Annotated in this window: 51 protein-coding genes (1 of these 51 cut by a window edge); 32 read left to right on the forward strand and 19 right to left on the reverse strand. The window is 72.9% G+C overall.

The features are described from left to right. Nucleotides 1–44 precede the first annotated feature (44 nt). The 9 genes from ABT095_RS25665 to ABT095_RS25705 all read left to right on the forward strand — a co-directional run bounded on the left by ABT095_RS25665 (nt 45) and on the right by ABT095_RS25705 (nt 6101). Nucleotides 45–1031 carry a DNA cytosine methyltransferase gene (locus tag ABT095_RS25665; protein WP_350531854.1) on the forward strand — a complete coding sequence of 329 codons (987 nt, stop codon included), beginning with the start codon at nt 45–47 and terminating at the stop codon, nt 1029–1031. Continuing rightward, nucleotides 1031–1297: a hypothetical protein gene (locus ABT095_RS25670; protein ID WP_350531855.1), complete on the forward strand. Its 267-nt coding sequence runs from the start codon at nt 1031–1033 to the stop codon at nt 1295–1297. The genes ABT095_RS25665 and ABT095_RS25670 overlap by 1 nt, the downstream gene beginning before the upstream one ends. A 57-nt stretch (nt 1298–1354) precedes the next feature. Beyond that, the gene (locus ABT095_RS25675; protein WP_350531856.1) at nt 1355–1777 is read left to right on the forward strand and encodes a Fe(II)-2OG oxygenase family protein; all 423 of its coding nucleotides are present in this window, start codon (nt 1355–1357) and stop codon (nt 1775–1777) included. 842 nt (nt 1778–2619) lie between these two features. Continuing rightward, entirely contained in the window at nt 2620–2997 is a 378-nt protein-coding gene (locus ABT095_RS25680) for a hypothetical protein (RefSeq protein ID WP_350531857.1), read from the forward strand. Nucleotides 2998–3189: 192 nt separating this feature from the next. Next, the gene (locus ABT095_RS25685) at nt 3190–3513 is read left to right on the forward strand and encodes a hypothetical protein (protein WP_350531858.1); all 324 of its coding nucleotides are present in this window, start codon (nt 3190–3192) and stop codon (nt 3511–3513) included. A 14-nt stretch (nt 3514–3527) separates the two neighbouring features. Continuing rightward, nucleotides 3528–3668 (forward strand): hypothetical protein, encoded by a 141-nt coding sequence (locus ABT095_RS25690; RefSeq protein WP_350531859.1) that lies wholly within the window; start codon nt 3528–3530, stop codon nt 3666–3668. A 102-nt stretch (nt 3669–3770) separates the two neighbouring features. Continuing rightward, the gene (locus tag ABT095_RS25695) at nt 3771–4079 is read left to right on the forward strand and encodes a hypothetical protein (protein ID WP_350531860.1); all 309 of its coding nucleotides are present in this window, start codon (nt 3771–3773) and stop codon (nt 4077–4079) included. Nucleotides 4080–4142: 63 nt separating this feature from the next. Then, entirely contained in the window at nt 4143–5168 is a 1026-nt protein-coding gene (locus tag ABT095_RS25700; protein ID WP_350531861.1) for an N-6 DNA methylase, read from the forward strand. A gap of 162 nt (nt 5169–5330) precedes the next feature. Next, on the forward strand, nt 5331–6101 hold the full coding sequence (locus ABT095_RS25705) for a hypothetical protein (RefSeq protein WP_350531862.1): 771 nt from the start codon (nt 5331–5333) through the stop codon (nt 6099–6101). A gap of 499 nt (nt 6102–6600) precedes the next feature. Here ABT095_RS25705 and ABT095_RS25710 read toward each other — a convergent pair whose 3' ends face one another. The 12 genes from ABT095_RS25710 to ABT095_RS25765 all read right to left on the reverse strand — a co-directional run bounded on the left by ABT095_RS25710 (nt 6601) and on the right by ABT095_RS25765 (nt 22787). Beyond that, nucleotides 6601–7869 carry a TIGR02679 family protein gene (locus ABT095_RS25710; protein WP_350531863.1) on the reverse strand — a complete coding sequence of 423 codons (1269 nt, stop codon included), beginning with the start codon at nt 7867–7869 and terminating at the stop codon, nt 6601–6603. A gap of 2 nt (nt 7870–7871) precedes the next feature. Then, a complete protein-coding gene (locus ABT095_RS25715) occupies nt 7872–12026 on the reverse strand; it encodes a TIGR02680 family protein (RefSeq protein ID WP_350531864.1) in 4155 nt (1384 codons plus the stop codon). After that, nucleotides 12023–13288: a TIGR02678 family protein gene (locus ABT095_RS25720; RefSeq protein ID WP_350531865.1), complete on the reverse strand. Its 1266-nt coding sequence runs from the start codon at nt 13286–13288 to the stop codon at nt 12023–12025. Before ABT095_RS25720 ends, ABT095_RS25715 begins: the two co-directional genes overlap by 4 nt. Further along, nucleotides 13281–14885 (reverse strand): TIGR02677 family protein, encoded by a 1605-nt coding sequence (locus tag ABT095_RS25725; protein WP_350531866.1) that lies wholly within the window; start codon nt 14883–14885, stop codon nt 13281–13283. The genes ABT095_RS25720 and ABT095_RS25725 overlap by 8 nt, the downstream gene beginning before the upstream one ends. 106 nt (nt 14886–14991) lie before the next feature. Further along, nucleotides 14992–16125, reverse strand: coding sequence for an MFS transporter (locus ABT095_RS25730; RefSeq protein WP_350531867.1), 1134 nt, complete (start codon nt 16123–16125; stop codon nt 14992–14994). Between the two features lie 49 nt (nt 16126–16174). Further along, on the reverse strand, nt 16175–17149 hold the full coding sequence (locus tag ABT095_RS25735; RefSeq protein WP_350531868.1) for a hypothetical protein: 975 nt from the start codon (nt 17147–17149) through the stop codon (nt 16175–16177). Between the two features lie 68 nt (nt 17150–17217). Further along, nucleotides 17218–17904, reverse strand: coding sequence for an O-methyltransferase (locus ABT095_RS25740; protein ID WP_350531869.1), 687 nt, complete (start codon nt 17902–17904; stop codon nt 17218–17220). A gap of 16 nt (nt 17905–17920) precedes the next feature. Next, nucleotides 17921–18829, reverse strand: coding sequence for a TauD/TfdA family dioxygenase (locus ABT095_RS25745; protein WP_350531870.1), 909 nt, complete (start codon nt 18827–18829; stop codon nt 17921–17923). An 11-nt stretch (nt 18830–18840) separates the two neighbouring features. Further along, nucleotides 18841–20391 (reverse strand): AMP-binding protein, encoded by a 1551-nt coding sequence (locus ABT095_RS25750; RefSeq protein WP_350531871.1) that lies wholly within the window; start codon nt 20389–20391, stop codon nt 18841–18843. Beyond that, nucleotides 20378–21064: a thermostable hemolysin gene (locus tag ABT095_RS25755; RefSeq protein WP_350531872.1), complete on the reverse strand. Its 687-nt coding sequence runs from the start codon at nt 21062–21064 to the stop codon at nt 20378–20380. Before ABT095_RS25755 ends, ABT095_RS25750 begins: the two co-directional genes overlap by 14 nt. 34 nt (nt 21065–21098) lie before the next feature. After that, a complete protein-coding gene (locus tag ABT095_RS25760) occupies nt 21099–22538 on the reverse strand; it encodes an amidase (RefSeq protein WP_350531873.1) in 1440 nt (479 codons plus the stop codon). Between the two features lie 69 nt (nt 22539–22607). Then, the gene (locus ABT095_RS25765) at nt 22608–22787 is read right to left on the reverse strand and encodes a hypothetical protein (RefSeq protein ID WP_350531874.1); all 180 of its coding nucleotides are present in this window, start codon (nt 22785–22787) and stop codon (nt 22608–22610) included. Between the two features lie 317 nt (nt 22788–23104). Between ABT095_RS25765 and ABT095_RS25770 the strand changes: the two genes are divergently transcribed. The 12 genes from ABT095_RS25770 to ABT095_RS25825 all read left to right on the forward strand — a co-directional run bounded on the left by ABT095_RS25770 (nt 23105) and on the right by ABT095_RS25825 (nt 37796). Continuing rightward, nucleotides 23105–24007 (forward strand): helix-turn-helix transcriptional regulator, encoded by a 903-nt coding sequence (locus ABT095_RS25770; protein WP_350531875.1) that lies wholly within the window; start codon nt 23105–23107, stop codon nt 24005–24007. 148 nt (nt 24008–24155) lie between these two features. Beyond that, the gene (locus ABT095_RS25775) at nt 24156–25145 is read left to right on the forward strand and encodes a histidinol-phosphate transaminase (protein WP_350531876.1); all 990 of its coding nucleotides are present in this window, start codon (nt 24156–24158) and stop codon (nt 25143–25145) included. A gap of 297 nt (nt 25146–25442) precedes the next feature. Continuing rightward, nucleotides 25443–25799, forward strand: coding sequence for a chorismate mutase family protein (locus tag ABT095_RS25780; protein ID WP_350531877.1), 357 nt, complete (start codon nt 25443–25445; stop codon nt 25797–25799). A gap of 56 nt (nt 25800–25855) precedes the next feature. Further along, the gene (gene pabB / locus ABT095_RS25785) at nt 25856–27979 is read left to right on the forward strand and encodes an aminodeoxychorismate synthase component I (protein ID WP_350531878.1); all 2124 of its coding nucleotides are present in this window, start codon (nt 25856–25858) and stop codon (nt 27977–27979) included. Nucleotides 27980–27981: 2 nt separating this feature from the next. Continuing rightward, nucleotides 27982–28878 (forward strand): prephenate dehydrogenase/arogenate dehydrogenase family protein, encoded by an 897-nt coding sequence (locus ABT095_RS25790; protein ID WP_350531879.1) that lies wholly within the window; start codon nt 27982–27984, stop codon nt 28876–28878. 53 nt (nt 28879–28931) lie between these two features. Continuing rightward, the gene (locus ABT095_RS25795) at nt 28932–30599 is read left to right on the forward strand and encodes a class I adenylate-forming enzyme family protein (RefSeq protein ID WP_350531880.1); all 1668 of its coding nucleotides are present in this window, start codon (nt 28932–28934) and stop codon (nt 30597–30599) included. 85 nt (nt 30600–30684) lie between these two features. Beyond that, nucleotides 30685–31311, forward strand: a complete 627-nt coding sequence (locus ABT095_RS25800; RefSeq protein ID WP_350531881.1) for a mycothiol-dependent nitroreductase Rv2466c family protein — start codon at nt 30685–30687, stop codon at nt 31309–31311. A 96-nt stretch (nt 31312–31407) separates the two neighbouring features. Continuing rightward, nucleotides 31408–32742 carry an ATP-grasp domain-containing protein gene (locus ABT095_RS25805; RefSeq protein ID WP_350531882.1) on the forward strand — a complete coding sequence of 445 codons (1335 nt, stop codon included), beginning with the start codon at nt 31408–31410 and terminating at the stop codon, nt 32740–32742. Between the two features lie 31 nt (nt 32743–32773). Further along, entirely contained in the window at nt 32774–34024 is a 1251-nt protein-coding gene (locus tag ABT095_RS25810) for an ATP-grasp domain-containing protein (RefSeq protein ID WP_350531883.1), read from the forward strand. Next, nucleotides 34024–35265, forward strand: a complete 1242-nt coding sequence (locus ABT095_RS25815) for an MFS transporter (RefSeq protein WP_350531884.1) — start codon at nt 34024–34026, stop codon at nt 35263–35265. Before ABT095_RS25810 ends, ABT095_RS25815 begins: the two co-directional genes overlap by 1 nt. Nucleotides 35266–35305: 40 nt before the next feature. Further along, nucleotides 35306–36481, forward strand: a complete 1176-nt coding sequence (locus tag ABT095_RS25820) for an ATP-grasp domain-containing protein (protein WP_350531885.1) — start codon at nt 35306–35308, stop codon at nt 36479–36481. Between the two features lie 106 nt (nt 36482–36587). Further along, nucleotides 36588–37796: an MFS transporter gene (locus ABT095_RS25825; RefSeq protein ID WP_350531886.1), complete on the forward strand. Its 1209-nt coding sequence runs from the start codon at nt 36588–36590 to the stop codon at nt 37794–37796. Nucleotides 37797–37848: 52 nt separating this feature from the next. On the opposite strand, the gene ABT095_RS25830 is transcribed toward ABT095_RS25825, so the two are convergent. Further along, on the reverse strand, nt 37849–38736 hold the full coding sequence (locus ABT095_RS25830) for a LysR family transcriptional regulator (protein ID WP_350531887.1): 888 nt from the start codon (nt 38734–38736) through the stop codon (nt 37849–37851). Nucleotides 38737–38874: 138 nt separating this feature from the next. After that, nucleotides 38875–39477 carry a phosphoribosylanthranilate isomerase gene (locus ABT095_RS25835; protein ID WP_350531888.1) on the reverse strand — a complete coding sequence of 201 codons (603 nt, stop codon included), beginning with the start codon at nt 39475–39477 and terminating at the stop codon, nt 38875–38877. Between the two features lie 57 nt (nt 39478–39534). Here ABT095_RS25835 and ABT095_RS25840 point away from each other — a divergent pair, with 57 nt between their 5' ends. Continuing rightward, a complete protein-coding gene (locus ABT095_RS25840) occupies nt 39535–40146 on the forward strand; it encodes a LysE family translocator (RefSeq protein ID WP_350531889.1) in 612 nt (203 codons plus the stop codon). Between the two features lie 4 nt (nt 40147–40150). On the opposite strand, the gene ABT095_RS25845 is transcribed toward ABT095_RS25840, so the two are convergent. Further along, nucleotides 40151–41260 carry a hypothetical protein gene (locus ABT095_RS25845; protein ID WP_350531890.1) on the reverse strand — a complete coding sequence of 370 codons (1110 nt, stop codon included), beginning with the start codon at nt 41258–41260 and terminating at the stop codon, nt 40151–40153. Between the two features lie 186 nt (nt 41261–41446). Between ABT095_RS25845 and ABT095_RS25850 the strand changes: the two genes are divergently transcribed. After that, nucleotides 41447–42274: a pentapeptide repeat-containing protein gene (locus ABT095_RS25850; protein ID WP_350531891.1), complete on the forward strand. Its 828-nt coding sequence runs from the start codon at nt 41447–41449 to the stop codon at nt 42272–42274. 128 nt (nt 42275–42402) lie between these two features. Then, a complete protein-coding gene (locus ABT095_RS25855; RefSeq protein ID WP_350531892.1) occupies nt 42403–43086 on the forward strand; it encodes a 4'-phosphopantetheinyl transferase family protein in 684 nt (227 codons plus the stop codon). A gap of 5 nt (nt 43087–43091) precedes the next feature. Here ABT095_RS25855 and ABT095_RS25860 read toward each other — a convergent pair whose 3' ends face one another. Then, entirely contained in the window at nt 43092–44561 is a 1470-nt protein-coding gene (locus ABT095_RS25860) for an MFS transporter (protein ID WP_350531893.1), read from the reverse strand. A gap of 115 nt (nt 44562–44676) precedes the next feature. Between ABT095_RS25860 and ABT095_RS25865 the strand changes: the two genes are divergently transcribed. Continuing rightward, nucleotides 44677–45639 carry a helix-turn-helix transcriptional regulator gene (locus ABT095_RS25865; protein WP_350531894.1) on the forward strand — a complete coding sequence of 321 codons (963 nt, stop codon included), beginning with the start codon at nt 44677–44679 and terminating at the stop codon, nt 45637–45639. Here ABT095_RS25865 and ABT095_RS25870 read toward each other — a convergent pair. Further along, nucleotides 45636–48029: a lysylphosphatidylglycerol synthase domain-containing protein gene (locus ABT095_RS25870; RefSeq protein WP_350531895.1), complete on the reverse strand. Its 2394-nt coding sequence runs from the start codon at nt 48027–48029 to the stop codon at nt 45636–45638. The genes ABT095_RS25865 and ABT095_RS25870 overlap by 4 nt on opposite strands. A 164-nt stretch (nt 48030–48193) precedes the next feature. Here ABT095_RS25870 and ABT095_RS25875 point away from each other — a divergent pair, with 164 nt between their 5' ends. From ABT095_RS25875 to ABT095_RS25885, 3 genes are all read left to right on the forward strand, one after another. Continuing rightward, nucleotides 48194–48472 (forward strand): hypothetical protein, encoded by a 279-nt coding sequence (locus tag ABT095_RS25875; RefSeq protein WP_350531896.1) that lies wholly within the window; start codon nt 48194–48196, stop codon nt 48470–48472. Between the two features lie 73 nt (nt 48473–48545). Continuing rightward, nucleotides 48546–49025: an NUDIX domain-containing protein gene (locus tag ABT095_RS25880; RefSeq protein WP_350531897.1), complete on the forward strand. Its 480-nt coding sequence runs from the start codon at nt 48546–48548 to the stop codon at nt 49023–49025. Nucleotides 49026–49029: 4 nt separating this feature from the next. Then, entirely contained in the window at nt 49030–49602 is a 573-nt protein-coding gene (locus tag ABT095_RS25885; protein ID WP_350531898.1) for a GNAT family N-acetyltransferase, read from the forward strand. Nucleotides 49603–49679: 77 nt separating this feature from the next. On the opposite strand, the gene ABT095_RS25890 is transcribed toward ABT095_RS25885, so the two are convergent. Next, entirely contained in the window at nt 49680–50375 is a 696-nt protein-coding gene (locus ABT095_RS25890; protein WP_350531899.1) for a tyrosine-protein phosphatase, read from the reverse strand. Between the two features lie 53 nt (nt 50376–50428). Next, nucleotides 50429–51262, reverse strand: a complete 834-nt coding sequence (locus ABT095_RS25895) for a hypothetical protein (RefSeq protein WP_350531900.1) — start codon at nt 51260–51262, stop codon at nt 50429–50431. A gap of 299 nt (nt 51263–51561) precedes the next feature. Here ABT095_RS25895 and ABT095_RS25900 point away from each other — a divergent pair, with 299 nt between their 5' ends. From ABT095_RS25900 to ABT095_RS25915, 4 genes are all read left to right on the forward strand, one after another. Then, the gene (locus ABT095_RS25900) at nt 51562–52440 is read left to right on the forward strand and encodes an RNA polymerase sigma factor (RefSeq protein WP_502885006.1); all 879 of its coding nucleotides are present in this window, start codon (nt 51562–51564) and stop codon (nt 52438–52440) included. Then, nucleotides 52437–53540 (forward strand): hypothetical protein, encoded by a 1104-nt coding sequence (locus tag ABT095_RS25905; protein WP_350531901.1) that lies wholly within the window; start codon nt 52437–52439, stop codon nt 53538–53540. The genes ABT095_RS25900 and ABT095_RS25905 overlap by 4 nt, the downstream gene beginning before the upstream one ends. A 256-nt stretch (nt 53541–53796) precedes the next feature. Then, nucleotides 53797–55440: a protein kinase domain-containing protein gene (locus tag ABT095_RS25910; protein WP_350531902.1), complete on the forward strand. Its 1644-nt coding sequence runs from the start codon at nt 53797–53799 to the stop codon at nt 55438–55440. Nucleotides 55441–55755: 315 nt separating this feature from the next. Then, on the forward strand, nt 55756–56704 hold the 5' portion of the coding sequence (locus ABT095_RS25915) for a serine hydrolase domain-containing protein (RefSeq protein WP_350531903.1). 230 nt of this gene lie beyond the right edge of the window; 949 of the gene's 1179 nt are visible here — the first part of the coding sequence; it begins with the start codon at nt 55756–55758; its stop codon lies beyond the right edge, outside the window.

The following is a 56704-nucleotide window of genomic DNA, read 5'->3' on the forward strand; positions in this document are numbered from 1 at the left end:
TCGGGCACCTTCATCACTCGCACGGCCGGAACCATACGCACCCCGTGCGACCGACACAGTCGCTGAATCAGGTGATCTGTCCAGATAACTTCGTCTTCACCCCGAAGGGCGCACGCAAGCCCGACCTCTCGCCGCGCCCCTGGGCCTGGTGCTTCGAGTGCGACACCAACGTGAAGGCCCGCCAGAGCTGGCGCGACCCGAAGGTCAAGGTCGGCCGGTACGGCATCCAGTACGACTACCGGTGCCCCAACCGCCGGTGCCGTCACGCGATCGTCGAGCCGTACGTGCGCCCGGCCGCCACCGCGATCGACTGGACCAACCTCGGCACCCGCATCGGTCAGCGCCGCACCCCACTGGCCCCCACCACGATGTCGCGCATCCGCGCCGGGCTGGAGATGTACCCCCACCGGCCGAGCACACTGACCATCACCCACGGCAAGGACGGCGACGCCCGCGCCTTCGACCCCAACGCCCGCCCGCTGCCCACCCGTTCGACCAAGCAGGGCGAGGCGCTGCTCGTCCCCGCCGGCGGCAGTTGGAACACCGACGCGGCCCACACCGACGCTCCACTGCGCGCCAGGACCACCCGAGAGAGCGAAGCCCTGGTGACCCTCCCCGAGCCGTACATCGTGGAGTACCGCAACCACTCCACCGCCAACCCGGTCAGCTCGCCTCTCGCCGGGCTCACCGCCCAAGGCAACCACCACGCCCTGGTGGTGCCTGGCGGGCAGATCGCCGACCTGCACCACAACACCCTGGTGATCCCGTACCGCAAGGGCGCATCCAGGACCGCAGGGCACCCCTTCCACACGTTCGGCACCAAGTCCTCCGCCGCGGTAGTCCGCTCGGCGCCCGACCTCGACGACTGCCGCTTCCGGATGCTTCAGCCACGGGAGCAACTGCTCGGCCAGCGATTCCCCGCCGACTACATCGTCTTCGGCAGCTCGGCCGCCCAGACCATGCAGGCCGGCAATGCCGTCTCGGTCAACGTCGCCCGGTGGATCGGCACCCAGGTCCAGGCAGTGCTCTGATGACCTTCCCCCGCCGCCCCGCCCTGTCGCTGCGCCGACTGCGCCTCACCGTCCTGGACGGACCCCGTCCGGCGCTCCACCTCACCGACAGCGCCGACCCCCACTGCCGCCACTGCAACGGCGAAGGCGGATGGATCGGCGGCCAGCACTGGGACGCCTGGACGCCCTGCACCTGCTGGCGGCCCGACTGGATGCTCCGGCTGCTGCCGCTGCCGCGCCGCTGGGCCGACCGCCGACACCCCATCGACCGCCGCTTCCACCGCTGACCCCAGCGCCCCGCCCCGCCTCGACCAGGCGGGGCGGGGCCCGAAAGGAATCCGCCCATGGCCTACTCCGCGCTGCCCGTCACCGAAGTCTTCAAGCCCGCCTGCTACGGGAACACGCGCTTCGCCCCCAGCGACGAGGAGCGCACCAGCTCAGCCCTCCTGAAGCTGGTGATGGACCTACTGCCCACCTGCGGCCCCTGCCCGGTGCGGGCACGCTGCATCTACCAGGTGCGGCCCAGGCCCTCGAAGTTCGACGGTGTCGCCGGCGGCCGGATCTGGTTCCACGGGGACGTCATCGCCACCGTCGAGGGAGCCGACGACCGTGAGCTGCCCTCCGCCCTGGTGCGCCGCGAACTCTGCGGAACCTCACAGGGCGTCAAGAAGCACTACACCAACGGCGAGCGGTACTGCGATGCCTGCCGGACCTACAAGGAGAAGGCGGACGCCTCCGAACCCGTCCAGCTCCAGCTCGCCGTCTGATCACCCTGCTGCCGACCCGCCCCTGACCGACTCAGGGGCGGAACCTCCCACAGCTGTCCGGATGGGGCCGACAGCTGCCCCCGGGCCGGAACTCCGGCCCGGGCCAGCACACCGCCACGAGGAACACCGTGAACACAGCCACCGCCGAGGCGACCCGGGGCCCCATCCCCCTGGTGATCGGCCTGGATCTCTCCCTGACCTCCACCGGCATCGCCGGGGTCGACTGGGCATGCGCACTGCGGCCGAAGGCCGGTCTGCGCGGCCACCCGCGCATCGACTGGCACCTGCGGGAGATCGACGACCGAACCCGCGCCGCCGACCTCGTGATGGTTGAAGGGCCCGCACACCGCCACGGAGGACAGGCCGGCCACCACGAGCTCGCCGGGTTGTGGTGGCACGTCACCCAGTCCCTGTGGCGGCGGGGGGATCGCGTACGCCGTCGTCCCGCCGGTCTCCCGGATCATCTACGCCTGCGGGGTCGCCAACCCCGCCAAGGAGTACCCAGCCAAGGAGCGGGCCCGGGTCGCCAAAGGGATGGTGCGGGACGCAGTTGCGACCCGCTTCGGCCTTGAGTGCGAGGGCGCAGGCCGGTACGACATGGCTGACGCCGGAGTGATGGCGCACATGGGCCGGGACTGGCTTGGCCACGCCGCGGTGCCGATGCCGGCCAGTCACCGCCGGGCCCTGCAAGGAGTGGCCTGGCCGCAGCTCCCCCTGGAGTCACCGCCCACGGGGGACTGTCCGGATAGTGAGATTCCTGGGTGACGCTGGACCCTCCAGCTCAATGCGTATAGAATTAAGTTATAAGAACGGAGGGAGGAGCCCCCCGAGAAAGGGGAACCGTGAACCACGAACAGGCGTCGCCCGCCAGCCCCGAGCGGGTCAAGCCGGCGGAGGAACTCGAGGCCGGGCGCCACGCCGCCGACCACCTGCACGACGGACCGCACTTCGCGAGCGTCATCGAAGGCGCCTACGGGCTCGACCCCGACGCGGCGCAGCGCACTGCCGACATCGTCGAACAGTCGCTCTACGCGGCCTGGAGCCGCAACTCCCAGGGGCAGCACCTGGAGGAGTGGACCGCCCAGGTACCCCAGTCGGCCCTGCGGCTGGCGGTCGACCTTGCTGCACTCGGCGCGGGCGACTACTTCGAGGCCCAGCACCAGCTGCGCCTGACGCGCGTCGTCCTGGGCGACCTGGCCGCCAGACTCCGGGGCATCTGAGTCCGCCGGGGCGGAGCCATGGAGCTCCGCCCCGGCCTCGCCCCCGGTCCGACCACGTACCGACGGCGGACAACCCGCAGCTTGTGGTCCAGAACCGTCCCGACCCGGATCGACCAACGGCCGCAACCCCATCGCCCTCTCCTCTTGCAGCCACACGCCGGCCCCCGGCCACCCATCGCCTACGGAGAACCCATGTCCGACATCCTCGTCGCCGTCGACCAGCACACCACCCTGCGCCCGATCTTCGACCCCGTCGTCCGCATCTTCACCGTCCAACTCCTCCGGGGCGGGGGCGTCATCACAACCTTCGGCGAGAGGAACGGCGACACCGTCATGACCCACCCGGACGACGCCGCCGACGTCATCCACGACTTCCTGGAGAGCGTTGGCGCCGCCCCGCTGGACGAGCGGACCTTCGGCCTCTTCTGCCGCGCCCTGATCATGGCCAAGGGCGGCCCGGACGCCGCCCTGCTGAAGATGGCCGAAGCCAACCCCCAGGGCTTCCTCGTCCTCTGACCACGGTGGCCCCGATGCTCACGGCCACGACGGCCCTCACCTGCCCGCAGTGCGCGATGCCCATCGCCCCTAGCGATGCCACCGACCTCATCGACGACGAGCTCTGCTGCGAAGACTGCGTCATCGCTTACCGGTACGCGACCAGCGGACTGTGAAGCGGCTGAGGCTCTGAGCGAACCGGCCTGCGAGGCGGCCGTGAGTGCACAGCCATACCCCAAATGCGCACAAAATTAAGCCACTAAGAGTCAGGGGTCACCATGCACGCCACCCTCAACCGCCAGGTACCGAGCCACCACCAGCACGCCGTCGGCCAGATCCTCCGCACCCCACACCTCAACGGCCCCCGCGACCTCGCCGAGCAACTGCTCGACAAGGCCACCGTCACCGCCTGGGCCCTCCGGCCCGACGGACTCGCAGCGATCACCCTCAGCCAGTACGCCGACCTAGTCCTGTTCGACTGCTACCCCCTCGCACTCAAGCACGCCCTCCTCCACCGCGGCGACCGCCGACACATCCGCACCGTCGCCGACGAGATCACCCGCCGGATCAACCGGCGCTTCGCCTGACCCACCACCGGCGAACTCAGCAACCACCGGCCACCACGACCAAGACCACCGACCGGAGCGCCCATGCAACTCGACTTCTTCGCCCAAGTCCCCGAAACCCGAACGGCACCCAAGGCCCGAAAGCCCGAACCCACACGCAAGAAACTGCTCGAGGAAGCCACGGCCACCCGCCAGGCCACCCACGCAGCCGTACCGCCCCGGCTGCAGAAGGCCCGCGCCATCCGCTTCCCGGGCAAGCCACACGACGCGGCATTCGAGCTTGCCGAGGCAGTTGCCCGCGCCTGGTACAAGGCAGCCGGCAATCACCGCTTCGATATCGCCATCGGAGCCGTCGCCGGGGTCGCCCTCTGGCCCCTCAAGGGCCGCCACGTCGCACCGCTTGTCGCCGACTGGTGGCGCAGCCTCAACGAGACCGACACCCTCACGGCCCTGGAGGAATGCTTTGCCCGCTGGTGGATCGCCCGCCCCGACCTCATCGAGTGCGCCCGCCCCGTGCACGAATGGCTGACCGACGCCGACACCCGCACCAAGTTCGCCTTGCCGGTCCGCGCCGCGATCCACGCGGCCCTGGACACTGGACTGCTCGACCTGCACGGCGACGACGACCCGAACTACTCGTCCGCCGCCGACACCCTCGGCTTCCTCCTCACCAACTTCAGGACGACCGGGCAGCGCGACGCCCTTGCCGAGTTCCACACACCACCAGAAGTCGCCGAGATGATGGCCCGCTTCACACTCGAAGGCCAACCGATCAAGCCCGGCATGTCCTTCGACGACCCCTGCGCAGGAACCGGCGGCATGCACCGCGCCCTCGTTCAGATCCTCCTGGAGCACAACCTGACCCCGGCAGACTTCGCCTGGTCCATGACCGACATCGACCCGCTCGCCGCCGCCTGCTGTGCCCTCAACGCGATCCTCTGGAACCTTGGCCCCAACGTCCTCGTCTGGTGCGGTGACACCCTCGCCGAAGGCAACGGCCCCCAGCGGGCCGCAGAGCGGCGACTCAAGGTGATCCAGCACCGCGACCAGCAAGTCCGGCTCGCAAAGATGCACGTGCTGATGCGCACCGCTCACACCCAAGCAGCCTGACCCCTGGCCGGCGAACACGAGGAACACTCATACGCCAAATGCGTACAGAAATAAGCAATATCGAGACGGTGGCGCGCCCGCACCTCTAGCGCGCCGCCACGGCCAACCAAGCATGCCGGAGGTAAACCCCGCCCCCGGCGTCCCATCGACACAAGGAGCCCCGTGAACCACACCCACGCCAGCATGAACGCACTCCTCACGACCCCCACGGAGCCCGGCCAAGAGCCCGTGGCCGGCTACCTTCTCTGGAAGACCCTCGCCGACCACGGCCTCAACCTCGGACTTGTCTACAGTGGCGGCGGCTGCTGGGCCATCACCATCCCCGTACCCGGCGGCGGACAGATAGCGATCGCCGACGACGGCACCGTCGGCCACCTGGCAAAGGAAGGCCAGGGGTGGGTCGCGCTCTACTACCCCACGCCCACCGACCGCGGCATCTGGCACGAGGTCTACACGAGCACCGAGGGCATCGACTACGAGGTCGACACGATCGCGTGCGTCGCTGCCATCACCACGTGGCTGGCCGCCCGCCCCGGGGGTACTCGCCAGGGTGAAAACGGTGGGCGTAGCCAGGCTCACCGAACCCTGGAGTCCGCCCTCGCAGACGAACTCGCCCCCGGGGAAGACCCGATCGCCGGACGCCACCTCTACCAGGCCCTCCTGAAGGCGAACCTGAAGGCCGAGCCCATGTACACCGGCGGCGGCTGCTTCGCCCTCCAGCTCGACGCCCCAGGCGGCGACATACTCCTCACGGACGACGGCGCCCAGATCGTCCACCCTGCCAGCGAGCACACCTACTGGAAGGCATCCTTCTATCCCGACCTGGAAGAGTCCGAGAGCGAGCCGATCTACGACGGTGCCGACAGCAACTCGCACGCCGACGACACCGCCGCCTGCGTTCAGGCCGTCGTCACCTGGCTCGCCACCCACTAGCTACTCCCGTCACCGCCTGGCCAGCCTCGGCCGGACCGATCGCCCGAAAGTTGGCCTTGCCGTGATGCGGGCGCTAGATTCAGACCAGACATAAGTCCCGCAGCTGCGGGCAGAGGGCTCCATCCCTGGGTGCTAGGGATGGAGCCCTTTTGCATCGGAAGGGCAATCCGTTGGACGGCGTTTCGGCGAGCCGCAGGAGGCCAGGTCAGGGGCTCCTGCGCCGGGCATCCGCCAGTCAGCCCGCCCTCCTGGGAACGCTCTGGGAACGACGAGGCAGTGCATTGCAGTGCGATCCGGTGCAGGCCGAACTGGTGATCACGCCTCTGACCTGCGATGCAGTGCAATCCGATGCATGACGGGCCATCAAGTGGCGCTGTCCTGGCGAGCTCGTAATGCGTAGGTCTCGGGTTCGAATCCCGAAAGCGGCTCCATGGTGAACCCCAGGTCAGGCCTCTGACCTGGGGTTCTTTGCCGTCTTTGGCAGAGTGGAGGTCATGGCTCACTGTGCTGGTCCGGGAGTCTTGGACGGGTGGAGGTCGGCGAGCAGGTGGTCGAGGAGGTGTTCCTCCTCGATGCGGAGGGCGTGCTCGCGGATGGCGGAGGAGAGGGGTGGATCCCAGGGGGTGGGGGCGGGGATGCCGGTGGTGAGGGGGGTGCCGAGGCCGTGGTGGACGGCGGCGAGGTAGGCGGGGGTGTCGTAGCGCCAAGGGGTGGCGCCGGGGAGGCGTAGGACGGTGGTGGCGATGCGGACGCCGCCCCAGTCGAAGTCGCCGTGGTAGGCGAGGAGGGAGCCCTGGGCGGCCATGGCGGTGAGCAGGCTCCGGGCGGCGACGGAGGGGTTGCCCTCGACGCAGACCAGGGGTGGGCAGTCCGGCCCGTATGCGTCGGCGGCAGCGGCGAGGATCGCGGGGTTCTCGCAGATGTGGACCGTGCGCCCGCGCAGTCCGAGGTCGAGGGGCTGCCGGGTCAGCTGGCGGAGGGTCAGCAGGCAGGGTTCGCCGCCCTCGGCGGCGGCGGTGAGGATGCGGCCGGTCGGGCTGGCAGGAGAGCCGGGCAGGTTCAGCACGAGGACGCGTGAGGAGAGTTCGTCCAGTGCCACGCCGACGGAGGCCCAGGTGGCTCGGCGGCCCTCGGCTCCGGCGGGCAGTTCGACGGCGACGAGCGCCCGGACTGCGGAGTGGACGAGTGTGGCGAGCGGGCGGCCCTGGTCCAGGGCGTGGGCGTCGCCGAGGGTGCGGGCGGCGAGGACAGGGAGGGTGAGGCCGTCGGCAGGCAGGTGGGACAGCACCAGGGTGGTGTCTGCGGCCAGCTTCCGAGCGGCTTCGGGGTCGCTGCCGGAGAGCCGTTTGAGCAGGCCGTTGGCCGTCACGTGAGTGCGCCAGGCAGCGAGTTCGGGCCGGCCGGTGACCGAGGGGTGGTCGAGTTCGGCCTCTGCGCGTTGCCAGGCGGCCGAGGACGCGGCTTCCTGCGCACGGCGGTCGGCCACAGGGCCGGTCAGTGCAATCACGGCTGCCGCGAGGCCGGCCGGGCAGACTCCGCTGGCCCGGAGCACGGCGTCGACGGAGCCCAGTGGGACGGACAGCGAGCGCCCTTGGCGTGGGGGACGGCCCAGCAGCCGTGCAGCAGCGGTCCGTTGGGCGTCCGTCGCGCCGGTCAGGGTGACGGTGCCGTCGAGGGGGCGTCCGTCTGCCAGACGTCGGCGGGCGCGGTCGAGGAGCCAGGCGAGTTCGGGGCCGCCGAGCAGGCGTTGGAGGCGGGGGAGGTCCATGGTCAGGCGAACAGGCCTTCCTGCGGCGGGCCGGGAGCCTCGGCTTGGGAGTCTTGGGAGGCTCGGGAGGCTTCGGCGCCTTCCAAAGCGTCGGGCACCCGCGTCCGGTGGTGGCCGTCCCACACCCAGTGGGTGACCAGAACGGCGGCGATCTCGTCGACACGGGAGAGCTGGGCGATCGCCAGGCCCGGGACCTGGGGGTAGCAGCCCCACTCGCGTTCCGAGGTCATCACCACGTCCAGGTCGAAGGCAGCGAGCAGACCGAGGGACTTGGCCCGGGAGTCGTCGTCGACGCCGGCGAAGGCCTCGTCCAGGGTAACTAGGCGTGGGGCGTGCGGGTTTCCGGCCGAGGCGTAGTGCGAGGAGGCGGCCGCGAACAGCGGGAGCGAGACGGAGAGTACCCGTTCGCCGCCCGAGGCCGGGCCGGCAGCGGACTGCCACTTGCCGTGCTGGTGGCGTTCGATGCCGAACTCGTGCCAGGAGCGGTAGTCCAGGGCGGTGGTGAGGTGTTCGAGCCAGGTGCCGGAGGGGTTGTCGGTGCGGGCCCGGTCGATCTGGGCCTGGAGGAACTCGCCGAGGGCGGTGCGGTCGGCGTCCGTCCAGGCGTCGGAGGACTGGCGCAGCAGGCGTTGGCGGGCGGAGGCGAGGCCGCCGGGTGCGTTTCGGGCGGGGCGCCAGACCAGTCGCAGGAGCATGCCGGTGCTGGTCGGGCGGTCCTTGAGCTCCTCGTTCATCCGCAGCACCTGGCCGTCGGCTGCCCCGACCAGCTCCTGGAGGGTGCCGGCCACCTCGGTGATCAGGTGGTTCTCGAGGATCTCCTGCTCGCGTGCGGAGAGCAGCTGCTGCCGGTCGGCGACCTCGGTGGTGAGCGCGGCGGCCAGCTCGGGGACGGAGCGCTCCCGGCCCTGGAAGACGATGTCCACGATCAGGCCGTCGTCGAGCAGCCGGGCCGTCGCCGTGTGGCCGTGGCGGGACAGGGCGTCGGCGAGGTTCTTGTGCTCCTCCATGATCCGCTGCTGGGTACGCTCCCAGACCGGGTCGGAGTCGTTCACCGGCTCCAGCTCACGTTCGACCGCGCGGGCGAGCCGGACGGCGGGTTCGGGTGCCCACGAGCCTGCATCGGTCTCCAGGTCGGGCAGGGCGACGGCGAGCAGGCCGGTGGAGGCGAAGCGGCGAAGTGCGTCGATGGCCTCGGCGCGGGTGCGGCCGGTCTCCTCGATCTGTTCGCGGACCCGGTCGCGCAGGGCGTCGGCCGCGGCCCGGCGCCCGACGGCATCGGTCTGTTCGCGGCGGGCGGTGCGTTCGTCCTCGTCGCAGCCGCGCAGGGCCGCCGACACCTCGGCCAGCAGGCGTTGCAACTCGGCGACGGCGGCGCCGACCGTGGCGGCCAGTGTCTCGTGGCGTTCGCCGGCGGCGACGGCCTCCCTGGCCGCCGTACGCGAGCGCTCGGTGAGCTCGGCGGTGTGCTCGGCGGCCCGGGTGTGTTCGCCTTCCTCGGCGGCCAGTGCGGCCAGGGCGGCCCGGGATTCGCGGACGGACGGCCAGAGACCGGCCAGCGCCTCGCGGTAGCGGCCGAGGGCCTCGCGGATGTCGCGCAGGCCGGCGGCGGTGGCGGGAAGACCGAGCTCCTCGGTGAGGGAGCGGAGTTCGGCGGTGGCCAGGTCGGCGGCGGTGGTGGCCTCGCCGGCCGCGCGGTCGGCCGCCTCGCGGCGCTCGGCGGTGCGCGCGTGTTCGCGGTGAGCGGCCGACACGGCGGCGTGCGCGCCGCGCAGGGCGGAGTCGTCCGGCAGGGCGGCCTGCTCGGCCGCCAGGGTGTGCAGGCCTGCGCCCAGAGTGTCGAAGCCCGCGGCGATGTTCTCCAAGCGGCCTTCGAGCTCAGCCAGTTCGGTGTCGATGGCGGCGATCCGGGCGCGCCGGGCCTGCTCCCGGGCGCGCTCGCCGAGGTACTCGGCGGCGGGCTTGGACCAGGCGCCGGTCAGGGTGCCGAGGCGGAACCGGCCGTCGAGGGCGATCCAGCTTCCGGCCTCGGGGAATTCCTCGTCCGGGCCGAGCAGGCCGATGCCGGTCAGCAGCCGGGCGATCAGCTCGTCCGGGAGGCAGGCGGCAGCCAGGTCCTCGCGGTCCACGGCGGGGCGCAGGACGGCAGCCAGTGACCGGCCGGCCACCGGCGCGCCGACGGTCGCCAGGGTGTCCCAGGTGCCGACGGCGGCCACCGTGCCGTCCGGGGCGACCCAGGCGTCGAGCAGTCCGGATGACTCCAGGGCTGCTTCCAGAGCGGCTTTCTGACGGTCCGGCAGATCTCCCGCGAAGTCGACCAGGCGCCACAGTGGAGCGCCGGGGCGCTCCCGCCGGCTCTCCGGGGCGCGGGTGTACGGGGCCCGGGGGCCGGGCTGGCCCCCGGCGCGCAGCTCGGCCGACTCGCTCCGCAGCAGCTCGCGGCGACCCTGTGCCGCCTGCTGTTCGGTCTCCAGCGCGGCCCGGCGCCGGGCGAGTTCGATGCCGGCCGTCTCTGCCGCCCGCTGCGCGGCGGCCCGGGAGGGATCGGCGCCGGACAGTGTCCCGACCCAGTGGGCCAGTTCGTCGAGCGTGCCCTCGGGGTTGGCTGGCCGGAGCATGGTGCAGGTGGCGAAGTGGTTACGGACGGCTACGAGGTAGTCCCGGCCCGCCTGTGCGGCGCCCTCCTCGGACTCGGCCCGCAGCTCGGCCCGGTGGGCCAGTTCCGCGTCCGCCTCCTCCAACCGGCGGCGGGCCCGGTCGAGTTCGCGCGCCGCGTCCTGCGCGGCCGACAGGTGCTGGTCGGCCAGGGCGACTGAGCGGAGCCGGCGGTCGGTGAGCTCGTCGGCACCGTGCCGTGCCGCCTCCGGGGTGTCGCCCGCCGCCAGCGGGCCGCCGACCCGGTCGGTGTGTTCGCGTTCGATCCCGGCCGCGGACGCCTCCTCCCCGGCCAGGCCCAGGGCGGTCGTCAGGGCCCGCTCCGCGGCCTCGGCGCGTGACCTGGCGGCGCCGAGCCGGGCGGCGAACCTGGCCAGCTCGTCTGCGGCCCGGAGCCGGTCCGCCTCGGCCCGTTCGGCATCCCGCGCGGTACGGTCGGCCCGTTCGGCGGCCTGCTCGAGATCGCGGGCGCTGCGCATCTCCGGACCGGCCCGCAGCGCCTCGTTCCGGGCGTGCAGCCCGGTGCGCCGCTGGTCCAGCTCCTCCAGCCTGGCCTCGGCCTCGGCGAGCGCGGCGCCCGCCGCCTTGAAGTCCTGCTCGGCAGTGTTCAGTTCGGCCCGCAGAGCCTCGTAGCGGGCGTGCTGCACGCGGGGGGCACGGGCCTTGCGCCGGGCGGCCACCTGGGCGTACCGGCGGTAGTGCTGGAGGAAGCCGGTGGCGGCGCGCTCGGCGGCGACCATCACCGCCAGCTGCTCCTTCTCCTCGTCCAGCGAGCGGAACGCCTCGGCGACGTCGGCGACCACGGCCTGGTCCATCGGCGGCAGCGACTCGGTGAGCGCCTGCGAGAGCGCCTTCTCGCTGGGGCGCTTGGACAGCTGCGGTTGCCGCAGTTGGACCAGCAGGTCGACCAGGGCCGCGTACCGCTGCTCGCCCAGGCCGAACAGCGCCTCGTCCACCGCCCTGCGGTAGGCCCGTGCCGAGTCGTAGAGCAGGCCCCGGCCGTCCAACGCCTCGGCCAGCCGGTCGCGGCCGATCGCGGCGCCGGTGGAGTCGAGCAGCCGCAGCTCGGGGCCGATCCGCCGGTCGGTGACGAAGAACCAGTGCCGGGCGATACCCCGGCCGCTCACCGCCTTCAGGCCGCAGCCCAGGGTGGTGTACTGCGGGGTGCCGCGCTCGTCGAGGCGGCCGAACTCGATCCAGGTGTAGCCGAGCCGCTCGGGGTGCGGGTGCTCACCGCCGAGGAGGAGGTTCCACTCCATCCGCTTCTTGGGGTCGGCGTCCGGCTCCACCCGGTGCGGGGAGAGGTCGCCGTCCAGCAGGAAGGGCAGGGTCAGGGCGAGCACCTTGGACTTGCCGGTGCCGTTGTTGCCGCGTAGCAGCAGGCGCCCGTCCTGGAAGTGGAACTCCTCGACGTCGTAGTAGAAGAGGTCGACCAGACCGACCCGCAGCGGCTGCCAGCGGGGGCGGCCGGGTGACGGCAGCGGTGTGTCGACGGTCGTCCTCATCGGGTCCTCTTCCCCTTCGTGCTCTTCTTCGCGGTGCTGCGGGGAGCACTCTGGCCCGGCTCCAGCAGGATCGTCTCGCCGACCCGGTAGCGGTCCAGGGCAGGGCGGGGCCGGACGGCGGGGGCGCCGTCGTCGGACTGCACCCGGGCCAGCAGGCCCAACGCCACGAGCCGGTCCACGGCCTGCTCCGTCAGCTCCGTCTCGGCGTCGGGTAGGGTCGCGCTGCGCCGCCAGAAGCCGGCGTGTTCCAATGCCCAGCCGGCCACCCGGTGGTGCAGCTCGGCCAGTGGGACGGTTCCGCCCCGGCCCGCCAGGTACTCGGCGATCAGCAGGGCCACGTGGCCGTCGGTGCCCTGCTCGGGCATCCGCAGGTCCGTCAGGTCGTCGTCCGGGTCGACCATCGCGATCCCCTCGGCCCGTACCTCCGGCACCAGGCCGGTGAGCTCGCTGATCCGCCGGGTCAACGCGCCGCGCTGCGAGGTGAGGTACGCGCTCTCGGCCTCGGACAGCCCGTCCAGGTACAGCACCGGGTCATCGAGCAGCCGCCGGGTCAGCGTGTGCCGCAGCGCCCGGTTGCGCAGCTCGTCGCTGTCCGGCAGGACCTCGGCGTTGAGCTCGGCGAGCCGCTCCTCGAAGCCGCCGGCGTGTACGGTGCTGGGGCCGCGGCGGGAGACCAGCAGCCCGGCCAGTACCCGGCGGTCGACGTCGTACAGGGCGTCCCCGGACGATTTGAGGAACGCCTCCTCGTCGCCGGCGACCTTCGCCAGCACGCCCCAGTGCAGCAGCAGCCGGACCACCGCCACCAGGTCGGCGCGCTGCTCCCGGTCGGCCATGGTGAAGGTGATACCCGCCGCCGTCAGCGCAGGGTCGGCCGCGGTGAGTACCACCTGCTCCGCCAGCCGCCCCAGGGCGATCTGCTGCTCGGCGCGCTCGAGCGAAGCCAGGCACAGGCAGAACAGGACGTAGCGGCGCCGGGAGAACGGGAGCCCGGTGCGCTGGTCCCGGGCCGGGTGGGTGGGATCGTCGCCTTGGCCCGGGATCCGGCGGAGCCTTGCCACCTCGGAGTCGACCAGCAGCGCCCAGCCCGTGTTGCGCTCGAACCAGGTGCGCAGCTCGGCCACGTGCTGCCGGACCAGGCGGAACTCGTCGGCGTGGGACCCGCCTGCGCGCAGCAAGGGGCGGCGCAGCAGCGCCCGTGCGGCCCGCCGGACCTCCTCCGCCCGCTGCGCGGCGAGGGCGTCGCCGAGGCGGTTGTCACTCATGGCCGGCCCCCGTCACTTCACCCGCACTGGTCAGGTCGACGATCTCGACCAGGTGTTCCGGGCCCCACAGCACACCGTCGAGGGTGTCGATCTCGGCAAGCCCCCCGCCGGGCAGTCTGGTCAGCCTGATCTCCATCGTCCCGTCGTTGGTGGTGGTCGAGACCGATGTGGTGCCCGGGCGCCACATCGACAGCGCGTCGCCCAGGAGCAGCAGGAACAGCCGGAAGGCGTCCCGGTCGAGCTCGTCGAGGTCGCTCAGCCGCACCTCGCCCCTGGTGGCCAGGCGGGCCCGGGCCGCCGCGGTCTGTTCGGCCTGTTTGCGGGCCAGTTCGGCCAGGTACGCCCTGGCCTCGTCACGGTTCTGCACGGCCCTGGCCCGGCCGCGCCGCTCGTACGATCCGGTCCGGCGCAGCTGCGGGCTGATCCGTACACCGGGCGCGTCGTACCAGGATGCCGAGGCGGGGACCGGATCGGTGTCCCGCTCGGCCAGGGCCTCCTGGTCGATCGTCAGGTGCCGGGCCGAGTGCAGGCCGAAGGCGGACCGCCACAGCCGGTGGCGGGCGTCGTCGTCCGGGGCCTCGGCGAACCAGCGGGCCAGCTCCCGGAAGTCGGCGGAGCGGTCCGAGCGCCCGGCCCTGCGCTCGTTCAACGCCTGGACCACTGCGAGGAGTTGGGGAATGGCCTGGCGGGCGGCCGAACGCAGCAGCTTGGCCTGGGAGTTGCGCCCCGGCACGCTCAGGAACCACGCCCGCAGGCCGTCCCAGCGCCCCTGCCACCGGGCCCGGGCGGCGGCCAGCGCCTCGGCGGCCGCGTCCGGGGCCGCGTCCGAGGCCTCACGCTCGGCGGCCAGCCGCAGCAGCGGCCCGACCGGGCTCTCCGGCGAGACGCCCAGCTCCTCCAGCAGTCCGGCGATCTCGGCACCCCGGGTCACCAAGTCCTCGATGAACCGCTCCAGGTAGTCGATCAGCCGTTGCTTGTAGGCGAGGAACACCTCGACCTCGGCCTCGTGCAGGTCGACCGTCCGCTGGAGCGAGCCCATGAACGCCCGCGCGTTCTCCGCGAGCCCCGAGAAGCGGTCCACCAGGGCCAGCAGCGACAGGTGCACCACGGTCGGATCGGGATCGGGCCGCCGGGCCAGGGCCAGTACGGCCCGCAGTTGGACCGCGATGTCGGCCAGGGCGACGGCCTGCAGCTCGCCGCGCCGGCCGAGCGCCCCGTCGTACGCGGCCAGCGCCTCCTCGGCGGCTTCGCCTGCGCGGGTCAGCTGGTAGATGTGCCGGGCGCGGTAGAAGTCCTCCAGCGCGGTGACCCGGCTGGTGTCCGGATCGGCTCGGAGGTTGCCCCACTTGGCGAGCTGCTCCAGCGCCTTCGCGACACCGTCGAGCGGCGGACGGACCTCCGGCGGCAGCCCCAGGTGCACGTCCTCCGGACGCAGATGGACGGTGAACTCCTGCTTGGCCCGGACGAACACTCCCATGACCCGCCGGTACAGCGCGCAGTTCTCCGCAGTGAGATGGGCGAACGGCTGGTACGGCTCGCCTGCCCGGCCGGTGCCGCCGACCGGCGGGTTCGCGTGCGGGTCGGCTGCGCTGGTCATGGCGGCCATTGTGCCGGACCGCCGATCGTACGCGCCCGGATTCGCCGAAGCCGGGTACTTGGCCCAGGGCTCCGTGGTAGGCCGCCCGGGCCCGGCCTCGGCAGGGTCAGGCGGACGCCAACCGCAGGTGGCGGCGGGGGGAGTCGAGGGCGAGGGCGCAGGCGATGAGGGTGGCGGCGGTGAGGCAGAGGGTGGTGGGGGTGGTGAAGGTGAGGAGGAGGGCGCCGAGGGTGGCGGCGAGGGCGAGGGCGAGGTAGGAGGTGGTGGAGGTGAGGAGGATGGAGAAGGGGGCGGCGGCGGGTTTGTAGGTGATCAGGCGGTGCTGGATCGGGACGGTGAGGACGGCGCCGGCGAAGCCCCAGGCGAGGGTGGTGGCGAGGGCGAGGGGGAGGTGGTGGGCGGAGAGGGGGGTGAGGGTGAGGGTGGCCAGGGCGGTGAGGGAGGCGAGGCGGATCAGGCGGCGGCTGCCGAGCCGGTCGGTGAGGCGGGTGGAGAGCAGGGTGCCGGCGAGGGCGGCGGTGCCCCAGGTGGAGAGGAGGAGGGCCAGGGGGAGGCCGGGGGAGAAGAGGCCTGCGGCGGCGTAGGTGTAGGGGGTGAGGAGGCCGCAGAAGAGGACGGTGGCCATCAGGAGGGTGTGGCCGATCCGCCAGTCCCGCAGGGGTGAGAGGCCCCGGGCCGGGTGGATCGGGGGTGCGGCCGGGATGCCGGGGGTGAGCAGGGCGACGCCCGCCGCCGCCAGGGCGCCGAGGCTGGCCGTGAGGTACATGGCCAGGCGCCAGTCGGCCAGGGTCGCGAAGGCGACCCCGACCGGGATGCCCAGGGCGGCGGCGGCCGTCGAACCGCCACGGATGGTGGTGAGGGCGAGGCCGCGCCGGTCCGGTGGCACGGTCGACACCGCCGTGATGGTGCCGATCGGCAGGAAGACCGCCCCGCCGACCGCCGCCAGGATGCGGCAGGCCACGACGAGGCCGAAGCCGGGGGCCAGCGCGGTCAGCAGATTGCCGAGCACCAGCAGAGCGAGGCCGGTGAGCATCACCGGCTTGCTCGGCCAGCGCAGCGCGGCCACCACGGCCGGGGAGAGCAGCGCGTGCACCAGCGCGTACGCGATGACCGCCTGCCCGGCGACCGGGATGCCGACGTGCAGTGACCGCGCCACCTGCGGCAGCATTCCGGCCAGCACGAAGCTGTCGGTGCCGACCGCGAAAGTGCCCAGACCCAGTGCGAGCAGACCGGCCCTCATGTGACGCCCCGTTCCATCCATGGTGTTCAGCACCCCGTTCCGGCCGAGGTCAGTTCAGGGCGGGGGAGAGCGGGGCGGAGGTGGCGTGCACCGCGGCCTGGCCGGAGAAGCCCCGGATCAGGCCGAGCAGTTCCTCGTCCAGCATCTCGTCGGCGGTGCGCAGGCTGCCGTCCTCGGCGAACAGCCGGGCCCCGAAGCCCTTGGTGATCTCCAACTGGAGGGCGGCCGCCGGATTGCCCTCGGTGTAGTCGAGGCCGAGCGCCTCGCAGGTGGCGGCCTGGAAGTTGCCGGCCAGCTTGCGGTTGAGCTCCTCGATCTCCTCCAGGAGCACCCGGACCCGGCCGCGCTGCTCCTCGGTGAGGGCGGGGTACAGGAGCTTCATGGCGACGTGGTCGATCTGCACGTGCCGGGCCTCGTCGAGGCCGTGGGTGTGCAGCAGGCGGGTGAAGAAGAACTCCCGCCGCGGGTCGAGGTTGTCGGCCCGGTGCTCGTAGACGGTGATGACGGACTCGCCGACGTAGGCGGAGAGACAGAGCGCGACCAGCTTGACGTACGGGTGGTCGTCGGTGCGGAAGACGTTCAGCCGCTCGGTGAACAGGCCCTCGAAGACCCGGGGTTCGATGCCGGAGAGCTCGCGGGAGTAGCGGTAGAAGGTGTTGGCGTGCTGGATCTCCTCGGCGGCGAAGCAGGAGAGCGCGTGGTGCAGCTCGTGGCCGGTGTTGATCTCGTCGCGCAGGTCGTGCAGCTCGCCCATGACCATGGCCATCACGGTGCTCACGTGCCGCTCGATCTCGGCGAGTTGGGCGAGCTCCTTGGTGATGTAGGCGGCGGCGGCGAGTTCGTGGCCGGACTCGCCGAAGGCGACCTTGGAGAGGTGGTCGAGCTCGGCCGGGGTGGCGGCCTGGGCCCAGTCGAAGGCGTTGGGGTGGAAGGTGTTCACGTGCGCCAGGCGGGTCACGGTGGCGAGTGCGGTCCGGACGGCTTCGGCCACCTCGGTGAACTGGGGGTCGACGGCGGTGCTCATGGCGCGTTGCTCCTTGCACGGTGGGGGAGGGCCCCACCCCGGCGGGCCGGGGTGGGGCCGGGGCGGGGTCAGCCTGCGGGGGTGACCCGGGTGGTGAGCTCGATGCCCTCGCCGAGCGGGAGGTCGATCGAGACGTAGTCGCCGCCCTTGGCGCGCACCACGTCGAGGTACTCCTGCGGCATCATCGAGAGGTTGTCCGCGACGATCACCGTGCCGGGCCGCATCTTCGGCGCCAGGATCTCGAGCAGCGGCAGGCAGAGCTCCTTCCAGCCGTCCAGCAGGACGAAGTCGACCGGCCCGTCCAGGTCGGCCAGCGTCTCGCGGGCGTCGCCCTCGCGGACCTCGACCAGATCGGCCAGCCCGGCGGCCGCCAGGTTCTTTCTGGCCTCGGCGACCTTGCGGGCGTTCATCTCGGAGCCGACGATCGAGCCGGTGCCGTTCTCGCGCAGGGCGGCGGCCAGGTGGATGGTGGAGATCCCGTACGAGGTGCCGAACTCGACCACCCGGGCGGGGCGCAGGGTGCGGACCAGGTGGTGGAGGAACTGGCCGACCTTCGGCTGCACGGGCAGCAGCGCGTCGGTGGTCAGCTCGACGCTCTCCGCCAGCGAGGGCGGCTCCTCGCGGCCCGCGACCAGGGAGAGGGCGTGCTGGACGATGTCGTCGTCGGTGGCGGAGGCCTGGTAGAGCTCGTCGAGGACGCGGCGGACCGCCGGATCGTCGAGCCCGGTGCCTACGGAGGTGGTGGATGCGGTCATCAGGGGCTCCAAGGGGTCAGCGCAGGCCGGGCTTGAGGTAGCTCTGGGCGTTGTAGATGGTGCGGTCCGGGTCGGTGATGGCCCGGCGGCCGTGCATCACCCGGGTGTTGTCGATCAGGGCGACGTCGCCGTGCGCCCAGTCGAGCTCCTCCGTCTCCTCCTCGGTGAGCTTCTCCAGCTCGGCGAGCAGTTCGGCCGGGATCTCGGAGCCGTCGGCGAAGGTGATCGTCGGCGGCTCGTAGTTGTAGGAGGGGCCGAAGATGCTGTTGGCCCAGGAGAGGCGGTCGCCGAAGAGCGTGGTGCGGGCGGCGCCGGTGCGGTAGGAGTAGGTGACCGAGCCGTCCTCGGCGGGGGTGATGGTGGTGGACTCCTGGTCGTTCACCAGGCCGGTGAAGTCCGCGAGGGTGATCTCCTCGCGCGGCTTGGCGCCGCCGAGCTGGTGGAAGACGAAGGCCTTCCACTTGTCCTCCTCGACCCGGCGGCTGTAGACGATCTCCTGGGCGGTGAACGCCGCCCGGGCCTCGTCGCTGGCCCGGGCCCAGACCCGGTACCCGTCGCAGACGGTGGTCTGTGAGCCGGAGGAGGCCGCCTTCTCGCAGAGGAACCAGGTGAGGTCGGGGACGAAGGGGCTGTTGCCGTTCTCGATGTGCAGGCCGAGGGCGTTGACCCCGGCGTCCACCTTCTGGGCGACGTCGCCGCCGTGGAAGGAGCGGGCCGGGTCGAGGGTGACCCGACCGGAGTGCGCCTTCACGAAGGCGGAGAACTCCTCCAGCGAGGGCTCGAAGCCGCGCAGCAGCAGGAAGCCGGAGTCGGCGAGGAGGTCGATGACCGCGGCCGGGTCCAGATCGGCCAGGCGCTGTTGCTCGGCGCCCGGGCGGATCACGCGGCCCGCGCCGTTGCCGTACTGCTCGTGCACCAAGGACATCCGAATTCCTTTCAGGAGAAGGTGAGGCTCAACGTGCCGTCGGCGATGGCCCGTTCGATCGCAGCCCGGACGGGCCGGCCGGTGACGGTGAAGTAGCTGCGGAAGGCGGGGCCGCCCGCCTCGGCCAGGTGTACGGCCCTCACCTGCTCGATCTCGGAGAGGTGCTCGGCGCCGAACCGCTCGATCTCGGCCCGGGCCGCGGCCGGGTCGGTGCCGGGCGCGACCACGAACAGGCCGTGCAGCTCGGTGAGTTGGTTGCCGACCACGGCGGCGGCCTGGACGAAGGGCAGTCGGGTGTACTGCGCCTCCACCCACTCGGGGGCGATGTTGCGCCCGGCCGAGGTGATGATGACGTTCTTCTTCCGCCCGGTGATCCGGACGAAGCCGTCCTCCAGGGTGGCGAGGTCGCCGGTGTGCAGCCAGCCGTCCTCGAGCAGGCAGCTGGAGGGGTCGTCCCGGGTGTATCCGGCGAACAAGGAGGTGCTGTTGACCAGGAGTTCGCCGTCCGGGCCGAGCTTGACCCGGACGTGCGGCAGCGGCTTGCCGACGGTGCCGATCCGGCGGTTGCCCGGGGTGTTCCAGGCGACCACCGAGCTGTTCTCGCTCAGCCCGTAGCCTTCGTAGACCGGGACGCCCAGCTCGTCCAACTCCCGCAGGGTGTCGGGGTGGACGGGCGCTCCGCCGCAGCAGAGCACCGGCACGGCCGGGGTGCCGAACAGCTCCTCGGCCACGCCGAGCCCGGCCGCGACGGCGGCCTTCGCCGCGTGCGCCAGCTCGGCGACCAGTGCCGGGGTGGCCACCAGGGCGGTGGGGCGGGCGGCCCGCAGGTGCGGCAGCACGGCCCGGACTGCCTCGGCCGAGGTGCCGATCAGCTCGGCCTCCGGGGGCAGCAGGGTGACCTGGCCGCCGTCGAGCAGCACCAGGTAGAGCCCGGTGACCTGCTCGATCAGCAGGCTGAACGGCACCGTGGAGAGGTACCCGGTGAAGGCCTGCTCGGGCATCTCGCCGTGCAGCGAGGCCAGCAGGGCGTCGATGCCGAAGGCCCGGATCTGCACGCCCTTGGGCCGGGAGGTGGTGCCGGAGGTGTGGATCACCTTGCAGATCCAGTCCTCGGTGGTGCCGGGCACCTGGTACGGCCGGCCGGCCGCGCTCAGCTCGGCCAACTCGACAGTGAGCACCCGGACGTGGTCGGGCACCACGCGTTCGCGGCCCCACTCGGCCAGCCGGCGCTCCCCGGCGGAGTCGACCAGCAGCAGGTCGGCCTCCTCGAGCAGGCCGGCGGCCTGCTCGGCGCTGAAGGCCAGTGGTACCGGGATCTCCACCGCCTTGGCGGCGAGCAGCGCCAGGTCGGCGACCACGAACTCGGGCGTGTTGGCGCAGACCACGCCGACCCGTAACGGGGCCCCGGCCCGGGGGAGCCGGTCGGCGAGGGCCTGCGCGGCCCTGGTGATCTCCCGATAGCTGTGCACCTGCTGCGGGCCCGCGCCCGAAGCGGCCAGCACCCGGACCAACGGCCGGTCGCTGTCGGCGAATTCGCGCAGTGCCTGCTCAACTGCCCGCACCGCTCAACACCTCCTCGTACGTGTGGGGGCCGGACCCCGGCCCGGTCGGTGAGCCTGGCTCGCCGAGCGGATCCGGCTCGATGAAGGAGTACCGGCCGGTCATCTCGGCGAAGAGTCCGGAGACGTTCCGCAGCGAGATCACGCCGACCTGTGGCTCCTGGTCGTAGTAGGTGCCCCAGGCGCGACGTTCCTCGGGGCCGAGCACGACCGGGTCGGCGTCGTCGACGGGGACGAAACCGATCTCGGCGCGCTCCAGCACGCGGCGCAGGGCCACGGTGGTGGTGCAGAGGATGTACTCCATGCCCATGTACCAGGAGATGACCGGGGTGATCTTGACCATCTCCTGGCCGGCCCCGCGTTCGCGGCCGGCCAGGGCTCCGACCTCGACGATCCGTGAGCGCTCCACGGAGTCGCCGAACTGCTTGCCGATCACGGTCTCGATGGGGTCTTCGAGGTACCGCTCGGAGAAGAAGGGGCGCTCGCCGGCCCGGGTGATGCCGACGCACGCGCTGATCCCGGTGCCGTCGGCGGACCACTGCTCGTGGTGGCCGACGATGAAACTGTCCGGGTCGGGGTTGATCTCGGCGCCGTAGGCACGGCTGTAGATCTGCCGTGCCAGGCGTCCCGCGCCTGACCAGAGGGGGGTATTTCGCTGGGCGACACGTATCTTCACGTCGAGCCTTTCGGTCGGGGGGCGACCGGGCGGTTCACAGCGCCGGTAGGCGGCCGGCCCACGGGGCGGCCCGCTCCAACTGGCCCGCCAACGAGAGCAGTCCGGCTTCGTCGCCGAACCGCCCGGTGAAGTGCACGCCCACGGGGAGACCGGCGTCGGTCCAGTACAGCGGGACCGACATGGCGGGCTGGCCGGTGAGGTTCGCGAGCGGTGTTTCGTGGACGAACTCCACGGCTCGGCGCAGCTGTTGTTCGGGTGTGCCGGTGCCGAAGGTGCCGAGCTCCGGCGCGACCTGGGCTGTCGTCGGGGTGAGGAGCACGTCGTAGTCCTCCTGGAAGGCCGCCAAGGTGCGTGCCGCACGCTGGAGTTGGCCCACCGAGAGGAGGTACTGGGCGGCGCTGAGCCGTTGGCCCTGCTCGTAGAGGTGCCAGGTCAGCTCCTCGATCTCGCCCGGGGCGGGGCGGCGGCCGAGCAGACCGGCGGAGGCGATGACGGCGGAGGAGACCCCGGCCGTCCAGATGTCGAGGAAGGGGTCGACCAGGTCGGCGAAGCCCACCGGCGGGGCGGCTTCGACCACGTGGTGGCCGAGTTCGGCGCACAGCTCGGCGGTGTACCGCACGGCGGCCACCGTCTCGGGGTCGAGCGTGCCGAGGGCCGGCCGGGTCGAGAAGGCGATCCGCAGCGGGCGGGCCGGGTCGGCGGCGGCCGCCGCGAGGTAGGACGCGGGGCCGGGCGGGGCCGGGTACGGGTCGCCCGCTGCGGGCCCGGCGATCGCGTCGAGCACGGCCGCGCTGTCGCGGACCGAGCGGGTGACGACGTGCTCGGAGGCCATCCCGTTCATCAGGTCCCCGACGGCCGGGCCGAGCGGGGTGCGGGCCCGGGTCGGCTTTAGGCCGAAGACCCCGCAGACGCCTGCGGGGATGCGGATCGAGCCGCCGGCGTCGCTGGCGTGCGCCACCGGTACCAGGCCGGCCGCCACGGCCGCCGCCGCGCCGCCGCTGGAGCCGCCCGAACTGCGCGACAAGTCCCAGGGATTGCGGGTCGGCCCGTAGTGGGCGGGCTCGGTGGTGGGCAGCACGCCGAACTCGGCGGTGCTGGTCTTGCCGAAGGTGCGCAGCCCGGCCGCCTTGAAGCGCAGGCCGAGCTCGCTGTCGGCGGTGGGGGTGAATCCGGCCAGGAACTTCGAGCCGGCGGTGGCCTCGATCCCGGCCAGTGAGGGCCCCAAGTCCTTGAGCAGGAAGGGGAGTCCGGCAAGCGGGCCGGTGCCGGTGGCGGGGGGTCCGTCCGCACCGGCCGCGCTCTCGGCGAGGGCTGGTCCGTAGTGGCGGATGACCACGGAGTTGACCAGCCGGTCGTACCGTTCCACCCGCTCGATGGCGGCCTCCAGCAGCTCCCGCTCGGTGAGCTCTCCGCTCGCGACCAGGGCTGCCTGAGCATGACCGTCCAGTGTCCGAAGTTCATCGGATTTCTGCACTTTGCCCTCCTAATCCGAATCCTGGGCCGGCATCACGACCTTTCGAGCACCGACGGACGGGCGCGGAAATCAGGACACCGGCGGTGCGGCGTTCCAGCCGACGTCGGCACTGCGGACCGGGTGGCCGTCGGCCGGAATTCCGGTGAAGACGGCCGAACCGACCAGGGCCAGCAGGCCGACGGCTATCGTGGCGAGAACGATCGCGGCGATGGTCAGCGAACGGGCCGGAACGGCAATTCCCTGAGACATGGATACCTGCTTCCTCGATCGGATCCGGTTGTCGCGCCGGCGACTGGCCGGGGCGGTCGGCGCGGGCAGGCGTGGTCCGTCCAGGTCAGCCGCACTACTGCTGACCTGCGACGATGTGGGAACGGAAGGTTCCGCTCCCGATGCCGCCCGACGGATTCGCCGAATTCCGGGGAATGGGGCCCGAATGGTGATCCGTGCACCCAGGGATTTCCTGAAATCCGTCGTGTCCGCTCCGTCAACTCTCCCGCTCCCCAACTCGGGGCGGTAGATCTACGGTGGTTCGGATTACCGCACCTTCCAGGAAGCGAGGTATGCAAGTGAACGCAAATCAGCAAGAACCGGACATCTCTGGCGGCTCGCTCCGCGACATCGCCAACGCCCTCGCCGACCTGTCCCGACGCGTTGACCACGCTGCCGAGCTCTCCGCGGCCGTGCCGCCCGGGCCGGCCGAGGCGGTGCCCGCGCCGGCCGAGGAGGCCGCGGGCGCGGGGGGTGACGGCCAGATTCCATCGGTGCGGCACCTGCAGGGGCTACCGGTCATCAATGATGAGATCAAGAAAGCCCTGGACGGTGTCAGGTTCGAGGTGCTGACGGCGCAGCCGGACGGCCCCCGGCCGAGCGCGGTGCTGGCCGACGCACTGGAGGCGGTGCGCTCGCTGCTGGACCGTCAGATCACGATGCGCACGCTCTACCAGCACAGCACCCGGTTCGACGAGGCGACCAAGGAGTACGTCCGGGCCGCCACCAGGCTCGGCGCGCAGGTGCGCACCCTGCCGGAGTTCTTCGATCGGGTGATCATCGTCGACCGGGAGGTGGCCTTCATCCCCGACGGGGAGGACCGCACCCGGGCGACCAAGGTCACCGACCGCTCGGTGGTGCACTTCCTGGCCGACACCTTCGACCGGACCTGGGACCGCGCGGCCCGCTTCCCCTTCCACCCCACCTCGGCCACCCAGGCGGCCACCGAGGTGATGCCCGCGGTGCGCCACGCCATCTGCAAGCTGCTGGTCGAGGGCCGCTCGGACCGCGAGATCGCCCGCCGGCTGGGCCTGAGCCAGCGCTCGCTGCAGTCCCATGTAGCGCGGCTCAAGGAGGAGTTCGGGGCCCAGCACCGCTTCCAGCTCGGGTACATGATGGGCTGCGACTGCGACCACCGGCGGGACATGGCGGGCTTCGACGACCTCGCGGCGCTCACCCAGAGTGTGGTGCCGGCTTCGTAGCCGGGCCGACCTGACGGATGAGCTGACGGAGTGTCCGTGTTTCGGACAGCGCGGTTCCACCGGGCCCGGGTTGCCGCCCTTATGTCTTATCCGTCCGTGTATCCACCCCCCTTCGGGGCTGACACCGAGAAATGACGAGGTACCCGTGGTGACGATAATTCACGACCTTTCCGCGAATGAGAACGCCTATGCTCCGCTGCCTTCGGTAATGGGCGTGGTGGCCGGTGCGGGCGAGCGCAGCCACCGTTACCCGGACCGCTTCAGCAAGGAGCTGACGGCCGAGCTGGCCGAGCGCCTGGCGGTGCCGGCCGAGCACCTGGTGCTCGGGGTCGGTTCGGTCGGCCTGATCCAGCAGTTCGTCCGGGCCACCGCCGGGCCGGGCGAGCAGGTGGCCTACGGCTGGCCCTCCTTCGAGGCGTACCCGCACCTGACCGGCACGGCGGGCGCCGAGGCCGTCCACGTGCCGCTGCGCGCGCACACCTTCGACCTGGAGGCGCTGGCCGGGGCCGTGACCGAGCGGACGAAGCTGGTCTTCGTCTGCAACCCCAACAACCCCACCGGCACGGTGGTGCACCGCGCCGAGCTGGAGCGCTTCCTGGACGCGGTGCCCGAGCGTGTCACCGTGGTGCTGGACGAGGCGTACCGGGAGTTCGTCCGGGACGCCGAGGTGCCGGACGGCCTGGACTTCTACCGCGAGCGGCCGAACGTCGCGGTGCTGCGCACCTTCTCCAAGGCGTACGGCCTGGCCGGGCTGCGGATCGGCTACGCGGTGGCGCAGGAGAAGCTGGCGGCGGCGGTGCGGGCGCAGGGCACGCCGTTCGGGGTGAACGCGCCCGCGCAGGCGGCGGCGGTGGCCTCGCTGGCGGCGGAGCGGGAACTGCTGGAGCGGGTCGAGCTGCTGGTGAAGGAGCGCGGGCGGCTGGTGGCCGGCCTACGGGCCGGCGGCTGGGAGGTGCCCGAGACGGAGGCCAACTTCCTGTACCTGCCGATCGGTTCACGGGCCGAGGAGTTCGGCGCCGCGTGTGCGGCCGTCGGCGTCGGGGTACGGGTCTTCCCCAGGGAGGGCGTGCGGGTCACCGTCGGCACCCCCGAGGCCACCGATCTGGTGCTGAGCGCCGCGGCCGGGCTGCAGGGCTGAGGCCTTCGAGGGGGCTTCGAGGAGGCCCTCGAGGCGGAAGGGCCGGCGGCATCCGCCGGTCCTTCACACTTGCGCAAAGCCGCAGTTGAACCGCTGTCAGCTGCGAGGACGCGATTTCGGCGACGATCCCTCGCTTCTGTGAAATGCGCTGACCCGAACCACCGACCCCCCTTCTCTTCACCCCCGGGCCCCGGCAGAGTCATGGCCACAGAGACGGGGGCACCGAACAGAACCTCCCCCAGTCGCATCCGCTGGAAATCCCACGGTCTCCGAGCCAGCACTGGAGGAAAATCCCCGATGCCCCGTACGGCTACCGGAGTCGGCCGGATCGACAAGGCCGGCTCGGAAACTCTCGAAGAGCTCCGGTCCGAGCTCGATGCGATCGACGGGCGCCTGCTCGAGGAGCTGCGCGCCAGGATCGAGATCTGCGTCGAGATCGCCCACGTGAAACGCGCGCACGACGTGCCGATGATGCAGCCGCACCGGATCGGGATCGTGCAGGAGCGCGCCGCCAAGTACGCCGCGCAGCACGGAATGAGCGGCACCTTCCTGCGCGGGCTCTACGAACTGATCATCGCGGAGACCTGCCGGGTCGAGGACCTGATCATCGACAGCCCCGAGGCTGACGCCGAAGCCAAGCGAACGAACCGATGAACGACGTCTGGAGCGCGTCCCCACGACACGCCTCCGGAGGAGGAACGGGCCACCCCATGCGCACACTTCTGATCGACAACTACGATTCTTTTACCTACAACTTGTACCAGTTGCTCGGTGAGGTCAACGGTCGTCCGCCAGTGGTCGTGCGGCACGGCGCCGACTGGTCGGAGATCGACTTCTCGGAGTTCGACGGCATCGTCATCTCCCCCGGCCCGGGCCGCCCGGACCGCCCCGAGGACTTCGGCATCAGCGCCCGCGCCATCCTGGAGAGCGGCCTGCCGGTGCTCGGGGTCTGCCTCGGCCACCAGGGCATCGTGCACCTGTTCGGCGGCCAGGTGGTGCACGCCCCCGAGCCGATGCACGGCCGCGAGGCGGGCGTCACCCACGACGGCAAGGACCTCTTCACGGGTATCCCCAGCCCCTACACCGTGGTCCGCTACCACTCGCTGATCGGCGCCGACCTCCCCGAGGAGCTGGAGGCGACCGCCTGGACCACCGACGGCATCCTGATGGGTGTCCGGCACAGGACCCGGCCGATCTGGGGCGTGCAGTTCCACCCCGAGTCGATCAGCAGCGAGTACGGCCGCGAGCTGCTCGCCAACTTCCGCGACCTGGCCCTGGGCAAGGAGCCGAGCGGCGAGCGGATCCCGATCGACTACTCGGTGGCCGGCGCCCCGCGCCCGGTGGTCGCACCCGAGAACTCCCCGTACAAGCTGCACGTGCGCAAGGTCGACGCGCTGCCCTGCCGCGAGGCCGTGTTCCGCGAGTTCTACACCGACTCCGAGCACTCCTTCTGGCTGGACAGCAGCAACGTCATCGAGGGCATGTCGCGGTTCTCCTTCATGGGTGACACCACCGGCCCGCTCGCCGAGTACCTCACCTACAGCACCCTCGAGGGCTCCGTCACCGTGACGAAGCCGGGCCGTGGCGAGGAGATCGTCCAGCAGCCCTTCTTCGAGTACCTGGGCGAGCAGATCGCGGCCCGCGCCACGGCGCTGCCCGAGGGCCTGCCCTTCGACTTCAACCTCGGCTACGTCGGCTACCTCGGCTACGAGCTCAAGGCGGAGACCGGCGGCGACCTGCGGCACAAGGCGGACACCCCGGACGCCTCGCTGGTCTTCGCGGACCGGATGATCGCCTTCGACCACCAGGAGGGCACCAGCTACGTGCTGGCGCTCTCGCAGGGCGACGAGGCCGCCGCCGAGCGGTACCTGCTCGAGACGGGCGACCGGCTCACCTGCATCGCCAAGAACCCGCCGGCCGAGTTCCGCTCCTGGCCGGAGCTCTCGGCGACCTTCGACGGCAAGGGGATGACCGACCCGGCGCTGGCGGGCAAGATCAGCTACAGCCACGACCGTGACGGCTACATCGCCCGGATCGCCGAGTCCCACGAGGAGATCCGCAACGGTGAGTCGTACGAGATCTGCCTGACCAACACCGTCGACCTGCACGGCCGGATCGACCCGCTGACCACCTACGCGCACATGCGCCGGATCAGCCCGGTGCCGTACGGCGCGTACTTCAAGTTCCCCGAGGTCGCGGTGCTCAGCGCCTCGCCGGAGCGGTTCCTGACCGTCGGGGTGGACCGGGTCGCCGAGTCCAAGCCGATCAAGGGCACCCGCCCGCGCGGGCTCACCCCGGCCGAGGACGAGGCGCTGCGCCTGGACCTGCTCAGCCAGGAGAAGGACCGCGCCGAGAACCTGATGATCGTGGACCTGCTCCGCAACGACCTCAACGTGGTCTCCGAGGTCGGTTCGGTGCACGTGCCCAAGCTCTTCCACGTCGAGACCTACGCCCCGGTGCACCAGCTGGTGTCCACCATCCGCGGCGTGCTGCGGCCGGAGGAGTCGGCCGTCAGCGCGGTCAAGGCGGCCTTCCCCGGCGGCTCGATGACCGGTGCGCCGAAGGTCAGGACGATGCAGATCATCGACCGCCTGGAGGAGGGCGCCCGTGGCGTCTACTCCGGCTCGGCGGGCTGGTTCTCACTGGCCGGCGCGGCGGACCTGAACATCGTCATCCGCACCCTGGTCGCCACCGCGGAGCGCACCACCTTCGGGGTCGGCGGCGCCATCATCGCCCTCTCCGACGCCGCGGAGGAGTGGGAGGAGACGGTGGTCAAGTCCCGGGCGATGGTCTCCGCCTTCCTCGCCACCGCCGAGCTCCCGGTCGAGGCGTGACCGTGAGCTCTGCAACCCCTGCACAGCCGCTGCTCACCACCTGGGTGGTGGTCGGCGGGGCCGGAGCGGTCGGCGGGCTGTTCGTCGAATCGCTGGTGGCGGCCGGCCGGTCGGTGTCCGTGGTGGACACCGGCCCGGCCCGGCCGGGAGCCCGGCACCTGAGCGGTGACATCACCGACATCGGGCCGGAGCTCGCCGCCGAACTGGCCGCCGCGGACGCCGTGGTGCTCGCGGTGCCGGAGCCGGTGGCGCTGGCCGCGGTCAAGGGCGTCGCCGCCGCGATGCGCCCCGAGGCGCTGCTGGTGGACACCCTCTCGGTCAAGCAGCCGGTGGTCGAGGCGGTGCGGGCGCAGGCCCCGGGCCGCGAGGCGCTGGCGCTCAACCCGATGTTCGCCCCGGCGCTCGGCTTCGAGGGCCGCCCGGTGGCCGCCGTGGTCGTCCAGGACGGCCCCCGGGTACGGGAGGCGCTCGCCCTGGTCACCCAGTGGCAGGGCAAGGTGGTCGAGGTCGACGAGCGCGACCACGACCGGCTGGCCGCCGCGACCCAGGCGCTGACCCACGCCGCGGTGCTCTCCTTCGGGCTGGCGCTCGCCGAACTCGACGTACCGATAGCCGAGTTGCGGGCCGTGGCGCCGCCGCCGCACGACACCCTGCTCGCCCTGCTGGCCCGGATCGCGGGCGGCACCCCGGAGGTCTACTGGGACGTCCAGTCGGCCAACCCCCAAGCACCGGCCGCCCGGCGGGAGTTGGCCTCGGCCGTCCGCCGGATCGCCGACCTGGTCGAGGCGGGTGACGAGGCCGGATTCGAGCAGCTGCTCGGCCGACTCACCGGCTTGCTCGGCCCCGAGCTCGACCACTACCGGGCCAGCTGCGCCCAGATCTTCGCAGCCCGCTCGTGAACCACCCGAGTGACATCCAACTCACCGAAACGGCAAGGAAGGTAACCACCACCATGTCCGAGTTCGCCCCCACCGTCCTGACGCCCGAGCAGCGCGAGAAGCTGGCTGCGGACACCACCGTCGGCGGTGGCAACCTGCTCCGCTCCGCGATCGCGTACAACCCGCACCCGGAGCTCCCCTTCGTGCACACCCCCCGTCCGGTGACCGACGCCGACGGGCAGCCCCGCACCGACTTCAGCCTCAACCAGCTCGACGAGCTGGCCCAGAGCTGGTCGGTCTGGTACCTCGGCAAGGGCGTCGAGAAGGGCGACCGCGTCGCGGTCTTCCTGGACGACTCCTTCGCCTACCACGTGCACTTCTACGCGCTGGCCCAGATCGGCGCCATCGCGGTGCTGATCAACTCCAACGCCACCCAGTTCATCGCGAGCTCGCTGATCAGCCAGACCGGCCCGGTCGGCCTGTACGCCTCCCGCAGCCGGCTGGAGGAGATCGGCGAGGAGCTGGCCAACCTGACCACGCTGGTCTGGACCCAGGCCGAGGACGAGCTGCCGGCCCCGCCGAAGGCCGCCCTGCCGGAGTCGGCCTACTGGCCGCACGCCCCGCACGACCCGGTCACCATCCTGCACTCCTCCGGCACCACCGGTAAGCCGAAGCCGACCATCCACACCCACGAGTCGATCGCCGCGGGCCCGAAGTTCCGCCTGGTCGACCACAAGGAGCCCCCGGGCGGCATCATGATGACCGCCCTGCCGCAGTCGCACCTGGGCTGCGTCGCCTACACCGTGTACGCGGTGCTCGGCGGCACCCCGGTGGTCGCCCTGCGCGACGGCAGCGGCGAGGACCTGCACGCCGCGGTGGTCAAGCACAAGCCGACCTCGGTGATGTCCTTCGCCCACGGCTACACCGAGATGGCCGCGATGGAGCTGGCCGAGGGCGACCTCGACTCGGTCAACGTCTGGATCTCGATCGGTGACGCGCTGCACCAGGCGCACATCACCAAGGTCCTGGAGCAGCGCTCCAAGCACCTCACCCCGTCGATGTTCCTCGACCGCCTGGGCACCACCGAGCTGGGCTGGGGCGTGCTGCTCAAGGCCCGCACCCTGGAGACCGAGCGCAACGACCGCTGCGCCGGCAAGCCGGTCGGCGTCGCCGATGTGCAGATCCTGCGCCGCGACGGCAGCCGCGCCGAGGACCGCGAGATCGGCTTCCTCGCCGCCAAGGGCCCGGCCATCACGCCCGGTTACTGGAACGACTCGGCCACCACCTACAGCTTCAAGCTGAACGGCTACTGGCTGACTGGCGACATGGCCTACCGCGACGAGCACGGCGACCACTTCCTGGTCGACCGCGCGGTGGACGCGATCGTCACCGAGAACGGCACCGGCTACTCCGTCCACATGGAGGAGGTCATGCTGCTGGACGTCCCCGGCATCGAGGACGTCGCGGTGCTGGCCGGCAAGGCGGACGGCAAGGTCGTCCCGGTGGGCGTCGTCACCGTCTCCGAGGAGCTGGAGGCCGAGAAGGTCTTCGCCCTGGCCAACGAGGCGCTGAAGGCGGCCGGCCACCTGGAGCTGGGCCTCCTGGAGATCGTCGCGGACGAGGCCGACTTCCCGGTGGGTGTCACCGGCAAGGTGCTCAAGCGCGAACTGCGCGAGAAGTACGCCTCTCTGACGGACTACGTCAAGAACGCCGGTGACAAGAAGGTCGCCAGCTCGCTCTGACCGTAGGCTCGGATGAGAACGCCGGGCGACCGCGCTTCAGCCGCGGTCGCCCGGCTCCCGTGAACGACCTCTCTGGAGACACCGCATGACTCTCGACACGGCCGCCGGCCAGAAGCCGCGCGTCGACTTCTACTTCGACCCGGTCTGCCCGTTCGCCTGGATCACCTCCCGCTGGATCCTGGAGGTCGAGGCGCTGCGCGACATCGACGTCAACTTCCGCATCATGAGCCTCTACGTCCTCAACGAGGGCCGGGAGCTCCCGGACTGGTACCGGGAGATGATCGACAAGTCGCTGGGCCTGATCCGGGTGGTGCAGGCCGTCCGCCAGGAGCGAGGTGACGAAATCCTGCGTCAGCTGTACACCGAGCTCGGCACCCGGATCCATCCTGGGGGCAACAAGGACTACCTCGGGGTGGCCCAGGAGGTGCTGGCCGAACTCGGCCTGCCCGAGTCCCTGCTGGAGGCCGCTCAGAGCACCGAGTACGACGCCGCGATCCGCAGGAGCCACCACGAGGGCATGGACCCGGTCGGTGAGGACGTCGGCACGCCGACCATCCACCTGGACGGGGTGGCCTTCTTCGGCCCCGTGCTGAACGCCATCCCGCGTGGCGAGGAGGCCGTCGCCGTCTTCGACGGTGCCCTCGCCCTGGCCCGCAACCCCCACTTCTTCGAGCTGAAGCGCACCCGTACCGGGAGCCTGGACTACAGCTGAGTCACATCCTCGCGCGCGAGCCGTCGGCCGACGGACAGGTGCCACGGCTCGCGCGCGGGTCACCACGAGCACCAATCCCGGAAAGGGCGCATTTCCATGGGCGACAACTCCGCTCCCGCCAGACCGGCGGCCTTCATCCTCACCGGCTCGTTCCTGGCGATCTGCCGGGCGCCGCGCTACCTGCAGGAGCTCTCGCGGCGGGGCCTCAAGGTGCTGCTGATCACCGGCTCCTCCTGGCGCGAGCAGGCGGTGGCGGGCATGGCGGACCAGGGGCACCCGGCTTCGGTGATCGAGGACATCGCCTTCGTGGAGGGTTCCGTCGACCGGGAGGGTTCGTTCAACTCCGGTGTGGTCGCCGCCGCCAACGCCTGGCGCGAGCGCTACGACATCGTCGGCATCTACGCCGCCGGGGAGACGCTGGTCGAGCCGACCGGGATCGTGGCCGACGCGCTCGGCCTGCCCGCGCCGGGTCTGCGCGCCTCACGCGCCTGCCGCAGCAAGTACCTGCAGCGGTTCTACCTCCCCGAGTTCAGCCCCGCCGCCAGCGTCATACCCGCCGGCGAGCGCGAGGCCTTCGACGCCGCGGCCGTGAGCTACCCGGCCGTGATCAAGCCGGCCACCCGGCACTCCAGTTCGGGCGTGGAGACGGTCGAGGAGGCCGGCAAGCTGCGCGAGCTGCTGATGGCCTACCCCGACCACGAGACCATCCTGGTCGAGCAGAAGATCGTCGGCCAGGAGTACTCGGTCGAGAGCCTGGTCCAGCACGGCAAGACCGTCTTCGCCTCGGTGATCCGCAAGGAGACCACCGACGCGCACGCCACCACCTTCGTGGAGCTGGCGCACACCGTCTCCGGAGAGCCGAGCCAGGAGCGGACCACCCTGCTCGACGCCAACCAGGCGATGCTGGACGCGCTGGACTTCCAGGACGGCATGACGCACTCCGAGTGGCGCCTGGACGCCGACGGGCGCCCGTACCTGATGGAGGTCGCCGCCCGCACCCCCGGCGACGGCATCACCGTGCTCTACCACCTGGCCACCGGCCGGGCGTTGGAGCCCGAGATCATCAAGATCGCGCTGGGTGAGCCGGCCGAGTACCCGACGCCGACCCGCCTCGCCCGCCAGGTCTACCTGGAGCACACCCCCGGTGTCCTCGAGGAGGTCACCATCGACTGGCCCGGCATCACCCCGCAGTGGGCCGGCGAGGGCGACCTCTGGCCCGAGGTGCCGGTCGGCGAGGCGGGCGACCCGCCCACCCTGCGCGCCATGTTCGTGCAGAAGGAGACCGGCCGCGAGCTCGGCCCGCTGCTCAGCTCCGAGGACCGCGTCGGCAACTTCGTGATCGACGCCCCGACCGCCGCCGAGCTGGACGAGCTGGAGCAGCGCGTCCGCGCCGCCGTCACCGTCCGCACCCGGCCTGTCGACCAGGGCTGAGACCCCCCAACTCCCCACGAGCGAGGCTCTGATGACGCAGCAGGTCACACACGTACTGGTGGGCTACAGCCCTGTGATGCTCGCCAAGCTGGACACCTTCCTGCCCCCGCGGTCCGTGCTGGTGCTGGAGGAGCCGGGCGTCATCGAGGCGCGCGGCGCGGCGGCGGCGGTGGCCGGGCTGCGCTGCGTGGCCGAGCTGCGCCCGGCGCCCACCCAGGACGAGGAGCACCCCGAGCGGGTGATCGAGGCGGTGGAGCGCCCGGCCGGGGTACGGGTGGTGGTCCCCGCCGCCGAGTACGGCGTGGTGATCGCGGCCGCGCTGGCCGAGGCCTGGGGGCTGCCGGGCGCGAGCCCCAAGGCGGCGAAGGTGCTGCGCGACAAGGCCGTGCTGCGCGCCACCGTCGCGGGCAGCGAGATCGGCCAGCCGGCCTTCGCGACCGTCACCTCGGCCGAGGAGGTGGAGGCCTTCCGGGCCGCGTACGGCCGCCAGGTCGTGGTGAAGCCGGCCAACCGGCAGGCCAGCCTGGGCGTCCAGCTCCTGGACGAGCAGGACGACTCGGCCGCCGCCTGGGCGCACGCCGTCGAGGCGGACGAGCCGGCCCTGCGGGCCACGTACGAGGGGGCGGCGCGCTTCCTGGTCGAGCAGCGGCTGTACGGCCCCGAGGTCAGCGTCGAGGCGATCGTCCACGAGGGCCTGGTCGGCTTCGTCAACGTCACCGCCAAGAGCGTGCAGGACTCCAAGTACCCGGTGGAGACCGGCCACGCGCTGCCCGCCGACCTGCCGTCGGAGGTCAACGACGCGCTGCGGCAGGCGATCCAGCAGCTCGCCACCGTGGTGGGCTTCTGCAACGGCATCCTGCACGCGGAGTGGATCCTGGCCGACGGCCGGCCGCACCTGGTCGAGTGCGCCGGGCGCCTGCCCGGCGACGGCATCACGGTGCTGCTCGACCTGGCGTATGACAGCGACGTGCTGGCCAACCTGATCCAGGTGCTCTCGGGAGAGGGCGCGGTGCCCGAACTCCCGGTCGTGCAGGGCGCGTCGGTGCGCTTCGTGACCGCGCCGCCCGGCGTGGTCCGCTCGGTGGACGCCGAGGAGGCCAAGGTCGCCGAGGGCGTCTTCGAGGTGCACCTCAACCTGGCCGCGGGGTCGACCGTCAAGGCGGCCACCAGCTCCTGGGAGCGGGCGGGCTTCGTGATCGCCGCCGGCCCGACCACGGCCGAGGCCGTCCGCCGGGCCGAGCACGCCGCCGGGCTGGTGGAGATCAAGGTCGGGGCCGAGTGATGGCGGCCGTCCGGGACTACCTCCCCACCAGCCCGGCCGGGCGGACCTTCGCCGTCATCTCGCTGATCAGCGCGGTCGGTACCGGCCTCTTCCTGGCCGGCTCCACCATCGTCTTCGTCCGGTCGGTCGGCCTGACCACCACCCAGGTGGGCTTCGGCCTCGCGATCGCCGGTGCGGTGGGCTTCCTGGTCACCGTGCCGATCGGCGCGGTGGCCGACCGGATCGGCGCGCAGAAGACGCTGGTCGTCCTCCAGCTCTGGCGGGCGGGCTGGTTCGTCGGGCTGACCCTGGTGCACGGCGTGGTCGGCTTCACCCTGGTCGCCTCCTGCCTGGCCGCCGCCGAGGGGGCCACCCCGGCGATGAGCCAGGCGGTGGCCGCCGCCACCACCGAGGCCGAGGACCGCACCCGCACCATGGCGATCATCCGCACGGTGCGCAACGTCGGCTTCTCGCTGGGCGCGCTGCTCGCCGCCCCGCTGCTGACCGCCGAGAGCCCCTGGGCGTACCGGGGCATCGTGCTGGGCAACGCCGCCGCCTTCGTGCTGGCGGCCGGGCTGCTGGCCCGGCTCAGGCTCAATGCGGGCAAGGCCCAGCGCAAGGTCAGCCCGCTGACCGCGATCCGGGGCTTCCGGGACTGGCGCTACCTGGTGCTGACCGCCTTCAACGGCGTGATCAGCCTGCACGGCACCATCCTCGGCGTCGCCCTCCCGCTCTGGGTCCTCCAGGGCACCAAAGCCCCGGCCGGGCTCGTCCCGGTGCTGGTCCTGGTCAACACGCTGATGGCGATCGCGCTGCAGGTGCCGCTCTCCAAGGGCGTGGACGCCCCGCCGGGGGCCGCCAGGGCGCTGCGCCTGGGCGGGTTCGCGCTGGCCGCGAGCTGCCTGGCGCTGGCCCTGGCCCACGGGCACGCCGCGCTGTGGGCGGGCGCCGCCCTGGTCGTCGGGGTCGCGCTGCTGACCTTCGGCGAGATGTGGCAGGCCGTCGGCGGCTGGGAGCTCTCCTTCGCCTACGCGCCGGAGCAGAGCCGGGGCGTCTACCTCTCGGTGTTCAGCCTGGGTGACACCGGGCAGCGGATCGCCGGGCCCGCCGTGCTCACCGGCCTGGTGATCGCCGCCGGCCCCTACGGCTGGGTCGGCCTGGCCGTGGTCCTCGTCGCGGCCGCGCTGGCGGTCGTGCCGGTACAGAAGCTGCTGGAGCGGCAGCACGCCGAGGCGCCGGCCGCCGTGCCCGTCACCACCTGAACCTGCGTACCAACTGCCCTTCCGAGAAAGGCCTTTCGCAATGAAGGACATCCTCCTGGTCGGCGTCGGCGTGATGGGCCGCCCGTACCTCGACGCCGCGCTGCGCCTCGGCCTCGACGTCCGCTACGTCGAGGCCAACCCGGACGACGACCGGGCGCCGCACACCCGGATCGCCAACGGTCAGGAGGAGACCTGGCTGGACGGCGTGCGCCGGGCGGTCGCGGAGCGCACCCCGGACGGCATCGTCGCCTTCGCCGAGCCGCACGTGCTGGCGGGTGCCCTGGCGCAGGACCAACTCGGCCTGCCGGGCCCGTCGTTGCACTCGGCCGTGATCTCCCGCAACAAGGCGCTGCAGCGCAACGCCTTCGGCATGGCCGGGATCTCGCAGCCCGCGTTCCTGCAGACCGACTCGCTGGCCACGGCCGGGCAGTGGATGCTGGACCACCTGCCGGTGGTGGTCAAGCCGCTGACCCTGATGGGAAGTTCGGGCGTCGAGCTGGTCTCGGACGCGGCCGGGGTCGCCGAGGTGATCGAGCGGCGCGGTGGCGAGGGCCGGCTGCTGGTCGAGCAGGCCGTGTTCGGGCCGGAGTACAGCTGGGAGGCGCTGGTCCGCGACGGCGAGGTGCTGTTCCGGAACATCACCCAGAAGACCACCACCGCCCCGCCGGCCTTCGTCGAGCTGGCCCACCGCCCGGGCTACCGCTTCGAGGACCAGGCCGTCGCCGCCCGGGTCGACGAACTGACCTCGGGCGTGATGCGCGCGATCAACGTGCGCACCAGCCTGGTGCACGGCGAGTTCCGGGTGGACGCCGAGGGCCGGCCCTGGCTGATGGAGGTCGCGGTCCGCACGCCCGGCGACTACATCCCCGAGGCGGTCAGCCTGACCTGGGGCTTCGACCTGTACGAGGCCGTGCTGCGGCTCTCCCTCGGTCTGCCGGTGGACGAGCTGATCACCGAGGAGCCGGTCTCGAACGCCGCGACCTTCTTCCCCACCACCACCCCCGGCACGATCACCGCGATCGAGGGTGTGGAGGAGGTGCTGGCCCACCCGGCGGTGGTCCGGGTCCGGCTGCGCAAGCAGGTCGGCGACGTGGTCGAGCGGCTGGTCTCCTCCGACCAGCGGATGGGCCACGTGCTGGTCAACGCCGCCACCCCCGAAGAGCGGGACGCCGCACTGGAGTTCGTCCAGCAGCGGCTTCGCATCGTCACGGCGTAACACCTCGGTGAGCAGCTGACACAGTCCCGCCGCCCGGCCCGCCACTCGGGGCACTACGCCGTGTACTGGACGTAGCGCCTTGAGTGGCGGAGCGTGAGGAGAGTCGATGACCACGACCACCGGTGCCGTCACCGGTACCCCCGTGCCCGAGCAGGCCGGCGCCCCCCGGCGGCTGATCTATCTGCTGGCCCTCGCCTGCGGGCTCGGCGCGGCCAACATGTACTACTGCCAGCCGCTGCTGCCGAAGATCGCCGAGACGTACCACGCGAGTTCGGGCGCGACCGGCGTACTGGTCACCACCACCCAGATCGGCTACGCGATCGGTCTGATGCTGGTGGTGCCGATGGGCGACATGGTCCGCCGGCGCAGACTGGTCTGTGTGCTGCTCTGCCTGGAGACGGCGGCGCTGGTGCTCTCCGCCGCCGCTCCCGGCCTGCCGGTGCTGCTGTTCGCGGGCACGGCGGTCGGGTTGGGCGCGAGCTTCGTGCAGGTGCTGCTGCCGTACGTGGCGACGATCGCGGCCGAGCACGAGCGCGGGCGGGTGATGGCCACCATGCTCACCGCCGTGCTGCTCGGCATCCTGCTCTCCCGCACGGTGGCCGGCGTGGTCGGCGGGGTCCTCGGCTGGCGGGCGATGTTCGCGATCGCGGCCGTGGTGGCGGTGGCCTTCGCCGTCACCCTCGCCAAGGTGATGGCGGCGACCGCCCCCGATGTGCAGATCTCCTACGGCGCCCAGCTGCGGGCGACCTGGGGGCTGGCCCGCAGCGAGCCGGTGCTGCGCCGGCGTTCGGTGATCGGCGCCTGTGTGTTCGGCAGCTTCGGTGCCTTCTGGGCCACCGTGGCCTTCCTGCTCGCCGGTTCGCCGTACCACTACAGCGCCGAGGCGATCGGCCTGTTCGCCCTGGTCGGCGCGGCCGGGGCGATCGCCTCCAAGGTGGCCGGGCGGGCGGCCGACGCCGGCTGGCAGCGACCGCTGACCGGCCTGATGGGCGCGCTCGGGGTGGCCTCCTTCGCGATGATGTGGCCGGGCCGGAGCGGGCTGGCCTGGCTGATCGTCGCGGTGCTGCTGATGGACGTGGCCGTGCAGGCCACCCACCTGCTCAACATGAGCGTGGTCTACAGCCTCACCCACGTCCCCCGGGCGCGGATCGCCTCGGTCTACATGACCTCGTACTTCGTCGGCGGCGCGCTGGGCTCCGCCTCGGGCACCCAGGCGTACCGGCTGTGGGGTTGGGGCGGGGTCTGCCTGGTCGGCGGCGGCTTCATGCTGGTGGCCTTGCTGACCTGGCTGCGGGACGCCTTCGCCAAGCGCTGACTCCGGACGGCGGACGGGGGTGCGGGCAGGCTGCCCGCACCCCTGTCTTCGTTCACTCGGGTCTCAACTGCGCGGCGAGCGTGGTGAAGGCGCGGATCTTGGCGTTCTCCGCGTCGGCGCACCAGACCAGGGCGGCGTTGGCGGGGGCCAGGCCGGTCAGCGGGCGGTGTGTGACGCCCGGGTGGCGGTAGAGGCGGAACAGGCTCTCGTGGGTGGCCCACACCAACTCGCCGGTGGCGATGCGGTGGAAGGCCTCCCGGTAGGTGCGGCCGCCGTGGCAGCGCTTCAGCGGGCGCCCGAGCGGGGTGAACGGCGGGAAGAGGTCGAGCCTGGTCGCCTCCGGCAGTTCGGTGGGCCCGTCGAGCAGCGGCCAGTCGACCAGCTCCTCGATGCTCACCTCGGCCTTGGCGGCCAGCGGGTGGTCACAGCTGAGGGCCAACACCCGCCCCAGCGAGGCGAGTACGGGCCCGACCCGTAGGTCCGGCTCGTCCACCGGCAGCAGGGTGAGCAGCAGGTCGACCTGCCCCGCGCGCAGCGGCCCGTAGAGGTCGGTCCAGGCGGCTTCGTGCATGGTGGTGTCGCAGGCCGGGTGGCGCTGGGCGAAGGCGGCCACGGCGTCGGCCAGCGGCGGCCCGCCCAGGCAGCCCAGGAAGCCCACCCGAAGGGTGCCGACCACCCCGCGCGCGGTGGCACGGGCCTCTTCGAAGCTGGCCCGCAGGCCTTCGTACGCGGCGCCCAGCCCCCGTCGGGCGTGCTCGCCGAGGGGGGTGAGCGCCACCCGTCGGCTGGTGCGGGTGAACAGCGGTGCGCCGATGCGGCGTTCGAGCGTACGGATCAGCTGGCTGACCCGGGACTGGGAGAGGTGTAAGCGTTCGGCGGTGCGGCCGAAGTGCAGTTCCTCGCTGAGGATGAGAAAGGTTTCGATCTCGGTCAGGTCCAACGACCTTCCCCCCGTGCTGAGTGGTCCGTGCGGAATACCGATCTTGATCTTCCATCGTGCCACTGGCAGCGTCCGTTCGGCGGACACTCCGGTCCGCCGAGCGACAGTCCTTCGGGGTTCAGCCGGCCTTCGGGGGGTTCAGCCGGCCTTGCGGGCCGCCGCGACGAACTCGTGGATCAGGGCGTGGCTCTTCACGCCACGGCTCGACTCGACGCCGCTGGAGACGTCGACGCCCCAGGGGCGGGCGGCGGCGATCGCGGCGCCGACGTTGGCGGGGGAGAGGCCGCCGGCCAGCAGCCAGCGGCCCTCGGGGCGGTTACGGGCCAGCGGCGAGAGGTCCCAGCGCTCGCCGGAGCCCGCCACCGGGGAGTCGAGCAGCAGGAGTTCCTCGCCGTAGGCACCGCAGGTCAGGTCGGTGGTCCCGGTGAGCGCGGTGGCTCGGATCAACTGCAGCGGCAGACCGGACAGTTCGGCGAATGCCTCACGCGGGTAGTCGCCGTGCAGCTGCAGCGCCCGCACCCCGGCCGCCAGTGCCAGCCGCCCGGCCTCGGCGGCCGGCACCCCGGACGCCACCGCGACGGTGAGCACCTGGGGCGGCACCTGCGCCGCCAACTCCCTTGCCAGCTCCGGTGCGATCCGCCGCACGCTCTCGGTCAGCACGAAGCCCACCGCATCGGCCCCGGCTGCCACCACCGCCGCGACGTCACCAACGTTTCGCACACCGCACACCTTGACGAACATGCCCCCACTCTAGGCACAGTTGGCTCGGCCGAGTGGCTCGACAGGGGGAGTCGGACAGTGAGCATCGAGTTTCTGCTGACGTCGTTGGTGATCGTGGTGACGCCGGGCACCGGCGCGCTCTACACGGTCTCGGCGGGCCTGGCGCGCGGCGCCAGGGCGAGCACGGTCGCGGCCTTCGGCTGCACGCTCGGCATCGTCCCGCACCTGGTGGCCGCCGTCACCGGCCTGGCCGCTCTGCTCAACGCCAGCGCGGTGGCCTTCCAGACCCTCAAGTACGCCGGGGTCGGCTACCTGCTCTACCTGGCCTGGGCCACCCTGCGGGACCGCTCCGCCCTGACCGTCGCCGAGCAGGACTCCGCCCCGCGCCCGGCGCTCAAGGTGATCACCACCGGGGTCCTGATCAACATCCTCAACCCCAAGCTGACCATCTTCTTCTTCGCCTTCCTCCCGCAGTTCGTGCCGGCCGGCACCCCCGGCGCCTGGCTGCGGATGACCGAGCTGAGCGGCGTCTTCATGCTGCTCACCTTCGTGGTCTTCGCCGCCTACGGCCGCTTCGCCGCCGCCTTCCGCGACCGCGTGGCCGCCCGCCCGGCCGTGACCACGGGCCTGCGCCGCATCTTCGGCGCCGCCTACGCCGTCCTGGCGGGGGTGCTCGCCCTCGAGGCCTGAGGGCTCACTTCGCCTTCGCCGCCGGGTCCGGGGAGGCCTGGCTGTGGATCGTCGGGCCGTGGACGGAGTCCAGGACGGCCTGGCCCTGCTGGTCGACGAACTTGGTGAACAGCTGCTGGGAGTACCCGAAGATCAGTGACCAGGCGATGATCTGCGCGGAGTTGTCCAAGGCGCTCAGCCCGGGCACGAATCCGCCGCGCATCAGCAGGATGCCCAGCACCGCCGTGAGCGCCCCGGTCGGCAGTTTGAGCACGGCCAGCGCGACCGGGACGTTGTACGGGGTCGAGGTGCCGTTGATGTTGCGGAGCGCCGAGGCGGCGGCGATCCCGGCGGCGACCAGGCCGATGACCTCGACGGCGATGTAGTCGCGCGAGGTGCTCGCGTCCGACATGGCCTGGTTGGGGTCGTCGGATTTCGGGTGCAGCTGGTCGTTGATCGGGCAGACCACGTTGAACCCCGGCCCCGGTTGGGCGGCCTGGCTCTGCGGCGTCTTCTGCGGTGCGAAGCAGAGCGGCACGGATCCCGGGGAGAAGACGCCGAGCAGGGCGACGGCCACGGCGGCCAGCGTGAGACCGGCCGTGACGAACCCGACGATCCGCACGAAGCTGCCCACCCGGAGCTGCTCCTTCAGCGCCTCCAGGCGGGCGACCCCGACCGCGTCCCCCAGCAGTTCCACGTCCGCCGGATCCAGCGTCTCCTTCGCCGGCAGTGCCTCCACGCCCAGGCGGCGCGGATCCTGCGCGCTGAGGTGCTCCCGGACCAACGCGACCAGCCCCGGCAGGAGCGGCTTCACCAGCTCCGGGTCCGCCAGCCGCAGCATCAGCGACCGTGCCGAGTTCATGTGGACGAGTGCCGCCGTCAGGTGGGCGCTGGCCAGGTGCCTGGGGTGGTTCCCGTGGCCGAGCTTCTCCGTCGCACAGTCCAGCTGCTGCTCGACCCCGGCCCGCAGTGACTGCTCGACGGGATCGTCCAGCTCCGGGTCGGGCCGCAGGCTCTCCAGCTTCCCCCTGAGCTCACTGATGGTGGCCAGTGACATCTCCCGCAGCGCCCAGGAGCCGGCCTCGCCCCGCCTGGTCTGCCAGCGCTCACGAATTCTGCCCACGAACGATGCCATGCCCCGAGTGTGCGAGCCCGGCCGGGCGCGTCGCCCGGCGAGGTACTGCAACCGGGGGCGGCGGGTTAAATGACTGCGGAGCCGGCCGCTGGACCTGGCGGGCGGGCGGCAGTAGGCCCCCGGAGGCGGCTCGCCCCTTGCGTACAGTTGGGGGCGAGCCACCCCCTTGAGCCAGGAGCCCCGCAGGTGCCCGAGACGCCCCCCACCGCCCAGCCGCAGGACGAGCTGCGCGCCGACTGTGCGAACTGCTTCGGTCTGTGCTGCGTCGCCCTGCCGTTCGCGAAGTCGGCCGACTTCGCGGTCAACAAGGCGGCCGGCCAGCCCTGCCGGAACCTGCAGCAGGACTTCCGCTGCGGGATCCACGCCAAGCTCCGCACCAGCGGCTTCACCGGCTGCACCGTCTTCGACTGCTTCGGCGCGGGCCAGAAGGTCTCACAGATCACCTTCGGCGGCACCGACTGGCGCGAGGCCCCCGGGACGGCCCGGCAGATGTTCGAGGTCTTCCCGGTGGTGCGGCAGCTGCAGGAGCTGCTCGCGTACCTGAACGAGGCGCTCTCGCTCCCCGCCACCCGCAGGATCCACCCGAAGCTGCGGGCCGCGTACGAGTCGGTGCGCGAGCTGAGCCTCTCCGACGCCGTCACCCTCACCGAGGCCGACGTCCCCACGATCCGGGGCGAGGTCAACACGCTGCTGCTGGAGGCCAGTGAGCTGGCCCGGGCCGGGGTGCCCGGCAAGAAGAAGAACCACCGCGGCGCGGACCTGATCGGCGCCCGGCTGAGCAGCGCCAAGCTGCGCGGGGCGAACCTGCGCGGCGCCTACCTGATCGCCGCCGACCTGACCCGCGCCGACCTGCGCGAGGCCGACCTGATCGGGGTCGACTTCCGTGACGCCGACCTGCGCGGGGCCGACCTGACCGGCAGTCTGTTCCTCACCCAGGCCCAGCTCAACGCCGCCCGCGGCGACGCCGCCACCCGCCTGCCCGAGCAGCTGAGCCGCCCGGCCCACTGGGCCTAGACCGGGGGAGCAGGCTGGTCGCACGTACGAACTCGGCCCGCACGCCCCCGTACGCCCCCCGGAGATGAGATCGTTTAGGGCGGCCCGGCAGAGCGGCGGGCCGCTGGGCGAAGTCGAGGGGCGGGACGATGGCGCAGGTGGCGGAGCAGGGGCCGCTGGTGATGGTGGCGTGTACGGACGCTGTGCTCGGGCACCCCGAGGCCGCCCGGCACCGGCTGAACGCCCTGGAGGAGCAGCGGGCCGCCCGGTTCCGCCGCGAGGAGGACCGCCGTAACTTCGTCGCCGCCCACCTGTTGGTGCGGATCTGCGCCACCCGGCTGCTCGGTGTCGGTGCCGCGCCGCTCGAATTCGCGCAGCAGTGCCCCGACTGCGGTCTCGCCGACCACGGCAGGCCCTACCTGCCCGGCCACCCCCGGCTGCAGGTCAGCCTCTCGCACACCCGGGGCGTGGTGGCGGCCGCCGCCGGGTACGGCACGGTCGGCGTCGACGTGGAGCTGCCCCAGCGCGGGGCGCTGGACGCGGCGCTGCTGCAGCGGGTGCTGAGCCCGGCCGAGACGGAGCTGGTCCGCGCCCAGCCGGACCCGGAGGGTGCGTTCCTGCGGCAGTGGGTCCGCAAGGAGGCCCTGATCAAGGTCGGGCGGACCACCCTGGACACCATGGGCGAGATCGACCTGTCCGCGCTGCCGCTCTCCGCCGAGGGGCAGCTGCGCAGCCGGTTCGAGCAACTGCACTTCCTGGACTGGACGGACGCGCGCCTCGGCGCCACCACGGTGGTGGTGGCCGCCGAGGCGCCGGTGCTCGGCACCCTCTGAGGCACTCAGACGGAGACCAGCTCGCGGTCGGCCGCCCCGCCCGCGGCCGAGGCGGCCGCGCCCCGCCCCGGCAGGGCGAACATCAGCAGGAACACCGCCGCCAGCCCGCCCGCGACCCACCACATCGAGTGGGTGAAGGCGTGCACGAAGGCCAGGCCGAGCGGCCCGCCGGCGTCCACCACCCCGAAGAAGGCCACCGAGGAGAGCCCGAGCCCGAGCGCCACGCCGAGCTGCTGGGTGGTGTTGACCAGGCCGGAGGCCGAGCCGGCGTGCTCCTGCGGCACCTCGGAGAGCACCGCGTCGGTCAGCGGGGCCACCACCAGGCCCATCCCGGCGCCCATCACCACCATCGGCAGCGCCATCTGCCAGGGGTGGATCGCGGTGCCGTAGTACGAGGCCTCGGCCAGGTAGAGCAGTGCGCCGACGGCCATCACCCCGGCGCCCGCCTGCAGCACCCGCCGCCCGAACCGCGGCACCAGCTTCTGCACCGACATCCCGGCCGCCGCCGACACCGCGAGCGAGAACGGCACCCCGGTCAGCCCGGCGCGCAGCGGGCTCCAGCCGAGCCCGAGCTGCATGTAGAGCGTCCAGACCAGGAAGAAGATGCCCATCACCACGCCGAAGGTGAGCTGCACCCCGATGCCGGCCGCGAAGCTGCGGACCTTGAACAGCGAGAGCTCGACCAGCGGCGAGCCGTCCCGCCGCACCTTGGCCTTCTCGTACGCCAGGAACAGCCCGAACACCGGCACGCTCCCGGCCATCAGCGCGAAGCCCCACAGCGGCCAGCCGTTCTCGCGGCCCTGGGTGAGCGGGTAGAGCAGCATCAGCAGGGCGGTGGTGGCGAGCACCATGCCGAGCAGGTCCAGCTTGAGCGCGCGCGGGGAGCGGGACTCGTCCACGTACCGCAGCCCGAGCAGCAGGCCGGCCAGGCCGATCGGCAGGTTGACCAGGAAGATCGGCCGCCAGCCGAGGCCCAGGAAGTCCCACTCCGTCAGCACCGCGCCCAGCAGCGGCCCGAGCACCGCGCCGAGACCGACCATCGCGCCGAACATCCCGAACACCTTGCCGCGCTCCTCGGCGGGGAAGGTCGCGTGGATGATCGCCAGCACCTGCGGCACCATCAGCGCCGCCGTGCCGCCCTGCAGCACCCGGGAGGCGACCAGCATCTCCGGGCCGGTCGCCAGGCCGCAGAGCGCCGAAGCGAGGGTGAAGCCGGTGATGCCGACCAGGAAGAGGCGCTTGCGGCCGTGGATGTCACCGAGCCGCCCGCCGGTGATCAGGCCGACCGCGAAGGCCAGCGCGTACCCGGCGGTGATCCACTGCAGCTGGCTGAACGAGGCGCCGGTCTCGCGCTGGATGCTCGGCATGGCGATGTTGACGATGGTGACGTCCACCAGGTCCATCAGGCTGGCGGTCATCACGACGGCGAGCGCCAGCCAGCGCCGCCGGTCCGGTACGGGGGGTACGGAGGACATCGGGGCCTCTTCTCCTGGGGGTCGGTTCTTGGGCCGCTCGGGCGGCCCGGACGTCTCCGACGGTAGAGGCCATATAGGTCAGATCCTGTCCGCTCTGGCGGGCAGGATGGTGCCCATGACGGACACTCCGGCACGGCTGCTGAGCCTGCTCTCCCTGCTCCAGACCCCGCGCGAGTGGCCCGGCAGCGAGCTGGCCGAGCGGCTCGAGGTCAGCCCCCGCACCATCCGGCGCGACATCGAGCGGCTGCGCGACCTCGGGTACCCGGTCGAGGCGACCAGGGGCGCGGTCGGCGGGTACCGGCTGGTCGCGGGCGCGGCGATGCCGCCGCTGCTGCTCGACGACGAGGAGGCGGTGGCGATCGCGGTCGGCCTGCGGGCCTCGGCGGGCAATGCGGTGGAGGGGATCGAGGAGGCGTCGGTGCGGGCGCTGGCCAAGCTGGTCCAGGTGCTGCCCGCCCGGCTGCGCCACCGGGTCGGCTCGCTCTCCGCCGCGACGGTGCAGCTCACCCTCGGCGACGGCCCCCGGGTCGACCCCGAGGTGCTCACCGTGCTGGCCGGCGCCACCGCCGGGCACGAGCGGCTGCGCTTCGCCTACCGCGCGGCCGACGGCAGCGAGACCCGCCGCCTGGTCGAGCCGCACCGGCTGGTGGCCACCGGGCGCCGCTGGTACCTGCTCGGGTACGACAACGACCGGGAGGACTGGCGGATCTTCCGGGTCGACCGGCTGAGCGAGCCCTTCGCCACCGGCTCCCGCGCGGCCCCCCGCGAGCTCCCGGCCGAGGACGCCGCCGCGTACGTCGCGGCCCGCTTCGCCCACCGGCAGCGGGGCTACGAGGCCGTGGTCACCCTGCACGCCCCGTACGCCGAACTGGCGCCCAGGTTCGAGCGGGCCCCCGGCGAGCTCACCGAGGCGGGCCCGGACCGGTGCACCTACCGGCTCAGCACCGACTCCCTCGACTGGCTGGCCCTGCGGCTGGCCCTGCTCGGCTGCGACTTCGAGGTCCGCCACCCGCCCGAGCTCGCCGCCACCGTCGCGGCGATGGCGGCCCGCCTCACCCGGGCCGCATCGAGAAGCTAGAGCGCCCGCCGGCGCTGCAGCCAGGCGAAGGCCGCCCAGCCGGGCAGGACCGGGGCCAGGAAGGTGAGCACCCGGAACAGGGTCACCGCCGCCAGGGCCGCGCCCCGGTCCATCCCGGTCATCCGGGCCAGACTCTCCGTCAGGAGCGCCTCCACCAGGCCCACCCCGCCGGGCGTCGGCGCGGCGGACCCGACGGCGTTGCCGGCCAGGAAGGCCACCGCGACGGCGGTGAACGAAGGGTGCTGGCCGACGGCCGCCGCGCAGCAGTAGAGGCAGGCCACGAAGGCCAGCGACACGCCGAGCTGCCCGGCCACCCCGAGCGCGAGCTTGCCCGGCTGCTGGGCCAGGTCGAGCAGCCGGGGCAGCACCTCCGCCCGCAGCGGCCGCAGCAGCCGGAGGATCTGCTGCCGCACCCACGGCACCGCGAACCCCACCACGGCCAGCACGCAGGCCCCGGCGCCGATCGCGGCCAGCACCCCGGCCGAGGGCAGTTCGCCGCCGGGCGCCCGCCCGAGCAGGGTGGCGAACAGGCCCAGCTGCAGCAGGTGCAGCACCAGCCCGGCCAGCTGGCCGACCCCGACGCTGGAGAGCGCCTGCGGGGTCGGGATGCCGCTGCACTGCAGAAAGCGGGTGTTCAGCGCGACCCCGCCCACACCGCCGGGCGAGACCAGCTTGGCGAACGAGCCGGCCAGCTGCACCGCCACCGCCCGCCGAAAGCCCAGCCGCTCCGGCACGAACCCGACGAAACCGCAGGTCGCGGCCAGGTGGCTGAGGGTGTACGCGAGCACGGCCAGCCCCAGCCAGAACGGATCGGCGTCGGCCAGCGCGCCGAACGGGTCGAAGTCGGTGCCGAGCAGCGTGTCGATCAGCAGCACCGCGGCGGCCACCCCGGCCCCGACGGTCAGCAGCGTCCGCGGCCGCAGCCGCTCCAGCCGGACGGGCTGCACCTCCACCTGGGGGCGGCCCCGCAGCACCTCCTCGCGGACGGCGGCGAGCAGCTCGGGGTGGCGCCGCAGCGCGGCACGGGTCGCCGGGGCGAGCGCGATCGGCTGCAGCAGCGGCAGCGCGGCGCACAGCTCGGCCGCGCCGAGCACCGCGACCCCGCTGCGGACGGCCCGCTCGGCCCCGTAGTGCAGGGCCAGCGTGCTCAGCATCCCGGCCACGTCCAGGCGCAGCGGCAGCTCCCCGGCCGCGATCTCACCGTCCCCGAGCCCGACCAGGTGCACCTCCCCGCCCGGGCCGACCAGCACCGTCTCCGGCGAGATCCCCCGGTGCGCGATCCGCCGCCGCTGCAGCAACCGCAGCTGCTCCCAGGCGTCCACCAGCACCTCGCCGGGCGGCCCCGGCCGGTCCTCCTGCGCCACGCTCTCGGCCCGGTGCTCCGGGAAGTCGGTGAGTGTCCGCCCCGGGAGGCGGTGGTAGGCGACCAGGGCGGAGTCCGGGCCGAGGCTGGTGGTGGTGGCCAGGTGGCGGGTGCGGACCCCGGCGGCGGTGACGGCGTAGCTGAGCAGCGCTTCGTGCTCCAGGTTGGTCCGCAGCGGGCGCAGGCCGCGCGGGGTGAGCTCGGCCCGCAGCCGCAGCAGCCGCCACAACTGCCCGGCCCAGCCGCTGGCCTCGACCCGGGGGTCGAGCACCAGCACGTCCAGTTCCGGCAGCCCGTCGCGCTGGGTCACGAAGTACCGCCCGGGCCCGACCCGCCGGGCCCGGTCCGGCCGCGTCCCGGCCTGCCCCAGCGCGGCCAGCAGCTGCGCCTCGGCCGGCCGGCAGACCGGCGCCCCCAGGCCGTAGCTGGTGCCGTGCCCGGCGGCCCAGCCGAGCAGCAGGGCGAGCACCAGCGAGAGCGGCGTCGCGTGCCCGGTCGCCAGCCCCGACAGCCCGGAGAGCGCCACCGCCGCGGCGAGCGCGGTGCGCCACTTCGGCAGCCGGGTGGCCCCGGTCGCGGCGAGGAAGGCCAGGACGGGGGCCAGATGGCCGTGGACCACGTCACCTCCGGCCCGGCCCCGCAGCGCCTCGACCCCGCCGAAGGCGGCGTCGAGCCCCAGCGAGAACCCGTACGCCAGCACCGCGGCCGCGACCCCCTCGGCCAGCCCCCGCTGGGCCCGCTGGACCAGCCGCCGGGCGGTGTAGGCGAGCGGGAGCAGCAGCAGCGCGACGGCGGCCACCGCCCGGGCCGGGCCGCCGAGGGCCCACGGGATCTGCTCGGTGCCCTGGGCCACGTCCGCCGTGAGGCCGGCCGCGGCGCCGCGGGCGTTGACGGCCAGCAGCAGGGTGAGGCCGACACCGGCGGCGCCGGTCAGGGCGCGGACCAGTGCGGCGGGGTGGCGGACCCGGAGCTTCTCCGGCTCGGCCTGCACCGCCTCGGAGACGTCGTCTTGTATGACCGTTGGCACGGGGCATGCTCCCACACCCGGGTGGCCGGGCCACCTCGGTCACGTCAGGTCGCTCCGCCCGGCCGCACCGCCGCGCTCGAGGCTACAATCCGGACATATCAGCCCAAGTGTCCGCACCGCCGCGCACTCCGCCCGGCGGGCGGGGCACCGAAGGGAGGTCGACGATGACCAAGCGATCGACGGGCAAGATGACCAAGCTGCGCCGGGGCACCCAGGATCTGCTGGAGCGCCGGGGCATGGCGGCCCAGCCCGGCACGATGCCACCCGAGCGCCACACCGACACGGTCAAGGCCGCGGGCGGCTCGCCCTACCTGGGTGACGTCGCCTTCAGCCACGGCGGCCGCCGGGCCTTCGGCTCCGTCACCAAGCTCTCCGGCCCCGCCCACCACGCCGAGCTGCCGGGCCACCGCCACCGCGGCGCCGAGAAGCACTCGGCGCACTGACGGCTCCTCAACCGGCCGACCTCCGGCGGCACGTACGATGCATCCACCGTCCCGTGCCTGTCGGAGGTCTACCGTGCTCACCACCCGCGACGAGTGGCTCGCCTCGCTGACCAGGGTCTACGCGGCCGCCGGCTGCCTGATCACGGACGAGGGCGGGCGGGTGCTGATCGTCAAGGCGGGCTACCGCGAGCACTGGCAGTTCGTCGGCGGCACGGTCGACCCGGGGGAGAACCCGCAGCAGTGCGCGGGCCGCGAACTCCAGGAGGAGACCGGCATCGTGAAGGAGGCCGGTGAGCTCCTGGTGGTCGCCTGGACCAACCCCTCCGGCGAACTCGCCTACCCCGCCGTGCACTTCCTCTTCGACCTGGGCACCGTCCCGGCCGCCACCCCGATCGTGCTGCCGGAGGGTGAGCTCGACTCCTACCGCTGGGTGGAGCCCGCCGAGGCGCTCACCCTGCTCGGCCCGGCCCGCGCGCTGCGGCTCGAAGCCGGTCTGCAGGCCCGCGCCGACGGCCGCACCCGGGTCGTGACCAGCCCGGGCTCCGGCTTCTGAGCCCGTGCGGATCCTCTGCTACCCCGAAGCCGCCGTGCCGCCCGCCCTGCGGGCCCAGGTCTGGGCCCTCCAGGAGCAGGCCTGGCCGAGCGGCGACCCCGACCCGGGGCTGAGCCACGACCAGGCACTGCACCCCGAGTCGCTGCTCATGGTGGACGAGGACGGGCAGCTGCTCGCCGCCCTCGACCTGCTCAGCACGGATCTCGAGTTCGCGGGGGAGACCTTCCGGGCCTGCGGCCTGAGCACCGTGGCCACCGAGAAGGCCCACCGGGGCCAGGGCCTCGGGCGGCGGCTGGTCTCGGCGGCGCTCGACCGGGTCCGCCGCTCGGGCGCGGACCTCGGCCTCTTCACCTGCGACCGCGGGCTCCAGCACTTCTACGAGACGGCCGGCTGGCAACTGCTGCCGGGCACCGTCCTGGTCGGCGGCACCCCCGCCGACCCCTTCCCCAGCGACAGCCCGGGCTTCGACAAGATCACCATGGCCGACCTCTGCACCCCCAAGGCCCAGGCCGCCGCCCCGCACTTCACCGACGCCCGCCTGCCGCTCTACCCCGGCCTGATCGACCGCCTCTGGTAGCCGGGCCAACGCCAGTCGGGCCGACTCGGCCGGGTCAACGGCAGTCGGGTCCACGCGGCAGGGTCAACGCAGTCGGCTCAACGCAGTCGGGCCCGCACCGCCGCGCGCAGCTCCGCCGGAAGGGTCTGCCGGGCCACCCGCAGGGCTGCGGCGAGTGCCTCCGGCGCGCCGATCCCGGCCTTCGCCAGGGCGGCTTCCACGGCCTCCTGCTCGTCCGGGCGGCCGAGCATCCGCCACAGCGGTCGCAGGTTCGCGGCGCTGAGCCGGTAGTCCGCCACCACGGCGGCCTCCTCGGCCTCGGCCGCGGCGAGCAGCACCAGGGCGGCCAGGCCGGTCCGGTCCCGCCCGGCGCCGCAGTGCACGACCACCCCGCCCGGGGCGGCCTCGGCCACCGCGCGGGCCATCGCGAGCACCGCGCCCGCGCAGTGCTCCAGGTAGGGCACGAAGGCGAGCGGCGTGCCGTCCAGGTGTCCGTACCGCTCCCACCAGGCGGCCCCGGCCAGCTCGTCGAAGGGCACCCTGACCAGCCGGACGGCGCCGTCCAGCGGCAGCAGCGGCCGGTGCTCAGTGGCGTCCCGCAGGTCGACCACGGTGCGGATGCCGTACGCCACCAGCGCGGCGTGGCCCTCTGCGGTCAGCCGGTCGAGGTTGTCGGCGCGGACCACGGCCCGCGGCCTGGTCCGCTCGCCGTCGGCCGTCGGCAGCCCGCCGAGGTCCCGGACGTTCAGGCAGCCGTCCCAGTGCAGCTGCCGCGTGTCGGTCGTGGTGTTCATTCCTGCGCCCCCGTGCTCCGTGTCGTTGGTGCGGGGGCGGAGCAGCCCCTCAGTCACGACAGCCGCAGAGGCCCGGGCGGTTCCAGATCCCCCTGATCGAAGATCCACAGCTCCCGGCCGAGCGTGTCCTCGCAGCGCACGCTGGTGAACCGCTCGTCCCCGGCGGAGAGGAAGCCCTCGGCGACCCCGCGCAGCACCTGCTCGGCCACCCGGTCGGCCCGGCTCCAGCCGCCGGTGAGGACCAGCGTCTTGTCGGCCAGCTCGGCCCGCCGGATCCGCGCGACGGCCGCCGTGGCCATCGCGGCGTTGACGTCCTCCAGCTCGCCGGGGGAGAGGTACGACTCGGTGCCCTGGTCGGCCCCCACCCGGCGGACCAGCTCGGGCAGCCCGTAGTGGCGGACGGCGGCGACGGAGTCCTCCACGGCCACCAGCCAGCGCGGGCCGGGGGCGACGGACCACCAGAGCGGCTCGCCGACGGGCAGCAGTTCGCCGATCGGGGCCCGCCAGAGCTCCCGGCCGGTCGGCCGGTTCGGGTCGGGCCGCAGGCCGGGGCCGCGCCAGTCGGCCTTGGCGGTCAGGCCGAGGTTCACGGTGTACCGGATCTCGTGCTCCCGGTGGCTTTCGGAATGAATGTTCATTCCGAGGTTGGAGTCGTGCCGCTCGGCAGCACCGGAATGAATGTTCATTCTGGTGTTGGAGCCGGGTCGCTCGACGCTGCCGGAATGAATCCTCATTCCGGATGGGTGCCACTCGACGCCGAGCACAGCCCAATACGTCTCGTCCGGGAGGCTGAAGGAGTGCCGCCAGCCGGTGAGCCCCATCGCCCGCAGGGCGGGCGCGAAGTGCTCACGCATCCCCCGGTCGAAGAGCTCGCGGGCAGACGTCATCGACAGCTCCAATCGGAGAGGAGGGGAGGGGAGGGAGGCGTGGGAGGTGAGGAAGGGCGTGGGTGCGGCGGCGGGTGGTCAGCCGGCCCTACAGAAAACGTATGACCGGAGCACCTTTGGCGGCTGCGGGCGAATGGCAGCCGCTGTCAGGACTTTTGTCCCGCGGCCCTGGCCGGAAGGCCCGGACGGCTCCTACGGCGCCCTTACCGGGCCGCCGCGGCGCCTTCACCCGGTGTCCGGCGCTCGTTACTGCTCAGTCACGGCCGAACACCGGCCCCGGATGCCGCATCATGTGGCAGGTGCACATCGCAGAGCCTCAGGGGCCGGGCGCCGACGACGTGGTCGGTGGCCCGATATCACCGGAACCACCCGACCCGGTCGGCGGTACGGCCGACGTGACTGTCGACGTCACGGCCGACGAAACGGCTGGCGTCATGGCCGACGCCACGGTCGGCGTGACCGCCGGCGGGCCGTCGCCGGACGAGCTGACCGCCGCCGTCCACGCCGCGCAGGCGGGTGACGAGGCGGCGTTCCGACTGCTCTTCCGCGCCGTCCAACCGGGTCTGCTCCGCTACCTGCGGGTGCTGCTCGGCGGCGGGCCGGAGGACGCCGAGGACATCGCCTCCGAGGCCTGGCTGCAGATCGCACGGGACTTGGGCAGCTTCAGCGGGGACGGCGACGGCTTCCGGGGCTGGGCGGCGACGGTGGCCCGCAACCGCGCGATGGACCACCTGCGCAAGGTCCGGCGCCGCCCGGTGGCCGACCTCCCGTTCGAGTACCTGGCCGAGCTGACCGCCGCCGAGGACACCGCGGGCAGTGCGCTGGCCACCGTTTCCACGGCCGACTCGCTCGCCCTGATCGCCCGGCTGCCCCGGGACCAGGCGGAGGCCGTGCTGCTGCGGGTGGTGCTCGACCTGGACGCCGAGAGCGCGGCCAAGGTGCTCGGCAAGCGCTCCGGCAGCGTCCGGATGGCCGCCCACCGGGGACTGCGCAAGCTCGCGAAACTGCTGGAGCAGCCGGGCGGCGGCCAGGCCGACGGGGTGCCGCGCCAGCGCGACTCGGGGGTGTGGAGCGGCCGCCGCGCGGCCGCGCCGCGCGGGGCGCCGGAAAACTCTCCGGAAACCTCCGCCAAAGGTGTGACACAACCCAGAGCCGCGACGCTGAAGGACATGAGATGAGCACCAACCGATCCCGTCGGATCGACCAGGCCACGGCCGAGCAGCTGCTCGGCGGCGGCACGGTCGGCACGTCGGGCGGTCCGGCCGCCCTCGCCGACAACGCCGCCCTCGCCGGGCTGCTCGCCGCCGCCGCTGCCCCCGCAGCCGGCGCGGCGGAGCTGCCCGGGGAGGCCAAGGCGATGGCGGCGTTCCGGGAGGCCCGCCGCACCCCAGCCCCCGAACCCCGGAGACGCACGATGGCGAGCACCGCGCCCGCGCGGGCCTTGAGCGCGAAGAGCGCCAAGGCCCTGCTCGCCGCGCTCGCGCTGACGGCGCTCGGCGGGGTCGCAGTGGCGGCCACCACAGGCATCCCCGGTCTGCCCGTCGTGCTCGGCGGCGCCCGTGGCGGTTCCGGTGGCAGTCCCGCGTCGGCCGTCTCGGTGCCGGCCGGTACGAGCGCCGCGGCCAGCGAGCGCCCGTCCGTCCGTCCGAGTACCGCGCCCGACCGCACCCAGGCCTTGGGCTCTGCGAAGACCGCCCCCGCACCCACCCACGGCTCCGAGAGCTCGGCACACCCGGACGGCTCCGCCACCCCGGGCCGCCCCGACCAGGGAAACAGCCCGGCCGTGGCCGGGCTGGGCGACCTCTGCCGCTCCTTCGAGGACGCCGAAGCCAACGGCGGCAAGGCGAAGCAGCTGCTCACCACCCCGCCGTACGCCCCGCTGGTCGGCGCGGCGAAGGGGGCGGAGCACGTCGAGGCGTTCTGCACGAGTCTGCTCGGCAAGGGCAAGGACCACGGCGGCCCCGCCACCACCCCGCCTCGCTCCGGCCCGACCAAGGGCCCGGCCGACTCCGCCCCGTCGAAGGCCGCCCACGTGGACGGGCAGGCCCAGGCCCAGGCCCTCGCGCTGACCGGCCAGGTCCAGGCCCTGACCTCCGGGCTGCCCGCGGGCCTGGGCGCCGTGGCCCCCGCCGCGGGGCCGCTGCCCGACCTGACCTCCCTGACCTCCCTGACCGGCGCGCTCACCGCGCTGCCCGGCCAGGTCGCCGCCGCCCTGCCGCCGCCACGGCCAGGGCTGCTCCCCTCCCCGGCCGCGCCGAGCGGCGTGCCGGTGGGGTGAGCCGAAAACTCCGGACGGACGGCGGGCGAATCCCCCCGGGCCCGTCGTCCGTCCGGTGCAGCCGTGGCCCCGCCCGGCTGCCGTACCAAAGCCCCGGGAGGTCGGTGGGCTCCCCCGTGTCCACCGCCCTCCCGGAACACCGCCCCCGCTCCGGTGGCGGGCACCGGCACCCCTCCGGCCCCGCGGCGGCTATCGTGCACAGGTGCACGAGGCGGCCCGGAGCCTTCGGCCGGGGTTCTGAGGGGAGCGGTGCCAAGTGATCGGACGCGCACTCAACGGGCGGTACGAGCTCGTCGAGATACTCGGCGTCGGCGGCATGGCCACGGTCTACCGGGGCCATGACCGGGTGCTCGGCCGCCAGGTCGCGGTCAAGGTGCTCAACGGCGGCCTCGCCGACGACCCGCGCTTCGCCGAGCGGTTCGGCCGCGAGGCCCAGCACGCCGCGATGCTGGTCCACCCCCGGATCGTCATGGTCTTCGACTCGGGCGTCGACCAGGGCTCGCCGTACATCGTGATGGAGCTGGTCAACGGCGTCTCGCTCAGCCAGCTGCTGGTCGGCGACGGCCTGCAGCAGAGTGCCGGGCTGCCGGTCGAGCGGGCGGTCGGGATCGCGGCCGCCGTCTGCGAGGCGCTGGCGGTCGCGCACGGCGCGGGCCTGGTGCACCGGGACATCAAGCCGGGCAACATCATGATCACCGCCGACGGCGGGGTGAAGGTGGTGGACTTCGGCATCGCCCGGGCCAGCTCCTCCAGCGGCGCCCAGCTCACCCAGACCGCCACCGTGCTCGGCACCGCCGCCTACCTCTCGCCCGAGCAGGCCATGGCCGGCGAGGTGGACGGCCGCTCAGACCTGTACGCGCTGGGCTGCGTGCTGGTCGAGATGCTCACCGGCGCCCCGCCGTTCACCGCCGACGCGCCGGTGGCGATCGCCTTCAAGCACGTCAACGAGCACCCCACCCCGGTCTCGCTGCACCGCGCGGACATACCCCCGGCGCTGGACTCCGCCGCCCTGCGCCTGCTCGCCAAGGACCCTGCGGCCCGCCCGGCCGACGCGGCCGCCGCCCGGGCCGAGCTGCTCGCCGCCGTGCCCTCCGCGGCCGCCGCGGATCGCACCGCCGAACTGCTCGCCGCGACCCAGGCCATCCCGCCGGTCGCCCCCGGCCATCCGACCCCCGGCTACCCGACCCACGGCTTCCCGGCCACCGGCATGCCCAGCAACGCCTACCCCGCGTACGCGGACCCGCAGCGCACCTCGCTGCTGCCGCCCACCGCGCCCCCGCCGCCGCCGTACGATCCGCCCTCCCAGCCGCAGCGCCGTCGGCCGCTGGTACTCGCGGGTATCGGTCTCGCGGTGGTGGGCGGCGCCGCCGCCATCGCGGCCTTCGCCCTCAGCGGCCCCCCGGCCAAGTCGAAGGCCACCCCGCCCGCCTCGCCGGCCCCGGTCACCTCCTCGGCCGCGCCCTCGCCGTCCCCCTCCGCCTCGCCCGCCCGCAGCGCGAGCCCGTCCCCCACGGCCAAGGCGGGCCCGGCGGCGGCGCTCGCGGCCCTGGCCTCGGTGATCGGTGACGCCCAGTTCAGCAAGGAGAAGGGCGCCCAGGGCGATCTGCTCGGCCTGCTCGACGACGCCTCCGCCGCGATCGCCGACCACCAGCCCCAGCGGGCCGACCAGGCCCTGCGCTCCGCCAGCAGCCTGGTCCGCGCCCTCGCCAAGAAGCACGCGATCGACGGCCCCACCGCCCAGAACTGGCAGAACCGGATCAACTCCGTGCTGGCCACCCTCCACCCCCAGCAGCCCAGCACCCGCACCCAGCAGACCCAGCAGCCGACCGACGCCCCGACCTCCCTCCTCGACTGGCTCACCGGAACCAGCACCGGAACCGGCACCGACGACGGGAACTAGGGCCGGGCCCACGACGCCGCGCGCTGATCCGACAAGACCGGCCGGGCAGGCCCTGGGCGCCCCCGGCCTGCCCGACCGGCACCGGAGCGCGGGTGCCGGCGGGCACCACCGGTAAGGGGTCGTGCACCGACGGCCGGCCGCCGACGGGCCCGGCGGCGGCAACGCACCCGGGTTGCATCCCCTGGGCAGGGCCTCGCCCCCGGCCGGGCCCCCGGGCAGCCGGAGCTGCCCTGGGTACGGCCCTGGCGGCACGTCAACTCCAGGTCGGGGCATGAGAGTTTCCTGGGCATCGCCGAATGCCCTGGGAGCCAGCACATGACCACCCGCCGAGGTCTCCGCCTCGCCACCGCCCTGCTCGCGAGCACCGTCGCCCTCGCGCTCACCCCGGCCGCCGGGGCGTCGGCCGACGCCCGCAGTGCTGACACCGCCGCCCGCAGCGCTGACACCGCCGCCCTGCAGCGCGGGCTGGACGCCGTCACCACCGAGGCCGGTGCGGTGGGCGCGATCGCCGAGCTGCGCGACCACGGCCGGGCCGTCTGGCGTGGCGGCTCCGGGCTGCGGGAGCTCGGCGGCACGGCCCCGGCCCCGGTGGACGGGCGGTTCCGGGCCGGCAGCGTGACCAAGACCTTCGTGGCCACCGTGCTGCTGCAGCTCTGCGCCGAGGGCAAGGTCGGCCTGGACGAGGGAATCGAGCGGTACCTGCCCGGCGTGGTGCCCGGCGGCGCCGGGATCACCGTGCGGCAGGTGCTCAGCCACACCGCCGGGATCTTCGACTTCACCGAGGACTCGCGGTTCGCCGCCGACACCGAGGCCCAGCAGGAGCAGCTGCTCGCCACCGACCGCTGGCGGACCTGGACCTCGCCGCAGCTGATCGCGGTGGCCACCGCGCACGCCCCGTACTTCGCCCCCGGCCAGGGCTGGCACTACTCCAACACCGACTACCTGCTGATTGCCGAGGTGATCGAGAAGGTCAGCGGCCACGACTGGCGCACCGAGGTGAGCCGCCGCGTCCTGCAGCCGCTCGGCCTGCGCCAGACCTCACTGCCTGGCACCTCGACCACGATCCCCGGCCCGCACGCCCACGGATACCTCGCGCTGAGCTCCGGCCCGGCCGACATCACCGAGCTCAACCCGTCGATGGCGGGCGCGGCCGGCGAGCTGATCTCCACCACCGAGGACCTGACCAGGTTCAACGCCGCGCTGTTGGGCGGCCGGCTGCTCGCCCCGGCCCAACTGGCCGCGATGACCAGCACCGTGCCGGCCG

This window comes from Kitasatospora sp. NPDC002227 (assembly GCF_040296285.1).
In the GTDB taxonomy this organism is placed as follows: Bacteria; Actinomycetota; Actinomycetes; order Streptomycetales; family Streptomycetaceae; genus Kitasatospora.

What these genes read in the sequence shown, in the direction of transcription:
- ABT095_RS25865 (WP_350531894.1), top strand. Translation starts at nt 44,677, where the DNA reads ATGACGGACACTCCGGCACGGCTGCTGAGCCTGCTCTCCCTGCTCCAG.
- pabB (WP_350531878.1), top strand. Translation starts at nt 25,856, where the DNA reads ATGCGCACACTTCTGATCGACAACTACGATTCTTTTACCTACAACTTG.
- ABT095_RS25700 (WP_350531861.1), top strand. Translation starts at nt 4,143, where the DNA reads ATGCAACTCGACTTCTTCGCCCAAGTCCCCGAAACCCGAACGGCACCC.
- ABT095_RS25795 (WP_350531880.1), top strand. Translation starts at nt 28,932, where the DNA reads ATGTCCGAGTTCGCCCCCACCGTCCTGACGCCCGAGCAGCGCGAGAAG.
- ABT095_RS25875 (WP_350531896.1), top strand. Translation starts at nt 48,194, where the DNA reads ATGACCAAGCGATCGACGGGCAAGATGACCAAGCTGCGCCGGGGCACC.
- ABT095_RS25730 (WP_350531867.1), bottom strand. Translation starts at nt 16,125, where the DNA reads ATGAGGGCCGGTCTGCTCGCACTGGGTCTGGGCACTTTCGCGGTCGGC.
- ABT095_RS25710 (WP_350531863.1), bottom strand. Translation starts at nt 7,869, where the DNA reads ATGGACCTCCCCCGCCTCCAACGCCTGCTCGGCGGCCCCGAACTCGCC.
- ABT095_RS25895 (WP_350531900.1), bottom strand. Translation starts at nt 51,262, where the DNA reads ATGACGTCTGCCCGCGAGCTCTTCGACCGGGGGATGCGTGAGCACTTC.
- ABT095_RS25685 (WP_350531858.1), top strand. Translation starts at nt 3,190, where the DNA reads ATGTCCGACATCCTCGTCGCCGTCGACCAGCACACCACCCTGCGCCCG.
- ABT095_RS25720 (WP_350531865.1), bottom strand. Translation starts at nt 13,288, where the DNA reads ATGAGTGACAACCGCCTCGGCGACGCCCTCGCCGCGCAGCGGGCGGAG.
- ABT095_RS25780 (WP_350531877.1), top strand. Translation starts at nt 25,443, where the DNA reads ATGCCCCGTACGGCTACCGGAGTCGGCCGGATCGACAAGGCCGGCTCG.
- ABT095_RS25820 (WP_350531885.1), top strand. Translation starts at nt 35,306, where the DNA reads ATGAAGGACATCCTCCTGGTCGGCGTCGGCGTGATGGGCCGCCCGTAC.
- ABT095_RS25825 (WP_350531886.1), top strand. Translation starts at nt 36,588, where the DNA reads ATGACCACGACCACCGGTGCCGTCACCGGTACCCCCGTGCCCGAGCAG.
- ABT095_RS25845 (WP_350531890.1), bottom strand. Translation starts at nt 41,260, where the DNA reads ATGGCATCGTTCGTGGGCAGAATTCGTGAGCGCTGGCAGACCAGGCGG.
- ABT095_RS25690 (WP_350531859.1), top strand. Translation starts at nt 3,528, where the DNA reads ATGCTCACGGCCACGACGGCCCTCACCTGCCCGCAGTGCGCGATGCCC.
- ABT095_RS25740 (WP_350531869.1), bottom strand. Translation starts at nt 17,904, where the DNA reads ATGACCGCATCCACCACCTCCGTAGGCACCGGGCTCGACGATCCGGCG.
- ABT095_RS25855 (WP_350531892.1), top strand. Translation starts at nt 42,403, where the DNA reads ATGGCGCAGGTGGCGGAGCAGGGGCCGCTGGTGATGGTGGCGTGTACG.
- ABT095_RS25735 (WP_350531868.1), bottom strand. Translation starts at nt 17,149, where the DNA reads ATGAGCACCGCCGTCGACCCCCAGTTCACCGAGGTGGCCGAAGCCGTC.
- ABT095_RS25815 (WP_350531884.1), top strand. Translation starts at nt 34,024, where the DNA reads ATGGCGGCCGTCCGGGACTACCTCCCCACCAGCCCGGCCGGGCGGACC.
- ABT095_RS25695 (WP_350531860.1), top strand. Translation starts at nt 3,771, where the DNA reads ATGCACGCCACCCTCAACCGCCAGGTACCGAGCCACCACCAGCACGCC.
- ABT095_RS25835 (WP_350531888.1), bottom strand. Translation starts at nt 39,477, where the DNA reads ATGTTCGTCAAGGTGTGCGGTGTGCGAAACGTTGGTGACGTCGCGGCG.
- ABT095_RS25905 (WP_350531901.1), top strand. Translation starts at nt 52,437, where the DNA reads ATGAGCACCAACCGATCCCGTCGGATCGACCAGGCCACGGCCGAGCAG.
- ABT095_RS25675 (WP_350531856.1), top strand. Translation starts at nt 1,355, where the DNA reads ATGGCCTACTCCGCGCTGCCCGTCACCGAAGTCTTCAAGCCCGCCTGC.
- ABT095_RS25805 (WP_350531882.1), top strand. Translation starts at nt 31,408, where the DNA reads ATGGGCGACAACTCCGCTCCCGCCAGACCGGCGGCCTTCATCCTCACC.
- ABT095_RS25670 (WP_350531855.1), top strand. Translation starts at nt 1,031, where the DNA reads ATGACCTTCCCCCGCCGCCCCGCCCTGTCGCTGCGCCGACTGCGCCTC.
- ABT095_RS25860 (WP_350531893.1), bottom strand. Translation starts at nt 44,561, where the DNA reads ATGTCCTCCGTACCCCCCGTACCGGACCGGCGGCGCTGGCTGGCGCTC.
- ABT095_RS25725 (WP_350531866.1), bottom strand. Translation starts at nt 14,885, where the DNA reads ATGACCAGCGCAGCCGACCCGCACGCGAACCCGCCGGTCGGCGGCACC.
- ABT095_RS25810 (WP_350531883.1), top strand. Translation starts at nt 32,774, where the DNA reads ATGACGCAGCAGGTCACACACGTACTGGTGGGCTACAGCCCTGTGATG.
- ABT095_RS25745 (WP_350531870.1), bottom strand. Translation starts at nt 18,829, where the DNA reads ATGTCCTTGGTGCACGAGCAGTACGGCAACGGCGCGGGCCGCGTGATC.
- ABT095_RS25890 (WP_350531899.1), bottom strand. Translation starts at nt 50,375, where the DNA reads ATGAACACCACGACCGACACGCGGCAGCTGCACTGGGACGGCTGCCTG.
- ABT095_RS25800 (WP_350531881.1), top strand. Translation starts at nt 30,685, where the DNA reads ATGACTCTCGACACGGCCGCCGGCCAGAAGCCGCGCGTCGACTTCTAC.
- ABT095_RS25765 (WP_350531874.1), bottom strand. Translation starts at nt 22,787, where the DNA reads ATGTCTCAGGGAATTGCCGTTCCGGCCCGTTCGCTGACCATCGCCGCG.
- ABT095_RS25715 (WP_350531864.1), bottom strand. Translation starts at nt 12,026, where the DNA reads ATGAGGACGACCGTCGACACACCGCTGCCGTCACCCGGCCGCCCCCGC.